Raw genomic sequence first — 56,787 nt, 5'->3', positions numbered from 1 at the left:
ATATGCAGCGCGTCAATAAGGATGTCGCAGGCACGGCCGTCGAAGTCGTGGGCAGTGCCCAGACAATGATCCACGCTTTTACCGATGCTGCTATTTACGCCGTTAATATGATTGCGCTGATACTCTTCGTGATATTACGTCGACTCCTCGACGTTGCGCTCGTTTTAGCGCCGCTGCTTCTCTCCGCGCTCCTGACCGTCATCATTGTTGTCACCGTGCCGATTACGTTGAATTACGCTAATATCATCGCCTTGCCATTGCTGCTCGGCGTCGGTGTGTCATTCAATATCTACTTTGTCATGAACTGGCGGGAAGGCGTTAAATCCCCGCTTGCCTCGCCGACAGCGCGCGCTGTGCTCTTTTCAGCCCTGACAACCGGGACGGCATTCGGCTCACTGGCGGCGTCGCAACATCCGGGCACGGCCAGTATGGGTATCCTGCTGTTGCTTTCGCTGGCATGCACTTTGCTGGCGACTCTCATCCTCGTGCCGGCCCTTCTCCCCCAACGCGCGATCGATGATTGACGCGCCAAAAAGACAATGAGCGGCGGATAAAAAAACGGGGCGCCGCAGCGCCCCGTTTCAATTGGACTTTGAAAAACCTTTGAGATGAGAAAGTTCAGTTATTCATCGCCTCAAAGAAGTCACCATTATTTTTACTATATTTGAGTTTGTCGAGCAGGAATTCCATGGCGTCCATTGTGCCCATCGGGGCAAGGACACGCCGCAGCACCCACATTTTCGACAATGCAGAGCGGTCCACAAGCAGCTCTTCCTTACGTGTGCCTGACTTGGTGATATCAATCGCCGGGAAGGTGCGCTTGTCGGACAGTTTGCGATCAAGGATAAGCTCGGAATTACCCGTGCCCTTGAATTCCTCGAAAATGACCTCATCCATGCGGCTTCCCGTATCGATCAGAGCAGTCGCGATAATGGTCAGAGACCCGCCCTCTTCCACATTACGGGCAGCACCGAAGAAACGTTTGGGCCGTTGCAGGGCGTTGGCATCGACACCGCCTGTCAACACCTTACCCGATGAGGGCACGACCGTATTATAGGCACGCGCCAAACGGGTAATTGAATCGAGCAGAATGACGACGTCGCGCTTATGCTCAACAAGGCGCTTGGCTTTCTCCAGCACCATCTCCGTCACCTGCACGTGTCGCGTCGCGGGCTCATCAAAAGTGGAGGAAACAACCTCACCCCGCACGGAGCGGGCCATATCCGTCACTTCCTCCGGACGCTCATCGATCAGAAGAACGATGAGGAACACTTCCGGGTGATTGGCGGAGATGGATGCCGCGATGCTTTGCAGCATCACTGTCTTACCGGTGCGGGGCGGCGCGACAATAAGCGCGCGCTGGCCCTTGCCAATCGGTGAGACGAGGTCGATCACGCGCGAGGTAAAGTCGCGCTGGTCCTTCTTGCCCTTGCCATTTCCGCTGCCACTGCCGAAGCCGTTCGTTTCCACCGCACCGACATGCTCAGACTCCATTTTAAGGGGCTGGGTCGGGAAAAGCGGCGTCAGATTATCGAAGTTGATCCGCTGACGGACGGAGTCAGGACTTTCAAAATTGATCGCATTGACTTTGATGAGCGAGAAATAACGCTCGCCGTCACGTGGTGCGCGAATCTGACCCTCAACCGTGTCCCCACCGCGCAGACCGTAACGGCGCACTTGCGTCGGCGAGATATAAATATCATCGGGGCCCGGGAGATAATTTGCCTCGGGAGACCGCAGAAACCCGAAACCGTCGGGAAGAATCTCGAGCGTCCCTTCACCGAAAATCGCCTGATCATTATCCGCCAAAGTCTTCAGAATGGCGAAGATAATATCCTGCTTTCGCATGGACGAGGCGTTCTCGATCTGAAGTTCTTCAGCATCGGCTAAAAGGTCGGCTGGTGATTTCTTTTTGAGTTCAGCAAGATGCATGGATGCGCCTTAATGGGCTGATGGGAGACGGAGCATAGCAGCGGGTCGCGCCATGATCGGGATGGCCAATTGACGGTGATAATCGGCGGCCCGGATGACATCTGCTTTGCACAGAGATTAAGGCACGCGTTATCGGGGATTATGTCAAAGGGGACCGCGCGGCCGATCGACCGGCGGTTACCAAATTCACGTAACCGACTCGGCATGATTTGTCAACCATTCGACAGTGGTAAGAAATGCGTTTGTCGTAACTTTTCCGCGTTTCACCCGGAGGCCTCCTATCGGTGGCAGAGAGGCGCGGCAGAACCTCTCAATTCGGTGCGTCTTGGCGTGTCGTCGCAGCAGGATCCTGGCAGCGTTCAGACATCGCGGCATCATTGAAGGTTAATGCGGCGCGGGCCGGAAATCGCAATATAAAGTCCCCCGACCGGGGTTAAACGCCAATCATTCCGGCGGGATGCCGCAAGTTATACCGCTATTTTCTGCGCCATATTGCATTGGCGGGTATCGTCGCAAATGCGCGCGTGATAATGGCGTCTGCTTTACCCTCCTCGGCAGACATTTTACTGAAATCCCACACGCTCATCGAATCATCATGTGGGTGGAGGTCTGGCATTAGCGTCGATGGCGGGAATTTTACCTGATCGAATGGTTCTCCGCATCCGCGTCAGGCGCGCGTCGCTCATTGTCGCTTCGCTTGATTCGGATGCGTCAGCCGCGCCCATTTTGCCGCGTATCCCGACGGTGACGATTGATCACGTCAATAATTCCGGTTTTCCATCCTCTCTCACCATCGCGTCACATCGGGGATCTCATCGCGCGTCAAGTATCATTGCGGCTGGAATGCGCGTTGATCTGCTGCAGAACAGCCTCCGCCACGCCTTTATAACGCAAAGCCGCTTCCCCATCCGGCGCGGCCATGATGATCGGTTCACCTGCGTCGCCACTCTGACGGATCTCCGCAAGCAGCGGTATTTCTCCGAGGAAGGGAAGGTGATTTTCTGCCGCCGCCTCACGTGCGCCACCGTGACTGAAAAGCTCGGTGCGGTGATGACAATGCGGGCAACAGAAATAAGACATGTTCTCGACGAGTCCGAGGATCGGCACGCGAAGTTGCTGAAACATCGTGACGCCTCTGCGCGCATCCAGCAATGCGATGTCCTGCGGTGTCGAAACAATGACGGCCCCTGCCAATGGCAGTTTCTGCGCAATCGATAATTGCGCATCCCCCGTCCCCGGCGGCATGTCAATCACCGTCACATCCAGATCAGGCCACGCAACATCGTTGATGAACTGATTGATCGCGCCCATGACCATCGGCCCCCGCCAGATCACGGCCTGTTCCTCATCCACCATAAAGCCGATCGAGATAGCCTTGACCCCCCAGGCATCGATCGGGACGATTTTGCCGTCACGAATTTCCGGGCTGCCGCGATGGCCCAGCATGCGGGGCAGGGAAGGGCCGTAAATATCGGCATCGAGCATCCCGACCCGCAAACCTTTCTGCGCCAGTCCAACGGCAATATTGATGGCGGTCGTTGATTTTCCGACCCCACCTTTGCCGGAAGCCACCGCGATGACCGCGCCAAGACGCGCGATAACAGCCGCGCCTTCCTCATCATCCTGACTTTTTGTGGAACCCTCCGCCAGGGCGAAAGGCCGGTGTCCACCCCCCTGTCGCGGCGCCCGCCCGTCCGGCACGGCGCGTTCCGGTCGGTGTGACGTCAGGATGATCGTGGCCTTCTTCACGTCCAGAGCTTTCTCAAGCGCGGCCTCAATACGTTGCACGATGGCGCCGATGCGTGGCGCGGCCTCGCGCGCTGTCTGCCAGGTGACGAAAACATGGCCGTCATCAAGGCGTGCCGACGCAATGGCAGATATTTGCAGGAGCTCACCAACCCCAAGCGCCTGGCACATCTCATCGATGACCGATCTCACCTGCGGGAGAATTTCCTGAGTGAAAGAGGATTTATCTGACGTCATGGCTTACATCACTTTTCAACAGCATGGTTGCCCGCTATACCGCCCTGGGTCAGAAAATCAAGATTTCGCCAGGTTGCGCGCCGCGCGGTTTAAACCATGGACGCCCGCCTTCTCTTTAAGCCACGATGAGACAGGGGTGCAAATGAGTTCCGACGCCAATCGGATTGATAAACGCAAACGCCGCGACCATCGCGTCGATGCGCTTCGTGGCCTCGCCCTGTTGATGATGTTGACAGACCACGTTTATTCCGACTGGTTGAACCGACTGACCATGCGCAATTTCGGCTTTGCCGATGCGGCGGATATTTTCGTCCTGCTGGCGGGTTACGCCTCCTACCTCGCTTATGGGCGGCTGATCATGCGCCCACCGCCCGCCGGGGGATGGCGAGTCGCCATTCATCGTATCGTGACGCGCTGCGTGCGGCTCTATCTCTTCCAACTCATCCTGCTGTTTTTCTACATCGCCCTGACCCGCCTCTGGCGCCTCAGATGGGATGTGCCGATCGATTTCCTGGAGCCGGAACTCAGTCACGGTTTCGATTGGTTCCTGGACGTTGTGACCCTTCAGGCCCTGCCTGATATGGTCAATATCCTGCCCATCTACATCTTGTTTCTGCTCAGCTTCCCGCTGATGTTCTGGCTGTTGCGGCGGTCTCCCTATCTTCTGCTGGCAGGGAGCTTCATCCTTTGGGCGCTCGTTAATCTGGACCCCGCCATCAACCTCCCCAACGTCATCGATTCCGATGGATGGTATTTTGACCCGTTTGCCTGGCAGTTCATTTTCGCCATCGGTGTGCTGCTCGCCTTCATGGTCCATCGACTGGGCGGCAATCTGACGATTTCAGGGCGGTTACGCGCTCTTTGCGTCGCAGTGCTGATCATCGGGGTCATCGAGTGCTTCCCTTACCAACTTTACCATTTACCGGACCTCCGTCTGTTTCACCTCCGGGCTCTTGCCGATAAATCAAGCTTGGGGCCCCTCCGCATCATGGATGTTCTCGCAATCTTCATTCTGGTGCAGAGTTCCAGCTGGTGCACGCGATTTGCGTCTTCCTCCCCAGGGCAGATCCTCGCCGTGATGGGGCGGCACTCGCTGGAGGTTTTCTGCCTCGGCACAGTGCTTGATCTGATCATCCGCCTCGGCATGGCAACGTTCGGCACGCACTGGCCGCTCCAGCTTGTGTCGAACCTCGTCGGGTTTCTCTGCGTATATGGATTGGCTGTCTGGCTCGATCATCACAAATATGAGGCGGCCTTGATGGAGGGGAAGAGCCGTGCCGAAATTTCAGGCGGGGATGGCGCGTCAGCGCGTCAAGATGGCTGACATAAGGTGAGATTTTGCGATACCCTCCCCGCATGAAAGCGCAATACGGCATCTCGATCTCACTTCTGTCCTGCCTGACTTTGATGTCGGCCCAATCGGCTTCCGCCGAAGCGCCTGAAAAACCAGCGTCTGAACAGCCAGGTGACCGTGAGAAAGGCAGTCTTGCCACCCTCGCAGACCGCCTCCTGCCCCAGGTCGTGAATGTCTCTGCCTCCGCATCCGTCCATCCGGGGGACATGTCGGAAACATCTTCGGATGAGGAAGGCCCGGATGGCGGCCCGGATCAGGGCCCCCAAATCCCGAAATTTGCCCCCGGCTCACCCCTGGATGAATATTTCCACGATTATATGAAGCAGAAAACCGCGCCGGATGCCCCCCCGCGGGAAATGCAGGCCCAGGGCTCCGGCTTTATCATGTCATCTGACGGCATGATCGTCACAAATGAGCATGTCATTCATAATGCGGACAAGATTTCCGTCACCCTTCAGGATGGCACGATCCTCCCCGCACACATCATCGGCCGTGACCACCGGACGGATCTCGCCGTCCTGCGCGTCAAGCCGGACGGGAAGCTGCCCGCCGTCACTTTCGGCGATAGCGATACCGCCCGCACGGGCGACAAGGTCGTGGCGATCGGCAATCCCTTCGGATTATCCGGAACCGTCACCAGCGGCATTATTTCCTCCCGCAGTCGTGATATCCATCACGGCCTCTATAATGATTATCTCCAGACAGATGCCGCCATAAACCGTGGAAATTCCGGTGGCCCCCTCTTCAATATGGCGGGAGAAGTTATCGGGATTAATACCGCAATCTTCAGCACGGGCGGCGGGTCAATCGGCCTCGGTTTTGCCATCCCGGCCAATGATGCTGCGCCTGTCCTGCAGCAGCTCATCAAGGATGGTCATGTGACGCGCGGTTGGCTCGGCGCCCAGCTTCAGGATGTCACCCCTGAAATCGCGAAATCCCTTAACCTTAAATCACAGGAAGGCGGTTTAATCGCGGAGATCAAAAAAGGCGGCCCGGCGGCCAAAGCAGGTCTGAAAACCGGTGATGTCGTGACAGATATTGATGGTCAGACCGTGAATATCGGAACACTCGCCCGCCTCATCGCGGCGCGTCAGCCCGGTGGTCGCGTGAAATTGGGCTATAAGCGGGATGGTCAATCGCACGAAGCGACTGTGACGATCGGCAAATCGCCCGAAAAACCGGACATGCCACCCGCCGGCACGCGGGCGGCTAAACCGAAAAACATTACGATGGCCGATCTGGGGCTGGGCGTCGTGGCGTTGGATGAGGATCTGAGGAAATCCCACGACATTCCCGATTCGCAGCGCGGCGTCATGGTCATATCGGTCGCGCCTCACAGCACGGCAGCGAAACGTGGCATCATGGTTGGCGATTTCATCCTTCAGGTGCAAAAGGTTGAGATCGACTCTCCCGCTGCTTTCGCTCATGAGATTGATCGCCTGCGAGACCAAAAGAAAAATATCATCCTCATCCTGCTTCAATCGAAAGACGGCATCAGTTGGGTGCCGCTCACGCTGCATCAGGCTCTCCCGTGAATCTGAGCGCAATCCTCGGCGCGCGGGTTGATGGAGAGGCTCCATGGCGTCAGATGGTGCGCATGCTGGTATCCGTCATCGCCTGCTGGGTTGTCGGGTATTTTACCGAATTGGAGGAGTCCGTCTGGGCGCTAATCACCTCCCTCATCGTCACGCAATCCACCATCAGCCAGACGATCACAACGGCGCGTGACCAGATCGTCGGCACGATCATCGGCGCTTTATTCGGGACGGCTGCCGTCACGCTTCGGCTGTTTTACGGACATTACTGGCTGGTCTTTGCCGCCTCCCTCACGCCAATCGCTTTTATCGCTTCAGTCAGACCCAGCCTCCGTTTTGCGGGTGTGACGCTGATGATCATCTATCTCATGCCCTCACATGGTAACCCCTACTGGCCGCTGACACAGCGACTGGCCTCGATCTTTCTGGGCGTCGTGGTGTCGATTATCGTTTCCTACCTTGTCCTTCATGCCAGTGCCCGACGGCGCGCCTTCACGACGGCATCCCGCATGTTCCGCGCATTGGATGCGCTTCTGCAGGCCGCTTTAGCCCATCGTCAGGACTGGGCAGGGCTTGAAGCGATGAATGATCAGGCGGCTAAGCTCCAACTCGTGTTGAATGAATGTCTCGAGGAGGCCAACCGTGAAAATCTGGGCATGCTGGAGCGTCGCCACCCCATATTAAGCGTTCTGCCCGCTCTGATGCGCCGGATGCAGAGCGACACCATGCTGGTGGCGCGCGCCATTAATATCGGCAAGGGGCGCAGCGGGATGAATGACATGCGCGGTGAGCTGCGTCATGGTTTGAGCCACGCCTATCGCGCTTTGGCAAGGCGGTGCGAATTGCTGTCTGCGGGGAAAGGCGGCGAGATGCCTGAGCGACCCCGACGCAATGAGGTGCTGAGTCATCTGCCGCTTCTCGGCCCGGATGCCCTGCCGGAGATGCATTTTGTCTTTTCCTTCCTGCGGGAGGATCTCCGTCAGGCGGCCGACATCCTCATGAGTTCCAGTGACAAAACGGCCGACGATCTCCGCCGCCTGATGCAGCGTTAAACCGGGCCTCGACCCGCCAACCGGGCTGCAAGGTTGATCGTCTTCAGAATCAGGTTACACTTCCTGAATGCCTTTCAGGCGGAAAGTGCTTCTCCCGAGAAGCTGAATGCCGCTCTGGCGGGGCATTTGTCGGGGGGATACAGAATAAATTCGGCAGACGTACCGCATGGATGGCATGACGCAACGCAAGCAGAGCTGCGATTTGGCGTTGCATGAAAAAAACATTTGATGTCAGGAGCCATGATGATCAGCCGCGAGACACTGCGCCACCTCCCTCAGAACGTTGCAGGGCCCGCTTATGACCCGTCCAGGATCACGCCCGGCATCGTGCATTTTGGCGTCGGCAATTTCTTCCGTGCCCATCTGGCCGCCTATGTCGATGATGTCATGGGCAAGACCGGCGCATATGAGTGGGGCATTATCGGTGTCGGGCTGACACCGGGTGCAGGCGGGGCCGGGAAAGCACGCGGCTTCAACGCACAGCAGGGCCTCTACAGCCTGACGGAAGCCGCTCCGGACGGCACGGAATCCTGTCGGATTATTGGCGCCATGTGCGCCTATCTGCACGCACCGGAGAAGCCGGATGAAGTGCTGGCCGCCCTCGCGGCACCCTCGACACGCATCGTATCCATGACCATCACGGAGGGTGGCTATCATATTGATGAGATGACCGGGCTTTTCCGGCTTGATGCGCCCGCGATCAGGCAGGACCTCGCGGATCCGCACCATCCCAGAAGCTTCTTCGGCTATGTTGTTGAAGGGCTGGCCCGCCGCCGGGATGCGGGCGGAAAAGGTTTCACAGTGCTCTCCTGTGACAATCTGCGTCATAATGGTGATGTCACCCGCAAAGCTATTCTGAGTTTTGCCGAAGCGCGGGATGCTGGCCTCGCCCGTTGGATTGCCGAGCATGTGACGTTTCCCAATGCGATGGTGGACCGCATCACCCCCAGCATGGATGATGCAGCGAAGCAGCGCCTCAATCAGGCGAGCGGCCTGGAGGACGATCTGCCGCTGATCGCCGAGACCTTCACCCAATGGGTGGTGGAGGATCGATTCGCGACGGGTCGCCCCCGTTTCGAAGCAGTCGGCGCACAATTGGTCGACGACGTCATCCCCTATGAAAATTTGAAACTCCGCATCCTTAATGCATCGCACGTCCTTTTGGCATTTATGGGGCTTCTCAGCGGGTATGAAACAATTGATGAAGCCCTCGCCGATGACGCGCTGCGCGGTGTGGTCACGCGTTTCCTCGATGACTACGTGTTGACCGATATTGAGGCCCCTGCCGGTGTGGATGCCGCATCCTACAAAAAGACGGCGCTGGAACGCTTCTCGAATGGCGCAATGGGTGACCAGAATGTGCGTGTCGGCGGGGATGGCGCCTCAAAAATCCAGGTTTTCTGGACGGAAACCATGCGTCGCCGCCTGAAGAAAAACCTGCCGATCGATCTCCTCGCTTTCGGCGCTGCAAGCTGGTTGGAAGCGCTGAAAGGCAAGGGTGAAAACGGGAAGACCTTCCAACCCTTTGAACCCAGCCTGTCGGAAAATGACTGGGCGCGCATTCGGAGCGACAAATTCTCCGATGCGTTTGAGCTCAGTGCTTTTGACGGGTGGCGCGACGTGGGCGACCAGATCTTTTTCGATAAACTCGTGTTTTATCGTGAAGTCTTGCGCAAAAAGGGTTTCCGTGCCGCACTATCTTTGCTGTAAAGCCGACATATGATGAAAGTCTGCCAGCCAGGCAGGCTTGCGCCATGCGGGCATCCATGGATCACGGGCGGTGCGCGCCGACAGGGCCGGCGTTACAACGCGATAACCGAGCGCGAAAGCGATACGAGCAAGGGAGATGAAAATCGTGTTTAGACGCGACATCCTGAAATTAGGTGCAGGCGCATCCGTGCTGAACCTGACCGGACTGAAAAAAGCTTTCGCAAAAGATCCGGCTGCGACGACCCGTTTCGATGCGAATACTGTGCGGGAGAAGGCGCGTAAACTTGCGCGTTCCGCCTATGCCGCGCCGGCCCAGTCCCTGCCGAGCCAAATCAATAATCTCAATTTCGACCAGTTTCGTGGCATTGAGTTCAGATCAGAGCGCGCCCTCTGGGCGGAAGATGATCTCTATTTCGATGTCGAATTCTTTCCGCGCGGATTCCTCTACCGCCCGAAAATCCTTATGAATGAGGTGATCGACGGTGAGACGCACCCTATCGCCTATGAGCCTGACATGTTCAAATATCAGGATCAGCAACTGCGCGTGACGGATGATCTCGGATTTTCCGGGCTGCGCCTTCGGTGCCCGCTCAACAAGGATGATATGAAGGAGGAGTGCGCGGTATTTCTGGGCGCATCCTATTTCAGAGCTGTGGCGAAAGGGCAGAATTACGGACTCTCCGCACGGGGCTTCGCCAATGGCACGGGTGATCCAAAGGGGGAGGAATTTGCCCTTTTCCGGGAATTCTGGCTTGAAAAGCCGCAGCCTGGCGTCAAAAGCGTCGTCATCCATGCATTGATGGACAGCCCCTCCGTTGTGGGGGCTTTCCACTTCACGATCAAACCGGGCGATACGACCGTCTTTGACGTCCAGACCAGCTTTTTCCCGCGGGAGAATATCAGCAAGGGCGGGATCGCGGCGCTGACCGGTATGTTCTATTTTGACAGTAATAACCGGCATCATGTCGATGACTGGCGCCCGGGCGCGCATGATAGTGAGGCGCTGCAAATGTGGACGGGGGAGCGTCAACAGCTTTTCCGGCCCCTGAACAACCCGATCGATTTGCAATTTTCAGCTTTTCATGACGTCAACCCGCAGGGGTTCGGCCTGATGCAGCGCCGCCGGGCTTTCCGCGATTTCGAAGATCTCGCCCTTTTTTATGAGAAACGCCCTTCTCTCTGGATTGAACCGGTCGGCAATTGGGGCGAGGGTGCCGTTGACCTGGTGGAAATCCCGACGCCGAATGAGGTCAATGACAATATCGTTTCCTTCTGGCGGCCGGCTGAGCCGATGAAATCGGGAAATGAGTATAGCTACACTTATCGCATGTATTGGGGTTGGGACACGCCATGGCCAACCGACATGGCGCGCATCGGCGCCACACGCATCGGTGAAGTGACGGACCACCCGGATGCGCGTCAGATTGTCGTGGACTTTACGGGGAAGCCCTTTGAAAACCTTCCGGACAATGCCAGTTTCCACCTTATTTGGGAGACCTCCGCAGGAAGCGTCAAAAATGTTGTGGTTGAGCCCAATCCCAATATCAAAGGGTGGCGCACCATGTTTGAGTTCTACCCCAAAGATGCAAAAATCGCTGAGCTGCAATGCCAGCTCGCAAATGATCAGGGCCCCGTTTCGGAAAAATGGATTTATCGTTGGACGCCGTAACCGCCAAGTCGCCTACCCGGGATTTCATGCCGCCCCCGGCGCCTTTGGATATGAAGCGGCAGGACCTTTTCTCAGCGCCTGACCGTCACGGCCGACGCGCCACGCCCGTCACTTCGCCCGCCAATATCTGGGCGCGCCGCGCATTTGTCATTGGCGGGGCGATCATCCTGACGCTATTCGGCGCTTATGAGATGAATCTCGTGCTCAATTCCGTTGGCGTTTCGGCGCTCGGCATTATTGTTCTGACGCTGTTCGTCATTCTTGGCGCGTGGATATCCTTTTCTTTCACGTCGAGTTGCGCGGGATTCGTGTCACTCTGGCGCGCTGGCGGGCTTGGATTGGGCATCACGCGGGATGGCCCCCTGCCGACGCTGATGACGCGCACCGCGATTCTGATGCCCACTTACAATGAAGACCCGGAACGTGTCCTGACCGGGTTGCGCGCCATTCATGAAAGCCTTGTGCGAACGGGCCATATTGACGCGTTCGACTTCTTCATCCTCTCCGACACGACAGACCCGGATATATGGGTGCGGGAGGAAAAGGCCTATCTTGACCTCGTCAGGGATGTGCATGGGGAAGGCCGGATCTTCTATCGCCGCCGCGTGCAGAATATTGATCGGAAATCCGGAAATCTGGAGGATTGGGTCAAACGGCACGGCGCGGCTTATCCCCAGATGCTGACCCTCGATGCAGATTCCGTCATGGATGGGGGGCTCATCGCCCGGATCGTCTCCGCGATGGAACATCATGAAAATGTCGCCCTCATTCAGACCTTGCCCGTCATCGTCGGCGGTCGGACGCTTTTTGCGCGTATGCAGCAATTTGCGGGACGTGTTTACGGCCCGCTCATCGCGCATGGCATTGCCTGGTGGCACGGAGCGGAAGGGAATTATTGGGGCCATAACGCCGTCATCCGCACACGCGCTTTTGCCGAGCAGGCCGGTTTGCCGCACCTTCCGGGCCGAAAACCCTTTGGTGGCGGCATTCTGAGTCATGATTTTATTGAAGCCGCCCTGATGCGGCGTGGCGGCTGGGCCATTCATATGGTGCCCGGTCTTTTCGGCTCCTACGAGGAAAGCCCACCTTCCCTGACCGATGTCGCCATTCGCGACCGCCGCTGGTGCCAGGGCAATCTGCAACATGGCAGGATTCTACGCGCGAAGGGCCTGCATTGGGTCAGTCGGATGCATCTTCTGGTCGGGATCGGCTCGTATATCACCGCGCCTTTATGGCTGCTGTTTCTGCTTTTCGGCATTCTGATTTCACTGCAATCGCATTTTTACCGGCCTGAATATTTTGGCGATACGAAGACGCTTTACCCGCATTGGCCGCAAGTTGACCCGATCCAGGCCATGTACGTGTTTTTCGGTACCATGATTGTCCTGCTCGCACCAAAGTTCATGGCGCTGCTGGCCGCTTACCGGGATCGAACGACCCTCAGAGGTTGTGGCGGTGCCCTGCTCATGCCCGTCTCCGTCGTGTTCGAGACGATCATCAGTGGCTTGATCGCGCCGATCGCCATGCTGATCCACACTTCTGCCGTAGTCTCGATCCTCAATGCCCGAGATTCCGGTTGGAACGCCCAGAACAGAGAAGATGGGCGCGTCAGTATGCGTGACGTAATACGGAGTTACTGGATTTACTCGCTCTTCGGCTTTTTGCTGGCGGTCGCGGCGTGGTCCGTCTCTTATTCGCTTTTCCTCTGGATGACGCCGGTATTGATCGGTCTGGCTCTGGCCATACCGCTGGCGGCAGCGACTTCAAGCCGGGTGATCGGGCTTTTTCTGCGTCGGCTTCGCCTTCTACTGATCCCGGAAGAGTCAGCGCCACCCGAGGTGCTGCGCCTGCTGGAAACCTACGATACGGACCGGCGTACGCGGATGGAGAAAAGCAGGAATTCTTATTTTGCCGAAGCTTTTCATGCGCTTGCGCAGGATAACACGCTTCTGAATGCGCATCTGCACATGTTGCCGCCACCACGCCAGGCCGGAGAGCCGATTGACCCGCATCTTCTGGTCGGGATGTTGAAGCTTCAGGAGGCCCCGGACATCGACACCGCACTTTATACTTTGTCGCGGTTGGAAAAACTGGCGGTTCTGACGTCAAAAGAGGGTGTTCTGCGCATTGTGGCTTTAGGCACGCGTAACACTTGATCATCAGGCGGCGGGGCAGATAGCGGCCCCAAAAAAAAGGCGGAGTTCACCGCCTTTTTTCCGGATTGGGGCCCAGGCGAAATGTGACCGGGCCCTATCCTCATAAGCGGCTTACTTTGCCATCGCCTTGGCGCGATCGGTGCCGAACTCTTTCCCACGGATCGCCAGTTCCGTGCAGAGTTTGACGCGGCTTGACTGACTGAGCGTCGAGACGTCGAACGTCTCCGCCGACGCAGTTTGCAGCAGCCCCTGGCCTCCCAGCGAGTAAAACTGGTCGCCCTGCACGTCACCGCGTTTCGCGAGTGAGTGTCCGACAACGCGTGTCATGCCGCGAGAGCCGATTTTATTCTGCACGCAGTACGCAAGCAGACCGGCGACATTGCCCGGTCCGGCAGATGTGATATCCGGCAGGCCGTCACTGCCGAGCACGCCGGGGCTTTTCGCGGTCAGAACCGTGTTGGAGAGGTTTTTGCCCCCCACCACCTGCATTTTACCGGGTGCCACGGCAGCGCCCTGCTGCCGCATGACAGGCATGGCGCCTGAGGATGCAACGTTCGACTGCATACCCGGTGCGGTCGATGGGTTGGCCTGCACAACCGTCTGGGCGTTGGCGGCAGGCGCCGCGACAAGCGCGCCGAGCGCTGCACAGGATAGGGCGGCACACGAAAATCTGAAATGACGAAATAACATTTTACAACTCCTTATCTGCCCGACTCAACAGTGAGGCGCACAATGATGCGCATCCCTGAAATCGAGGCCGCGCATTACCGGATTCTAACACCTTCCCGATGGACGGGTTTATTGTTGAAAGAAATATCGTCCCGCAAAATACGGTCCATTAGGGGTGGCGACACGTCATTCACCGAAAGGGGAAAAAAATGTTAGTCTAACCGGCATATTTTCCATGACTCCGTCGGAGAAAGACCCATGCAGCCACCGGCACCTCGAAGCGTCCCCGTCGAGACGACACAACTCGGCCGGTCCCGCACAGATCATTATGCCTGGATGAAGGATGAAAACTGGCAGGATGTCCTGCAACGGCCGGAAATCCTCCGTGAAGACATTGCGCAGCATCTCAGGGCTGAGAACGCCTATGCCGATGCCGTCCTCGCCAAAATGGCGCCGGAGCGGGAACGACTTTTTGAGGAAATGATGGGCCGCACGCCCGGCGCAGAGGAAAGCGTGCCGTGGCCTGACGGCGCGTGGGAGTATGCATCGCGATTTCGGGAAGGCAGCGAATATCCGATTCTTTTCCGCCGTCACATTGAAAGTGGTCGGGAGGAGATTCTCCTCGATGCTAATTGTGAGGCGGGTCGATATGCGTATTTCGCTCTGTCGGAAACAGCGCATTCGCCGGATCATCGCTACTTTATTTACGCTGTCGACACGCAGGGGTCTGAAATTTACCGCATCGTTGTCAAAGATACGATGAATGGCGACATCGTCGGGCAGGAGATCACCGATTCGACAGGTCGGTTCGTCGTCTCACCCGATAGTGCGTGGATCTTCTGGATCTGGCGGGATCAGCATGGTCGCCCCCGCAAGGTATTTCGCCGCCCCCTCACCGGGGGTGATGACACGTTGATATTTGAGGAGACCAATCCAGGCTACTTCCTCACTTTGCAGGAAACATTATCCCGCAAATGGATCATGCTCGGCCGGGGAGACCATGACACGAATGAAACACGCCTGATCGACGCGCGCACCCCGACGGAAACGCCGCGCATCTTCCGTCCGGCACGGACCGGAATACGGTATCACCTGACGCACTGGCATGATCGCTTCATGATCGTGACAAATGAGGATGCCATCGATTTTAAAATCATGCAGACTTCGGATGATCCGACCCTCTGGGAAGAATGGAAACCGTTTCTGCCAATGAAGGCGGGTCATTTCGTGATGAGTGTCAGCGCGTGCCACACCCATCTCGCCTGGGCGGAGCGCGTCGACGGCAATGTCGATATTCATTTTATCCCGCGTGACGCCGTTGGGGACATACGTTCCCAAAGCACCGCCATCACGCCGGAAGAAGCCGCTTTTGACCTGACGCCACTCGGCTTTCTGGAATATAATAAAAGCCTTCTGCGCTACGTCTATGCCTCTCCGACCACCCCGCCCGAGTGGTTCGATTATGAGGTGGCGTCCGGCCGGAAGAACTTTCGCAAACGTCGCGACGTACCGTCCGGCCATCAGGCGGCGGACTATCGTGTCGAGAGGCTTTTCGCGACGGCCGCGGATGGCGCGCGCATCCCGATCACGATCTTGTCCCGTAAGGAGACAAAGCGGGATGGTTCGGCCCCCATGCTGCTTTACGGCTATGGCTCTTACGGCATACCGATGGATGCGGAATTCTCCATTTCAGCCTTAAGCCTCGCCGATCGCGGCTGGTTTTATGCCGTCGCGCATGTGCGCGGCGGGTCGGAGAAAGGCTGGTCATGGTTTCTGGACGGGCGCGGCGAAAAGAAAACCAACAGCTTTACCGATTTCATCACCTGTGCCCAACACCTTATCGACGAGAATTTCGTCCGTCAGGGACGTATTGTGGCGCAGGGTGCCTCAGCGGGCGGGCTGTTAATGGGTGCTGTCGCCAATATGGCGCCGGACCTGTTTGGCGGTATTGCGGCGCAGGTCCCGTTTGTTGATATGCTCAACACCATGTCGGATGCGAGCCTACCCCTGACGCCGCCGGAATGGCCTGAGTGGGGCAATCCCCTCGAAGATGAGACGGCTTATGATCGCATCGCCGGATACTCGCCTTACGATAATATCGCGCCGCGCCATTATCCGCCCATTCTCGCCACAGGCGGTTTGACCGACCCGCGCGTGACGTATTGGGAGCCGGCAAAATGGATCGCAAAACTGCGCGCCATCGCCAAAGGCGGCCCCTTTCTGTGCAGAATCAATATGGAGGCCGGACATGGCGGCGCTTCGGGGCGCTATCGTCGCCTGAAGGATGTCGCGATGATTTACAGCTTCGCCATATGGGCGTTATCGGAAAAAAAGCCCTCCTAATACGGGGTTAACTTGACAAGGTGCCGCACATCTTTCTCCATGGTCCGGTCGATATTCTGAAAAATCTCGACAGGTTCTTACGCACGGCGACGCGCCTTCTCGCGTCGGGAGGGGCGGCGCGTCAGGCCCGCGACAATCAGGAGGAGAAGGCGATGATGCCGCAAGATGTGCAAGGCAGAGCTCGAGACGCATCTCGACGCGGCATATACGAGATAGCCGCTTTACTACTGAAGCAAAGTCCCCGCGTGCTCCGCCCTGTAACTGCGCTACGCAACGCGATGCGTTGCCTCGGGCTGGGCTTATGGGTCGGGGCGGCGTCAACAGTCTGCGCCCAGACATGGGAAATTTCGGATTACAAACCCATCAAACAAGTGGTAATCGATACGAATCACCATCGATATGTCGCCATCCGACATTTCGAGAAAACGGGCGTGTCGAGCTACTTACTGGTTGACCCGCAGACCTTGAAAACCTCGATACAACCCGCCTCCAACTTCGACATCGCTAAAAATCAGGATGATGTGCTTAAGTCATCCATCTATGCCCGGGCCCTTGCGCGGACGACGGCGCCGCCATTTCCTATCCAGAATCAGGGCCTGACCCATGCGTTCCATTCGGCGCCGCATGTCGCTTATCTCACGATCGACATGTGTCCGTCGTCACATGCTTTCAACAAGGATTTTTATGAGAGGCTGATCGCTTTCGGGGCCAAACACCATCTACCGATGACCATTGATGTCAGCGGCCTGTGGATTGTGCGTCATGGGGAAGAATATAGCTGGCTCAAAAAAGCCATCGCGGCCGGGCAGCTCAATGTCACCTGGGTTAATCACGCTTATCTGCATCGCTATCTGCGTGACGCGCCGCTTGAACGCAACTTCCTCCTGATCCCCGGCACAGATGTGGATTCTGAGATTCTTGAAGTTGAAAAGCTGTTGATTGCGGATAATCAAACGCCGTCCATCTTCTTTCGCTATCCGGGCCTCGTATCAGACCCCTATGTCGTGACCCGCACGCGGGAACTGGGCGTCATCCCCCTGGGCGCGGATGCCTGGCTCGCCAAGGGACAGCCGATCCGAGACGGCAGTATCGTCCTTGTGCACGCGAATGGTAATGAACCGGCGGGCCTTGAACTTCTGACCGATGACGTGCTGGCAGCCCATCGCTGGCGCCCTTTGAATGAAGCCATCACTTATGACCCGGGTCACAGCTCTCAGGATGCGGGCTTCGCATCCCGCTCAGTTCAATCACCGGCTGAGTGAAAAGTCAGGTCATGTCGCGACGTGATGATTTATGCCGGGTGACGGCGCGCGAAAGTTTCACATATTGCGCCGAGCGATTTATTGACCGGGGTCTCGTCGCGACAAAGGCGCCGTGCATCGGCGCCACAAATCTGGATCGCATTCTCAAAATCCGATTCCAGCACGTCGTGGGCGATGGCAAAATCTGACGGGTTGTCGTCGTAACGGCCGCTACTGAGCGCTTTCTGCGTTTGGCGAAGTTCCTTCAGCGTCGCGATGCAGGCGTCGCTGGCCGAATCCGGTTTGACCTTGAGGATATCGAGAATCGGCGACAAAATGATGGTCAGCGCTTTTGAGGATGGGTCATCCGCAGCGCTGGCTGGCATTGCCAATCCGTAAATCGATACCGCCACAGCGGTGAGTTCACGCAACTTCATAGAAAGAGGATAGCGTGTCTCTTTGGTGATGACCACTCACCATGTGCTTATATCAAGGTGACCCGCTTATCCCGGTCGCGACGCGTCATATATAGTTGACTTCATGGCGACACCCCGTTATCTGAGAGCACCTTTCACGGGCGCGCGCCCGTTCGTCAAGCATGCCCTGGGAAGTGAAACAAATGAAGATTCGTAACAGTCTCAAATCCGCCAAAATCCGCGACAAGGATTGCCGCGTCGTGCGTCGCCGTGGCCGCGTTTACGTGATTAACAAGAAAAACCCGCGCATGAAGGCCCGCCAGGGTTAAATCTTGGCGCGTCAGTTTCTGACCGCACCTTATTTCTATGAAACGTCAATGGACGGGCAGGCCAGGCTTGCCCGTCTTGTTTTTGTAGCAGCGCTTACCCTCTGCCCGCTCCAGACCGCCGCCGCCGCGAAGGATGCGGGCAAAAGCGCTTCCGACGCGCATGTGACGCTTGAGACCGGCAAAAAAGGCCCCTCTACGCTAGAAAAACTTGAGGACGCCCTGAAGCAGGCGCGTTCGGAAAGTGAGGCCCGCGCGCTTCTGGCTCAGCTTCATGCCATCAGATTGGGAAAATTGACGCCGGCTGTCTTTATCCTCGTGCGACACGGGCGGGCGCTTCAAAAGCAGAATCGCCTTCAGGAAGCGGAGCATGATTTAAGCAGTGCCCTCACCCTGCAACCTGACCAGGCTGTTTTATGGCGATTCCGTGCGATGATCCGGCATCAGGGACAGGATGACGCCGGGGCGATTGCTGATCTCGGCGTTGCTTTGCAGCTTGACCCGCGGGACGCCGTCTCATGGCGTCTTCTTTCTTCGATTGAGACGCAAAGGGGGGACCGAGCCGCCGCCCTTAAGGCACGTCAAAAAGCTGACAGGCTCGACCCTGCCTCAAAACAGGGTAAATCATTGACCGACGCGCAAGGACCCTCATCCCGCCCGCACGCCCTTTGACACGTTCGAGACGCTGAGGACAGTACGCAAAAATTTCTCATTGGACGCATCGCATCCTATCGGCACCTTTGCTGACGAGAGATAAGCGCATTTAGTCATTTCGCATGTCGCCATGGTATTCTGCCCAACAGGGCGCGCCTTTTTGCGGCTTTGGCAGATCAAATTCAGCGTCGCGACGGGTCACCTCTGAGATTTTCCCGCGCAGCGGACCTGTCCTTTTTCCCGACTGACCATCGAAGCCGTTTCAAGGCCGAGCCTCCCACCATTGTGAGGCAAACCCACCAGGATTTTTCGAGTTTAGATCGCATGGAACGATAAGGATTTCAGTCATGTTCAGGCACCGCACGGTGACGCCATCAAAAATGCCAGCGTCACGCGATCATCAAGAGGCGATCCCGGCCGTCAGGCAACATAAAGCATCTTTGCCGCTCAGGGTGAATGGCGAGCTGGTGATCGGCGCGCTGACTTTTCTCAGCACGGTCGGCCCGCGACGATTCCGGGGACATGCTCAGAGTGCGCTGACAATCATCTCCGTCGTCGGGCTGGCCGCGCGCGCTTTCCGCAAGAAAACTTAGTCGCTTCAGAAAAATGAGACCGGGTCGATATCCACCACAATCTTCTGATCACTCTTAAGGCGCAGTTTCTGCAGCCAAAGCCGCAGCAAAGGCTGCACGGCAATCCCCTTCCGCGTCCGCAATAAGAGGCGTCGCCGATGCCGCCCGCGTAATTTCGTCAGCGGGGCGGGGGCAGGGCCGAGCACTTCGAGTCCCTCGCCTTTCGGGGCCATATCCGATAAGGCGCGTGCCAGAGCATCCGCGGATTCCGGCGTCCCGGCACTGACGATCAAAGCGGCGAGACGCCCGAAAGGCGGCCAGAAACCCGGGCGACGATTGGCGGCCTCCTGCGTCATGAAATGATGAAAATCCTGCGAAACAAGGGCCTTCATCGCGGGATGGTCGGGCAGGTAAGTCTGTAACAGCACGGTACCCGGCCGCGCCTCCCGCCCGGCGCGCCCGCCGACCTGCTGCAATAACTGCACCGTACGCTCCGCCGCGCGGAGGTCCCCGCCATTGAGTCCGAGGTCCGCATCCACCACCCCCACAAGGGTGAGGTGCGGGAAATGCCACCCCTTCGCGACGAGTTGCGTCCCAATGATCAGGTCAACTTCCTGTTGCGCGATCTGCGTCACGGCGATACGCGCCGCTTCCGCCGATACGAGACTGTCTGAGGACATGACGAGGATGCGCACCCCGGCCAGTTCACGCTGCACTTCCTCCGTCACGCGCTCGATCCCCGGCCCGACCGGCACGAGGCTTTCCGTCGCCGCGCAGGACGGGCACTGCGTTGGTATTGGCATCGTATATTCGCAATGGTGGCACACCATGCGGCGTTGCGCACGATGCTCCACCAGCCAGGCCGTGCATTTCGGACATTCAATCCGGTGACCACATTGCCGACATAAAGTGAGCGGCGCATAGCCGCGTCGATTGAGAAACAACATGGCTTGCTCCCCGCGCGCCAGCGTCTCGCGACAGGCGGAGAGAAGCGTGGGGGAGAGGAATTGGCCACGTGATGGCGGTGCAAGACGCATATCCAGCGCACGCACGTCCGGCAATGCGGCGCCAGCATGGCGGTCCGGCAGGACGAGGTGGCGATAGCGACCTGCCTGCACATTGGCGAGGGTCTCAAGGCTTGGCGTCGCGGAGACAAGCATGACGGGCACCGTGGCCTGGCGCGCGCGCAGCACGGCCATGTCCCGGCCGTGATAAATCACGCCTTCCTCCTGCTTGAAGGCCGGCTCATGCTCCTCATCGACAATGATCAGGCCGAGATCTGTGAATGGCAGAAAAAGGGCTGAGCGCGCCCCGACAACCACGCAGGGCGCACCGCTGCGCACATGCTGCCAGACACGACGGCGATGCCCGTCCCCCATGGATGAATGCCAGACAAGCGGGGCAAAGCCGAAGCGCCGGGTGAAGCGTGAGATCCATTGGGTGGAAAGGGCGATTTCCGGCAGGAGAACAAGAGATTGCCGCTCGAGCGTAAGGCATTCCTGCACCGCTTCAAGGTAAACCTCCGTTTTGCCGGAGCCGGTGACTCCTTCGAGCAGGATGGCCTCAAATTGCTGCTTCCGCACGATATCTCTCAAAGATCGCGCAATGGTCTCCTGAGATGCGGAGAGGGTGGGCGGTTGGGGCACTTTAATCGCTTCGTCCCTGAAGGCGGGTTCAGCCGGCGCGGCCTCCAACAGATTGAGTTTGATGCAGGCCGATATGACGGCAGGGCTCACGCCGGCTTTCTCCGCCAGGGCTTTTATGCTCATCGGCTTTGCCGAAGCGGCATCCAGCACTTTCTGCCGTGCCGCGGTGAGTTTCGGCGGGTGACCTGGCGATGCCAGACGCCAGAGCCTGACGGATTTCGGTGGCGCCGGCGTCCATCCGCGCATCGCCATCGCGAGAACCATGCCTTGAGGCGCGAGCGTATAAGCGGACACCCAATCAACGAAGCAACGCAGCGTTTCCGGCAGGCCGGGCGCGTCAATGCGGCGAGAGACCGGCCTCAATCGGCTCGGATCAACCGGTTTCGGCGGCGGAAAGGCGAGATCAGCGGGGAGGCGCGCCATCACCACTTCGGCAGCATCCCATACGCAACCGATTTCTTCCCTTTTCCCCAATGGCACAGCGACGAAATCACCCGGCACCAGTTCAGGATCGGGCGTCGTGTAAGCCAGCGCCGATTGCAGCCGCCTTGGCAGAAGAACATCGACGCGGAGAGACATTTCCGGCGGGTGCGCCAAGCCGGGCGCCCCATCCGCAAGGTGCGCGTCTTGCGTCAAGCCGATTTTTTCCGCACCGGGGTTGGGACGGACAGAACGCGATGCATGGGTTGCGGCCTCTTATCCAATTGTCTCACACCGTTTTTCAACAGGGACATATATAAAGTGGCGGCGGTCAGAAGCATGATACGATCCTGCCACGTCCCTGACGGATTTTGAAGAAATTCCTGCCGCCATCCTATTGGCCTTCTTTCAGCGGGATGCCAGAGGCCCCGTCACTGCACTGAAATTTTAAACGCACGCCGCGTTGATATTTCAGTTAGGATGGCGGCGCGTTACGGTCATTTTTCAGAATCTGTTCAACAAGGTCACGACATGGCTCACAGTGCAGAAACCCTCCTCAGCGCCTGGATGACCTGGCTTGAAAATGAGAAGCGCGCCAGCCCGCATACGATCCGGGCCTATCATCAGGACGTCGCCACATCCCTCGCTTTTTTTGAAGCGCATCTCGGGGAGAAAATCAACGAGACGCATCTCGCTCATCTCACGGCGGGTGACATGCGCGCACTCCTCGCCCATCAAACGCGTGAAGCTGAGTTGCGTCAGCGCCTTGCAGACGGTGCGGCGCGCAGCCGGAGCCGACATATTTCGGCTTTGCGGGCTTTTTACCGCTTTCTGTCCCTTCGATATGACATCCAGAACGCGCATGTCACCGCCTTCAAACTCCCCAAGACGCGTAAGCCCTTGCCGCGTCCCCTGGCCCGCCCTGTCGCGCGGGAAGCCGCAGAAGAAATTGCGAGCTTTACCGCAGCCAACGACTTTGTCGCACGGGATCTCGCCTTGTATACCTTGCTATACGGTGCCGGTCTGCGCATCGGGGAAGCCCTGTCCCTCTCCATCGGCGATTTCGACGCAGCACCTTGTGGGCCGCTACGTGTCACGGGCAAAGGGAATAAACAGCGCCTGGTGCCTTTGATCCCGATCGTGCAGGAGAGATTGGCGGCGTGGCGACGGCAACGTTCATCAGCCGAACCGGATGCCCCGCTTTTTATCGGGCAGAAAGGGGGCCGGCTTGACCCCGCAACGGCACGGCGCACCATGCGTCTGTGGCGTCAGGCCAAAGGGCTTCCGGCTTCTGCAACGCCACATGCTTTGCGGCATTCTTTCGCCACGCATATGATGGAAAGCGGTGCGGATTTGAGAGCGATTCAGGAATTACTGGGCCATGCCAGCCTCTCAACGACCCAGACCTACACGAAGACGGATGAGGCGCATCTCCTACGCGTCTGGTCCGCGCATCCCCGGGCGGGCAAGCCATGATGCGCCGTTTGAAGCCCGTCATCTGCGGCCTCCTCGTCACCGCCCTGACCATGACGCGGGCTGACGCTCGGACAGGCTGCGCGGTGACAATGTTAGGTTCACTCCCGCTCCGCAATGATGTGTTATTTCTGCACGTCCCCGTTGAAATCGGCTCTCAGACGCGGGACATGATCATCGATACCGGCTCCGAGGGAAGTCTGATCACCCCGAAGGCCGCCGATGCTTTGCATCTATCGGTCGATCCTCACCGCCGCACCGTCATTCACGGTCCGGACGGGCGGAGTGAAACCGTGCGCAACCGCATCGCGCCCGACCTTCGCCTTGGCCAACTTGATTTCGGTGCGTGGTCTTTCCCTCTCGGCATTCTGCCCAATCTGCCAAAATCGCTTGAGGGGCTCTCCGGGCTTATTGGCGCGGATATGATGCAGGATCTCGCTTTGGAATTCGATGCCCCCCGTCACCGCCTCCGCTTCTGGCGGTATACGCCCGTGGCAGGTGGCTGCAATCCTATCCCCCTTTCGGCGCGGCAGGGATCCCCAATGGGGCACGCTGGATCAAACTCAAGGCCCTTCGGCGCGGCCTGCGTCTCAATGTCGTGTTTATTCTTGATGGCGTCATGGGCAATGCGCTGATCGATAGCGGTGCACGTTCCATCACCTTGTCGCGACGTTTTGCCAATCATATGGGTGTCAGCAATCAGATGCTCGCAAAAGACCGGGGGGGTATCACGAGCGGCGTCGACCTCAATGCGCGCCGCTATTATTGGCACCATTTCAGCGCACTGTCATTTGCCAGCGATGCGACAGAGGCGGAACGACCTATCCTGACATTGAAAGCACCGGTTATCACAGTGTCGGATATTGATGACGATAACGACATGCTATTGGGTGCCGACTTCATCTCGCGACATGATGTCTGGGTGTCTTTTCAGACATCATCCGTCTTCATCCGATAAATGCGCGCAGAAGAACGGCAAGAAAAAGGCGGCCCGATCGGGGCCGCCTCCGCGTTTTTTTGAGCGCTCCCTGGCCCGGCGGACTCTCCTGCCGGGCACTTGGTCTTACGGGAGGTTACTGTTTCAGGCGCTTGTTACATTCCGAGTAATAGCCACCGCCTTTTTGAATCCAGCGTAAACCGCCATTTCCGTTGCTCGCTTTGTTCGCTTTATACTGGTCAAGGCAGGTCTGCATTCGCGCGCGGCCAGGCTTGAGATTGGCATATTGCGACGCCACGGCCGACGGGAAAACGGCACTTCCCGCGACGGCTGTCGTCGGGCCGATTGGTGGCGTCGACGTGGTTGGCGCCGGAGTCTGCACAGCGGGGGCCTTCGCCGTCGTGGTCGGCGTTGCTGTCTGCGCGGGGGTGGTTGATGTCGCCGCGGGGGCTGCGTCTCCGCAACGTGCCGCTTTGAAATCCTTATATTCCATCCCCTTGAGGTCACCCGCCTTGCGTTCAGCGCGGAAGGATTTGTAACATTCCTTCGCCGTCATGGCATGGGCCGCCGTTGCTGATATCCCCATGACCGTCAATGCAGCCGCCAGAATAGCGCCTGAAAGTTTTTTCCCGTCCATCAAACCATCCCTTCGGAGACGTAGCCATGCGAATCAGTTGATCCGCTCTCCATGTAGAACCATATCCAGTCCTTCAAGTTCCGCGTCCTGAGAGACACGCAGCCCGATGGTGACGTCGATCAGTTTCAGGATGAGATAGGTCACCACGACGCACCAGATGATCGTCACGCCGCATGCCTCAGCCTGACGTCCCAACTGCATTACGGAGCCCGTGACGCCTGCGGGATTGGCCTCTGTCGCGGATAGAGGTCCGTAGGCGAATACACCTGTCAGAAGCGCACCGACGATCCCGCCCATCCCATGAACCCCGAAAGCATCGAGACTATCATCATAACCCAGACGCGGTTTGAGAATGGCGGCACTCCAGAAGCAAGCGATCCCGGCTACAAACCCGATCATCAGAGCCGCACCCGGCAGGACAAAGCCAGCCGCCGGGGTGATGGCCACCAATCCGGCCACCGCCCCTGAAATGATGCCCAGAGCGGTCGGTTTTTTCGCGTGAAACCACTCGACAATCATCCAGGCCAACGCCCCGGCGGCGGAGGCGATCTGCGTCGTCAGCATCGCCATGCCGGCGCGGCCATTCGCGCCACCTGCGGAGCCGGCATTAAAGCCGAACCAGCCAATCCAGAGCAGAGACGCGCCGATAATCGCGTATGTCAGATTATAGGGTGAGAAATCATCAAGGCCGAGATTGCGCCGCCGCCCCAACACTAAAGCGGCGACAAGACCGGCCACGCCGGAATTAATATGCACGACCGTCCCGCCCGCAAAATCCACCGCGCCCAGCCCGGCCAGCCATCCGAGCGGGCTCCAGACCCAGTGGGCGATCGGGGCATAGACGAGCAGCGACCATAAGATCGTGAAAAAGCAGAGAGCCGAGAACTTCATACGCTCCGCAAATCCACCCACGATCAGGGCGGGTGTGACGACGGCGAAGGTCATCTGGAACATCACCCACGCGCTTTCCGGGATGGTCATCGTCGTGGCATTGGCGGTGCCCGCGCCCATCACAAAGGCCGCATCCTGCCCCTGGGTAAAGTGATCCGCGATGCCGCGCAGCATCGCCCGCGAGAAATCTCCGAAGTAGGGCGTGCCTGTGCCGAAGGCGAAACTATAGCCCAGCACCATCCAGACGACACTTGCGATGCAGCAGATCGTAAAAGACTGGATCGCCGTCGCCAGCACGTTTTTCTTCCGGACCATCCCGGCATAAAAAAGGCTGACGCCGGGGATGGTCATTAGCAGGACGAGCGCCGTGCTCGTCAGCATCCAGGCAGCGTCACCCGTGTCGATATGCGGCGCACCCGCCGCATCTGCCGCAAAGAGATGGCCCGGCAGAATCATCAAACAGCCTGCAAGGGTCCACAGGCAGGATCGTGTCATAGTGCGCTTACCCCTTCTTCTCCCGTCCGGATGCGGACGACCTTATCAAGTGAGGAAATAAAGATTTTCCCATCACCGATTTTGCCGGTGCTGGCATTGGTCTGGATGGCTTTCACGACGTCATCGACGATTTCATCCGCAACGGCGATTTCCATCTTGAGTTTGGGAAGAAAGCTGATCTGATATTCCGCCCCGCGATAGATCTCCGTCTGTCCCTTCTGCCGCCCGAAACCTTTGACTTCCGTAACCGTCAAACCCTGCACGCCGAGCGGAATGAGTGCATTGCGCACGTCATCGAGCTTGAATGGCTTGATGATGGCCGTGATCAGCTTCATGATGTTCGTCCTTCGCAACGTTTTTTTTACGGGCTACGAATCCCGCATCACAGATCGTTTCCAATTCGTGCCAGTTTGGCGACGCGCAAGGCAAGCCTCTTCTTTGATTAAAGGTTTGATTTATGGACGCCTCTGACGCTGAATGCGCCATACGGGGCGTGTTGAGAAAGCAGGATGATGAAGACTGTCAATATTTGCATCAATGGCGCCGGCCCGGTTGGCGCAACCCTGGCGTGCGTCCTGGCGCAGGCCGGGCTGCGCGTCCTTATCATTGAGCGTTCCCCGCTTGACGCGGCGATCGGCCCGCATCTGGATGGTCGGGCCTATGCACTTTCGGAAGGGTCACGACGGGTTCTGGCACAATCAGGCGTCTGGTCGCACCTCCCGAACGGCGCGCAGCCCATAAAGGAAATTTCCGTCATTGACGGGCGGGATGTATCCAGGCCACGTCCAAATGTCGCGCGCATCCTCACGCGCATCGGCACACGGTCACTTATCTTCGGCGCGCAGAACCTGCCTGATAATGAGGCCGGGTTGCAGGGTTTCGGCTGGATGGTCGAGGCGATGGATCTGCGTCGTGCCCTCCATGACGCCCTCCGTCATCACGCAGGCCCGAACCTGATCATCGCCGCGCCAGACCAGGCGCGTTTCACTTTCGACGATGATGGAGCCATTATTGCGCTTGCCTCCGATGCGCAATATCGGGCGCAACTCGTCATCGCGGCAGAGGGGCGTCAAAGTCCGCTTCGGAAGCAGGCAGGCATCCCGTTGACGCGATTAGCCTATAATCAGAATGGCATTGTCACGATCATACAGCATGAGAATGCGCATAAGGGCACCGCTCTGGAGCGCTTTCTACCAGATGGACCATTTGCGCGACTCCCCTTGATCGGCACAGACGCCGCACCGCACCGCTCCGCCATCGTTTGGGCCGCACCTGCTGCGCGCGCGCATTATCTTCATGCGCTTCCCGATGATACTTTCAGGCGCGAAATCAATGCGCGTCTCGATAAGCATGTCGGCGCCGCGACGCCAATCGGACGGCGATGGCTTTACCCGCTTTCCGCGCAATATGCCCAGAGATATGTGTCTCATCGCCTCGCGCTGATCGGCGACGCGGCCCACGGTTTGCATCCAATTGCGGGCCAGGGCTTGAATATGGGCTTTCGCGATATCAAGATCTTGTCTGAAGTTTTGGTTAATGCTTGTGAGAAGGGGCAGGATCCGGGCCGTGATGATGTGTTGAAACTCTATCAGCGTTTAACGCGCCCCGATAATATGGCGATGCTGGCGACCTGCGATATTATGGAGAGGGTTTTCAGCGCCCGCCACCCCGCCATGCAGATTTTACGCCGCGTCGGCATGCGGGGTTTTGAGACAGCAACGCCTTTACGTGCACGTTTCATCCGACGGACAATGGGATTATTATGAACGCGCTGGACCTCGATAAAATCTGGCAGGACATGCTGCGCCAAAGCGATGTCTGCTGCGACCCGCTGATACAAGGCGTTTTCACGACGGGGATCACGGAACATCGCAGTTTCGATGCGGCGCTGGCGGCGCTTCTGGGGACAAAATTATCGGACCGCGCCCTTTCCGTGCCCGCTTTATCGTCCCTGATCATGGCCTGCCTCAAGGACACACCGCGCATTGCCGAGGATGCCGCCGCGGATATGCTGGCCGTTTATGAGCGTGACCCCGCATGCACGGATTATGTGACGCCCTTCCTCTTCTTCAAAGGCTATCACGCGCTCCAGGCCTATCGGGTGGCAAACTGGCTTTGGCGGCATGACCGCAAGCATCTGGCACAACATTTACAAAGCCTTGTCTCAGAGCGTTTCGGCATTGACATCCACCCGGCGGCCACCATCGGGCGGCGCGTTATTTTCGACCACGGCACGGGCATCGTCATTGGTGAGACGGCCGTCATTGCGGATGATGTCTCCATCTTCCAGAATGTCACGCTTGGCGGCACGGGTAAGACGTCCGGCAATCGGCATCCCAAAATTGCGCGCGGCGTTCTGATCGGCGCGGGCGCGAAGGTGATCGGCAATATTTCTGTGGGGGAAGGCGCTAAAATCGGGGCGGGTTCGGTCGTTCTGAATGATGTGGCACCCCATGTCACAGTCGTGGGCAACCCTGCGCGTCCGGTCGGCAAGCCAAATACCAGCGACCCGGCCCTTTCCATGGATCAAAGCTTCCCGGATACGGATTTCGTCATCTGAAGCAATGTGGCAGCAACCTGTCACAACGCCCTGAGTGGATGACGGGAGGCCGGTATGGCTTTTACCGGGTAGAAACGATATGATGGGTATTGATGCCTTATCCGCATCATCATAACAGGATCGCGCCTTTCCCTTTGGGGAAGCGATATTGCATTGACACGATAATGAGGGAAGATGAGCTGGCTTACCGAATATGTCCGTCCTAAAATCAGGGGACTTCTGCAAAGGGATGTTCCGGAAAATCTGTGGACGACGTGCGAGTCTTGCTCTCAGATGATTCTGGTCAAGGATTTTGACCGTTTCCTGAAAGTATGTCCCCATTGCGGCCATCATGGTAAGGCGGCCGCCAAAGATCGTCTCAAATGGACATTTGACGAGGGCGCCTATACGCGCATTGAACTCCCGAAGGTCGCGGTTGATCCGCTCGGCTTCAAGGATCAGAAGCGCTACACGGACAGGCTCAAAGATGCGCGCACCAAAACGCATCTGGATGAGTCGCTGGTGGTCGCGCATGGGCAGGTCGGAGGGCATCCGGCGGTTGTCGCCGTCATGGCCTATGAATTTATGGCCGGCACAATGGGCTCCGCGCTGGGTGAAGCTTTTATCGCCGCCTGCAAACTTGCCCTGCTGCAAAAAGCGGCTTTGATTATCTACACGGCCTCCGGCGGTGCACGGATGCAGGAGGGGGTGTTATCCCTCATGCAGATGCCGCGCACGACGATCGGCGTCCAGATGCTTAAAGATGCCGGGCTGCCCTATATTGTGGTGCTGACGAACCCGACGACCGGGGGCGTCTCCGCCTCCTTCGCCATGTTGGGCGATGTGCACATCGCGGAGCCTCAGGCCCTAATCGCTTTCACCGGGCCGCGCGTCATACAGGATACAGTGCGGGAAAAATTACCGGAAGGGTTTCAGAGATCCGAGTATCTTCGTGACCATGGCATGGTGGATATCGTCACGCCCCGTGATGCGCTGAAAGAGACGCTCGACCGTATCATCGGCCTCATGATGCAACGTCAGGAAACCGGCGCGGCGTAAGCGCTGCCCCGGGCCGCGTCATTGCTCATGACTGAAACGCCGATCATGACGCCGTCAAACCCGACGCAAGGCCAGCCCGCCAGGCTGGCCAGCGAATATTCAGGTGCGGTCGGTAAAATCCTTGCGCGTGTTCAGGCGGCTTACCCTAAATATATCGACCTGTCGCTGGACCGCCTGACGACGCTGCTCCATCGATTGGGAAACCCGGAGCGTAGCCTCCCCCCTGTGATCCATGTGGGCGGGACAAACGGAAAGGGCAGCACATGCGCTTTCATCCGCACCCTTGCGGAAGCCCGGCAATGGCGCGTCCACGTCATGACCAGTCCGCACCTCGTCTCCGTCACAGAGCGATTTCGCCTGGCGGGGGCGTTGGTGCAGGAGGATGTGCTTGCTGCAACATTGGAGGAAGTGGAAGCCGTCAATGGGGACGCGCCCATTACGGTGTTCGAAATTCTGACGGCTGCGGGATTTCTCCTCTTCGCCCGAGAGCCAGCGGACCTCGCCATCATCGAAGTCGGTCTCGGCGGACGATTGGATGCGACAAATGTCGTATCCGCCCCTCTTGCGAGCGTCATCACCCCGATTGGGCTGGACCATCAGTCATTCCTCGGAGACAGCATCACCGAGATCGCGCGGGAAAAAGCGGGGATCATCAAACCCCATTGTCCCGTCATCAGCGCGGCGCAGGATGCGGCCGTGACCCAAATTATCGAAGCCGCAGCCACGACGCTCGGCGCGCCCTTATGGGTGATGGGGCGTGACGTGACCTATCGCGTCCTCCCTGATGGCGGGATGGCTTATTCCGACCCTCATGGTGACCTTACCCTCCCCGCACCGGGCCTGATTGGGCAGCACCAATATGGCAATGCCGCGTTGGCCATCGCCACTTTGCGCGGCGCTGTCAACGACAGGATGCAAAATGCAGACTGGGCGGCCATAACGCAGACGCAGTGGCCCGGGAGGTTACAGAAATTAGGTGGATCGCTCCTCAGCCATGTGCCGCCCGGTTGGGATATCTGGCTGGATGGCGGGCATAATCCCCATGCCGGTCACGCCCTTTTGCCAACATTGCGAAATTGGCAGGATCGCCCGCTTCACCTTTTGATCGGCATGAAGAGCAGTAAGGATATTGAAGGGTTCATTCGCCCCCTCCTCCCCTACGCGACCTCCGTCCTCGCGGTGATGGAGCCGGATCAGTATGACGCGATTTCCGTGGCGGACATCGTCGCCGCCTCCGGCCACGTCGCCATTCCCGGCCCGGATATCGTCAGCGCTTTGAAAAAACTCAGTGGTGAAACGGGGCGTGTTCTGATTTGTGGCAGTCTTTACCTCGCCGGCGCCGCGTTACGCCGGGACAACGTCTTTGAGCGCGCCTAACGCCCCTTTGATGCGTAAGGGGTCAATGTGCCCCCCAACAGCTTTGTCATTCTGAACTGACGTCACCGATTTTACGCTTGACGAATTATCCTGTTTAACCGCAAAAGGGCCTGCTGATGCCGGGTTAGCACAGTGGTAGTGCAGCGGTTTTGTAAACCGAAGGCCGGGGGTTCAAATCCCTCACCCGGCACCAGCCTTACGGAAATCGCGGGCCCCTAGGCCGTGTAAATCCGGGTCGTATATGATTTGCCGCATGAAAAGCCGGACAATGGCGCCGGTCTCAAGCCAAACCCGTCATCATCTCCCGCAGCAGCTTGCGGTGGGTTAATGACCAGAATTTACTTTTATGTCCGAGACATGCGCGCTCAAACTTTTATAGGTTCTGTCAGCTTCCTGCGGTGACATAAATTGCGATAATTCTGATTTCGCCGCGTCGTCACGCCCCGCAAGCATGAGCACAAAAGCGAAATTGACACGCGAACGATGCGTGCCGGCCCCGCCAACATTAAGTGGACGCAATATCTCGATCGCCTGATCCGTATCACCACTTAAAGCGAGGGAAAGACCTAGATTATTCATCGCGCGGTCCGACTCCGGCATTTCGGAAATGACCTCACGGTAGATTTTCTGCGCTTCCGCAAAATGTCTTTGATTATCGAGAGAAATGCCAAGATCAATTTTAGCGTCGACATTTTTAGGGTCGGACTTGATCGCCCTTCTGAAGAGTTTTTCAGCCGTCGCTGGATCTCGGTTGAGGTTCAAGCGTCCCAACCCTGTCAAGGCACGCGTGTTGCCGGGGTCGATCGCAAGCACTTTTTTGAAGCTGGCCTCGGATTGCAGATAACGCCTCTCGGCATATTCCGCCTCCGCCTGGATGATCAGCGCGGATTTATTGGAAGGGTCGACCATCAGCTCACTCTGGGCCACATGTAACGCTGAGTTGGCGCCCCCGTGATCGAGCAGGATTTTCGCGGCACGAAGTTTCGGATTTTCTGTCGGCTGCGCCGCGCAAGAGGCGAGGAGGATGAGGGGAAACACAAAATAGAAACGTGTCATGTCATGCGCTTTCACGATTCTAAGTCAGACTATGCAGAAGGCGTAGCACGGCTGGACCCAGTAACAGGCAGAATATGGATGGCAGGATGAAAACCACCATCGGTATTGTCAGGATGGCCGGCAAGCGCCCTGCTTTTTCCTCAGCTTCGATAAGCCTCTCGCGACGAAGCTCCGCGGATAAGACGCGCAGTGTTTCACTGAGTGGTGTTCCGAATTTCATGGATTGCATGAGAGTAACGGCAAGGCGTCGCAAAGGTTCGACATCCGGAACACGCCCAAAATTTTTCAAAGCCAGACGCGGATCATTGAACATTTTCATATCAGAGCGCAGTTTATTGAGCTCTTGTGTCACAGGTGGGGAAGAAAATCTGATTTCCTCCGCGGTGCGCTCAATAATGGTTTCCAACGGAAGTCCCGCCTCCGCGCAGATCACCATCAGGTCCAACATATCTGGCAGGCCACTCAACAAAGACTTGCGATATCGGGCGACGAAAATTTTTAAAGTCCACTCAGGGATGCTTGCTCCAAGTAAAGCTAAAATAATCGCGAAGATGAGCGCTGATTCATGGTTCATCTTTACGTAAAAGCTGATGACAAAGCTGAGAGCAAAAAAAACGATCATCAGGATGAATTTGCTACCGACACTTAAATGCAGCCACGGGTCCGTCCTCAGCCCGGCGGATGTGATGAGATCCGAAAATGTTGCCGCGTCTTTTTTGGAAAAAAAGCGGCGTAAAAAAACATATCTGCCCACGGCGACAATTTTCTGATTGAGGTAATACCCCCATGAATCCGCCTGGATGGTGTCACCGCCACCTGTGCAATCCCGCAAACGTCGGACAAGCTTCCGACCGTTTTTCTGGTATGAATTCTCAAATATGACGCCCAGCAAAATCGCGAGGCTGAAGAGAAAAATCTGGCAATCTAATGTCATGACGCGGCTCTAAGGCGCCCCCCTCTTGATCAGGATATGCATCGACAGAACGCCGGTTACCCACAGGCCAAAGGCGAACAGCAATGCATGATGCCCGCCAGTCGATGTGAAAAGCGGCATGACGTAGCCTGGATTAATCAGAACCAGCACGGCCATCAGCACGAAGGGAAGCGAGGCGAGAATTGTCATACTCATTTTTGGCTCAGCCAATAAGGCCCTGGCTTTACTTTGCGACGCCACGCGAGAGCGGATCGTGTCTGACAATGTTTCAAGCGTTTCGACAATATTGCCACCCGTCTGTGTATGAAGCCGGAGAGCGACCGCGAAAAAGCGGTATTCCTGCACGGGGGAGTGTAACACCAGGGTTTCGAGCGCCTCGCCCACTGTCGCACCGATATTGAGCCGCTCCGAAATATCTTTGAATCGGGAGGCTGTCGGCTCGGCGACATTTTCCGCGACATAGATGACGGCTGTCGCGAGTGGAATACCAATCCGCGCTGAACGGACCAATATGTCCAAAGCGTCAGGAAACTGCGAGAAAAGCAACGATTTCTGCTTCGATTCACACCAGGCGACGTAAGACCGAACGAACACAACCCAACTGGGAATGAAAAGAAGGTAAGCACCGGACGTCTCAAGCAGGACGCGTGCAATGGCGGCGATTGTCATCGCGACCATGACCGCGACAACAAATAAAACCGGCCATAATTTCAAAATTCTCAGTGAAAGGAGAGGATCATAGCGAATGAAGCGTGACAATCTGCCGGTTTTCAGGCGGTCAATCCATCGGGTGGCGCGTATGCGACGCGTGCGGGTACTGGCCTCTTCCCTCAGAGTGGCGCGGCTGGCGCGGGCGGATTCAGATCCGTGGATGCGGAGCCGCTCGTGCAGGCGCGAAACCTGCTTCCGCGATCGATAGAGGATGATGATAGCGGCCCCGATTGTGAAAATATAAAATAAAGCGGCGCATGCGACGAGTGGCACGGTTCAGACGCTTTCACTCATGATTTTCTGCCATTGTCCGGCGACCCCGAAATAAACGAGTTTCTGCCAGAAACTTGGACGCGCTCTGGAGAAGGCGTAACCGCCTTTAATCGCCTCATCGCTTGATTCCGAATCAATGACGAAAGTGAGGATATCGTTGAGGATGATGACGTCTCCTTCCATGCGGCCGACGTCAGAAATCTGCGTGACGCGACGTTTCCCGTCCCGATGTCGTTCGATCTGGATGATCACATCCACTGCACTGGCGATCTGTGCCCGGATTGCATTTGCAGAGAGATTGATGGAGCCCATATGCACCATATTTTCGATACGCGTCAGCGCATCGCGCGATGAGTTTGCATGCACGGTCGACATTGAACCATCGTGCCCGGTATTCATGGCCTGCAACATATCGAAGGCCTCCCCGGAGCGCACTTCTCCGACAATCAGGCGGTCCGGACGCATACGCAAAGCATTGCGCACGAGATCACGTTGCGTGATTTCTCCGCCTCCTTCCAAGCTGGCAGGTCGCGTTTCGAGCCTGACGACGTGAGGCTGCTGCAATTGAAGCTCGGCCGCATCCTCAATGGTGATGATTCGCTCTGTCGGGATAACAGCGCGTGAGATCGCATTGAGGAGGGTCGTCTTGCCGGACCCCGTGCCCCCTGAAACAATGATATTCAGCCGGCAGCGACCCATGAGGGAGATCAGCCCCGCCATTTGCGGGGTTATCGTCCCCAGTGCGACCAGTTTTTCCAGGTCAATCGCTTTGGCTGAGAATTTCCGGATCGAAACATAAGGCCCGTCCAGTGCCAGCGGCGGAAAGACGATATTGACCCGTGACCCATCAGCGAGACGCGCATCGACGATCGGCGATGCCTCATCAACCCGCCTTCCCACAGCTGAGGCGATGCGCTGGCAGATATTGGAAAGATGCGCCTGATCACGGAATCGGACTTTCGACCGATAGGTTTTACCGTCGATTTCGACAAAAACGCGGTCCGGACCATTGACCATAATATCGGCGACACGCGTATCATCGACAAGCACCTGTAACGGTCCGAGACCCATCATGTCATTGACGAGATCGCTCGCAAGTTGGCGCTGCTCGGATTGATTGACCTGAAGCCGGTTTGCCGCAACGATCTGGCTGATCGCTTTCTCAATCTCCACCCTGATCCGTTCAGGCGGGAGATTGACAATGGTGGAGGGATCAATCGAACTAAGGCAAAGCACGCGGATCTGCGCAACATCATCGCTGAAATCGTCAAATACGAAGCCGTTATCATCCAGGGTCGGTGGCGGCGCGGAAAAGTCTTTTTCACTTTGGACGGGCGCAGGCTGAGAGAGCGTGCTCCGTCGGCCAAAAGAGTTGAAGGGCGGCAGACGGTCGCTCATCTGGCGAATCTCGAAAGGAGGGCGGAGAGTTTGTGGCTCAAACGCGTCATCTTCGATCTCTCCGCGAGAACTTTCGTATCAAGCTGCGCGGCGATCTCGATAATTCCGGATTTATAAGCCTCGGAGTGATCTGCCAGCAGGTCTCCGAGGTTGCAGCATTTATTGGCCTGTGACGGAACATAAGGGAGTGTGACGTCCGGCTCTCTCTGCAAAGCTTCAGCAATCTGGGCTTTCGTCAGCCCGCCGGGCAGATCCACTTCATTGAGCACAATGATGGGGCGGCTTGCCACGCCCGACGCACGGATGAACTTGAGGAGTTTGACGGCATTCCTCACGGAATGCATGGTCGGCCTTACCACGATGATGCGATGTCGCGCGAGTTTGATAAATTCATTTGCGACGCCCCTGGCGTGCATCGGGACGTCGGCAACGATAAAGTTGAATCTGTTTTCCGAGAGTTGCAGCGTATGCTCAACCGCGCCGGGGGCGTAATCGACCTTGATCTGATAATCGAGATCGCATGAGATCATTGACAGACGCTCATCAATACGCTGCATCGTGCTTTGCAGGACCGACCGATCGATACGCTCCGGCGCCTCGAAAACGGTCTTCAATGCGGATGATGAAGCCACATTGAGGGAAACATTACATGTGCCGAAATAGCAATCAGGATCGTAGAGCAACGTATTGCGCCGCGCATGATTGGACAAAAATTTCGCAAGATTAACCGCGATCGTTGAGGCCCCGGCCCCACCCCCGGCGCCGGAAATCGTCACAAGCGCGTTATTGAGAACGGAGCTGGCGCGCTCATTCGCCATGAGAATCGGTAGAAACACGCGATTGACGAGATCAACCGTGAGAGGCTTATACAGATATTCCGTAACGCCGATCGATTGCTTCAATTCTCTGTAAAAATTCAGGTCTCGATTTTCTCCGATGGCAAGCACACGAACATCAGGTTCGACGACGTTCGAGAGCATCGTGAGAAGTTCAAGAGGACTATCCTGACCGGAAACATCGACCAGGATAAACCGAGGGCTTGCCATCGACTCGAACGCCGAGATTGCCGCGGATAAATGTCCGCGACGCACATCCGACGGTTGCGTGATGAAGGATCTGAAGCTCGTTTGTATAATCGAAGCTGAAGCTTCATCCGTAACGAATCCGAGAAAATCTTTCCGGGCATGACCTTCAAAGACATCTCCATCATCATCTCGATTTACTTCCGGAATTTGTCTTAAAGTTTGCACCATTTAAATTCTCTCGAGGCAGCGGAATAGTTAAGCGGAATCAGCTTCCGGACGGTTTGAAACCAGCGTCATTTTTCGGTAGCGCGGGAATTGTGTTGTTTTTGAAATGCTCAATGGCATCGACAGCAAAGGGCGCCGTGACGTCGGCATCATGGCGACCTTTCTGCCAGTCATTTTTATCGACCAGCATCGCCTGAATGTTTTTATCCGGCGTATTGGTCGGTTCCCATGAATCCTGCCGCGACGCCGGGTCAAGCGAGCATCCCGCCAATCCCAACGTTACGCTCGATGCGCAGAAAATTTTCAGAGCCGATTTCATCTTAATTTACTCCTCAAAGCCGACATCGACAGGGGTAGCGACCTGACGTCTCCCTGGATTGTCAGATCGCGACGCGCTGTTTGACGATGCGGATTGAGACCTTCCGGATGCCAGCGTGAAAAACCGGTCTGCCGCCTCAACACCCTGGAAATTTTCATCCGGCATATGAAATTCTTTGCTGGATGAAACAGGGCGAACAACGTAGGGCGTCACGATGATGACGAGTTCCGTCTGCTCATGCTTGAAACTATCCGATCTGAAGAGAGCACCGAGGATCGGTACATTCCCCAGAAACGGCGTGACCGAATTTGACGACGTCGCAACGTCGCGCAATAACCCTGCGATGGCGAAACTTTCACCGCTGCCAAGCTGCACCGTTGTTTCCGCGCGACGTACATCGAGTGCCGGGATGGTGATGTTATGGTCACCATTTGAATAAGTCACAGCCCCTTGATCGGTCAGGTAGCTGACTTCCGGCTTCACTTTGAGGTTGATCTGACCCGAGGAGAGAACAGTCGGCAGAAATGTCAGTGAAATACCGTATGTTTTGAACCTGACTGAAACCTGACCCAAGCCCGAAGAAATCGGGATAGGGAATTCACCCCCGACCAGGAAGTTGGCCGATTGTCCACTGACCGTTGTCAGATTGGGCTGCGCAAGCGTGCGCACGATCTGCTCTCGTGACATCGCGTCAATAACCGCCTCAATGTCGGTATTCCGAAATGCCGCCGCAACGCGCGCCGATCCCGCTGCAACATCGCCGATTGAGGATGCGGTCGTTAAACCGAATTTGGCGAAAGAGCCGAGATCACCGCCGAGATTTTTCCAATTCACGCCGAGGGCCCGCGTCAGGCTGCGCGACATCTCGACAATCCGCACGCGAAGATTAACCTGGACGGATTGTTGGATTTTCAGATCATTTTGAATCGGGCTGCCTTTTGGAAGACTTGATTGGACGGTCGAGTAGACCTCATCAGCTTCAAGCGGTGTGTCAACCTGCCCTGAAAGCCGTGCGCCTTCGCCTGAACCTGAAATTTTTACGTCATGATCCCCGTTTTGATGGATCGCGTCCTGCGCAAGTCTTTGGCTAACGGCATTTTTTGTCACGATGATGTAATATTTGCCGAGAATGTCACCATCATCATTTGACGCAATAATCGTCGTACTCCCGACGCTTTTCGCGATAACGGCAACGCTTGAGCCATTATTAGGCTGAGCCGCAAGAATTTGTTGATCGCCAACAAAAACCTTACTTGCGGTGCCACATAAGGATAATATTTTTACCTGACCGACTTCAAGCGTGGCCACGTTTGTGGTCAAAGAGTCAGACGTGCTCCCAACGCGACCGTCATTCGCACGTACGGGCGCCGCCATCTGAAGAGAAGCGACACATGACAGGACGACCATGCAGGTTGAGCGAAACCTGTATTCCGAGCTTTTATGCGCGTTACTCACCACGAATACTCCTTGATTGATTCATTGCCGGAGACAATTCGCATGACACGCTTCTTGTCCTCTTTGTAAATCGGGTCCTGTAAAAGTAATTCTTCGCTATTTTGATCGCGGGCATGAGACGCGCGTGCATCACTTTGCGGAGGCGGGACGGACCCTGTCATCGCATTCCGCATGGAAGTCGACGGCGCGTCCGCGCGGATCGCCACGTTGATTTCACCCATCCGTGAGGCGATCAGGATCTTTCGAGCCTGCTCGGGGGTGACCTCAACCGTGATCGTCTTATCAGCGGAATCAGCGATGAGAGCGTTTTCCGCGGTGCGCGCGGCGCGACTTCCCACCGCAATGACGCGCGCCGCATCGATCACCCACATTGAGGTGAAACGAGGCGTGGTATGGTCAGTAGATGCGAGAAACCTCACACTAACCATCAGGCCCACCGTTTCGCCTGGCTTGATAAGGTTAAGGATGGAAGATCCTGCCCCGAGCTTCACGGATATCGCGACGTGACCTTCCCCCAATTGCAGTGGAATGACTTCCGCATCTCCGGTCAACATGACGTCGTTCAGTGTCAGGGCATCGGCGGCCTTCTTGTCGTGGCTCAGGCGTTTTCCTGAGAGCACTTCACGATTCTGGATGGAGTCCTCCAGCGCCTCAGCAGGCTTTTTTGCCGTCTCCACTTCCAGACTATTGAGGCAATCCGGCTGGATAAGGTCCCACCTCTTCATGTTCTTATCTAGGACAATAATCCGGCTTTTCATGACAGGTTGAGAAGCGAGTTGCGCCGGGCGGGCTGGTTGCGGCGTGAAAAACATCGCACGCATTGAAAAGACCAGACCCAGAACACCGACGGCCATCAACAGAAAGGCGAAAATACGCATCATAGTGCTGTCCATCCGAAAAAGGTCACCGCGGCCGACAACGCAATCGCGACCGCATAGGGCAGAGAGGGCTTACGCGCGATTCTCCATCTTTCCGCCTGCAGCCCCCTCTGCAAAAGCCCGTGCCGCCTGCACCCGACATGCCTGAGGACTATGTGTTTCGACATCCACAAATAGAGCAGTCCCAACAGGCCGCCGCATAAAGTTGTCACCATCAAAAACACTGCAACCTGTCCATGCCCGAATAAGAGAGATGATGTTGAGACGAGTTTTGCGTCGGCTCCGCCGATGAAACCAAGTCGCCACAATAGAGCTGATGAGATGAATATGATGAGGAAGCACGTCAGGCCGCCCCAAAGATCACCCTCCAAGTAACGAATATTCAATCCCAAAGCCAAAGTAAGTAAAGAAATGGCATTGGGCACGCGACGCGCCAGAACATCCCGGAACGCTGCGTAAAATAGAATTGACAACGCAATAATTTCTAAAAAATCAATATAATACAAAAAATTAGTGCCGATAATGTTGGCATGATGAGTATTCATGTCGATAACCACCGTAACGCAAGCGAGTGTATAAGTCATTTGAATGCACAAGGCGAAAGAAGCGTATTCACACTTTCCGACAATCAATGATTGTCTAATCAAAATGTGAATAACGCTAAATCTTTATGCTGAATATATTACACCCCAATGGTCATTACCGAGCGTAATTTAATCTTTTATGAGCAGAACTCAAGTAAGATAAATAGTGAATATTATCCGCCAATAAGTTCAGTTTTCAATAATTATGGATATTATAAAGAATTATAGAGATCATTCTTAAGCATCGAAATAAAAAGAAAAATTCTTATTATTTCGACGGTTGCAAGTTCGTGTTGATGTTATCGAAAACCGTCTTCAACGATTTGCCGATTGACGTGATGGAAGCAATGATCACGACAGAGATAAGCGCCGCAATCAGACCGTATTCGATCGCCGTTGCGCCGCGCTCATCCGCGATGAAATGTCCGGCTTCTTCAAAAACCTTTTTCAATTCCGACCCCCTGGTTCTAGAAATAATGTAGACCGGTGCGAATAATGCAGTCATCAACTCGAAGTCAAATGTAGATTGATAAAATAATGTTTAAGACTATACTAACGCAAAATATTCGACCTCAGTATCTTAGGCGCACATCACAGTGACGCCCATGTCTCAAACATTATATTTATTGTAATGAAAGCATTGGCCTCTTGGATAGTGGCCTTTCGATTCGTGAACGCGGGCAGTTTATTGTTAAATTTTTTGAAATGAAAATAAATTTTAGTGCGAATCAATTAACGCCACATATAAAATTGGCGGAACCAGCCTGACCGAGGCGTTTTCCAGTTTGAAGATGAGATTCGACATTGAGTAGCCCAACCAGGCGCCCGTTTTTCATAAATGATGATCGAGCCTCCGCAACTCTGGAATTCTGCCTCGTTATTACGCCGCTTATCGCTATCGTGCTTTTGACGCTGTTCGTCTCCGTGTTTTTATTCATTCAAACAGCAATGACGCATGTCGTCACAACTGAGGCGCGGCGAATCATGACGGGGGAGCAGGCGCAACGCGATGCGGAGCGCTCCAAAACCCACCCGGAAATACCGTTAAAAGTCGCGTTTCGTGCGGATGCTGTTGCGCTCCTTCCATTGGGAATACCTTCAGCGCCATTTTCCATCAGCGTCGTTTCGGGCCCTTCATGGGAGGATCTGAAACCAAGTTCCGCGCCTGATAATTACGACCCCGGTGGGCCAAACGCCTACGTACTTGTGACGGCAACCTACACCATCCCTATCGTCGCAGAGCCATTTCTGCTCATCAATAACGTCGTTCAGAAGCTCAATTTGCCGAGCATGATTTCGGTAAGCGTCGTCGTGAGATCAGAGGCATTCGGCAATGATGAATAATCCGCCGAGGCGACTGAGATCCGATATCAGAGGAAGCATCGCCCTCGAATTCGCCCTGACGATACCGATTATATTGATCATCCTGGTCGGCGAATTCCTGTTCACCGATCTTATGTTCTGCTCAATGAAAACCACGCTGCTTGCCCACACATTCGCCAATCTGGAGTCGTCATCGACGACGGGTTACGTGACGCAGTCATCTGTTCAGGATGATTTTACCTATGGCACCCCTTTCGTCATCAATCCTCTAAAGGCGGCATCGACGAAACTCCGCGTATCCGGCGTCTGGTCTGACGGTAGCGGCAACGGCGTGGTTGATTGGAGCCAGGCTTATAATGATGCGCCCTATTTGAAAGGGCAGGTCGTGTCCTTGAATGTCACCACACCGCCTAAGAAAGGTGTTTTCTTCCTGATGACGGAGGCGAGTTACAAACCGAGCCTGAACGGCGTGTTTGGCCTTCAACTCCCCAATCAGATTTCTGACGCCATTCTGACGGTGCCGCGCAATTTCGCTTATATCTCGTGCGCGGATTGCTCGTGAATATGGGAGTCCGACTGTGAAAAAGCGAAAGCTGCATTTTGCAACAACGAAATTACTGCGGGATCGACGCGCGGGAATCGCGATTATCGTTGCGTTCTCGATTATCCCCCTCGTGATCGCGGCGGGTGTCGCTTTCGATTATGCCAAAGCCTTCTGGATCAAATTCAAATTCGATCAAATTGCGGATGCAAGCGCGCTGTACGCGGTCAGCCGCCCCATGATGAATGAGAGTGACGCGACCACGGAGCAACGGACGAAAGATCTCTTCACCGCGCAGGCGGGCACCATCATTCAGAAGCAGGCCATTCATCTCAGTGCGCTGACAGTCACGGTCAAAACGGATGGGAACGGCGTGAGACACGCTGAATTGACCTACAGCGCCACCATCCCCGTCGATTTCGATAAAATGCTGGGACGTTCCTCATTGAGCATCGCCGGCGATACGGACACACTCAACAAGCGCAATCCCAATATCGATTTCCATATACTTCTGGACACCTCCCCTTCGATGGCTTTTCCGACGACGGATGAGGGTCTGACGACTGTGTCCGAGAGTAATTATCGCCATTGTCAGTTTGCGTGTCACTCTTCTCACGGCCTGCAAGGCACTTTACAGGATGGCTCCAAGGGTGACCTTTACGCCGTTGCGCGATCATATAACATTGAACTGCGCATCGATGATGAGTCCCTCGCTGTATCTAAACTCGCACAATTCGCCGCGGCGGCAGAAAAAGAGTCGGGCGCGCAGTATCGCGTCAGCATATCGGAATTCAATATACGTACTAATTTCAAAACGCTTTTAGACACGACGGCGGACCTTTCAAAAGTCCCCGGTGCCGTCACGGGACTCGAGCCGACATTATATTGGAAAGATCGTTGTCAGACGGAGAGCTGCAGCCCCGATGACCCAGGCGATGAAAATCGTGCCACGGCGAGTAGTGATGCTTTCGAGAAGATAAATAATTACATTCCTGACCCTGGTTCAGGTGCGCCGCAGGATAAGCCTCAGGCCGTGCTGTTTATCGTGACGGATGGCATGCGTGACGAGACGCGGAAAGACCATTTGCCGGATTTCGGCTTTGAGGAGTCGAAGTGCCAGGCATTGAAAGATCGCGGCATTCGTTTGGGAGTGTTGTATACTGTGTATTCGCCGAAGTCTTGTTCTGGCGACGAATCCTGGTGCGGCAAAAACGTCGCGCCTCGGATGGATGAAATCGAACCCGCTCTGAAAGCATGTTCTTCCGATGGTCTTTTCGTTCGTGTCGATACGGATCAGGATATTGTGACGGCATTGCAAAATCTCTTCGCCGAGGCCATCACAACAGCACGCATTTCACATTGACAGGTTGCATGGTCGCAAGCCCATGAAGGCGCGAAAAATCTGTTCCGCCTGAGCGCCGTGAGACTTGTCTTCTGAAAATCAGACGCATCGCCATAGGTTTGAGGTTGACGGACGTCGGTGACGCTCGACTCTATTCCAGTTTTTTCTTTCAGCAATGCTCCAGCAATTTCGCGGGGGAGCGCCATTATCTCGCGAGATGTCGGGCCTTTCGGCCGCCTCCTCAACGCGGGGATTAACGGCGCTTAAAAAAACTTGAATGTATGTCGGGTCACGTCCTGATTTGTGGCAGTCTCTACCCTGCTATCGCCGCGATACGCCGGGACAGTGTCGCTGAGCGTGCGTGTCCAACTCGATGCGCGGCACGTCATGGCGCCATCCCGTAAGCCCCGCCATTCTTGACGCTCTCAACCGTTTTTGCGCTTGATGAATCATCTCGCGTGACAGCAAGAGGGCCTGCAAGTGCCGGGTTAGAACAGTGGTCGTGCAGCGATTTTGTAAATTGAAGGTCGGGTGTTCAACATCCCTTAACCGGCGCCAGCGTCACGTGACGGGACGCGGTCGCGTCCGTAAGGCCCTCCCGTTCCTGCGACGCGGACGCCATCATTATGCCTCACTATATTATGGATGACGCCCCGACTGGCGGCTCGCTTCCATGACAATCGGCCAATTCGCGCGCGTCCAAAAAATGGCCCTTAATGACGTTGGAATCCTCGTGAAGCTGCATAAATGCTCCGCATGGCAACGCTTGAGACTTTGTTATCGCGCGGTGTAACCTTCCCGAAACGGCCCATCACGCAATTGAATCACGGAGATGGATGCTTTATAATCAAGAACTCAATCCTGAAGATGACGATTTTAAGCCGCTTGTCCAGGCGCGATCTTTTTCAATCCCTTTCCCGAAATTCCATTTCTGACGCGGCGTCGCCACCTGACCTATAGACTTGCTCATTCTTCCGGCACTTATAGCGAACAGAGCGCGCGCGGCAGGTCGAGATATTTCAGCCTTCATCATAAAGAAAAAAACAATGGATGATATGACAACGATTGCTTTCAGACTTATTGCGCATTTCGAAAGCTGTAATTTAACCCCCCAACAATGCCTTTCCGGTGCATGGACGATCGGTTATGGCAGCACCTGCCTGCCTGATGGCGCCCCCGTGCAGGAGGACAGTCCGGCCATCACGCAGGTGCAGGCCGATATCCTTCTCACAAGAATGATCATCGACATTGAGCAGAAAATCGAGGTGATGACGCGCGTGTCTCTCAGCCCGGCGCAATATGCGGCCCTCACATCCTTCATCTATAATGTCGGGGACAATGCTTTTTCCGGTTCGACACTTTTGCGGAAGTTGAATGAGGGCGATTACCAGGGCGCTGCCGATCAGTTCCTCCTCTGGATCCATGCTGGCGGCGTCACGCTGCGGGAATTAACCCGGCGGCGCGAGGCGGAACGGCAGTTATTTCTCCATGGTGAGGACCTGATCGATGTTCTGGAACCCGCACCGAGAGACGCATGAACCGCCCCTGTTAAAGACGACTCGTTTGAAACTTCCAATAAGCTTGATAGAAGAAAGCGGAAATCGAGCCCGTCATCCTGTGGCTCTTGAAATCAGCCCTCTGAAAACGCGGAGAATAACGGCGTATGGCGCAGACTCCCCTTAAACGTGGCAGCATGGGGAAGCTGCTTCGCACCTGTCTCATCGTCATTATTCTGGCCGGAATCATGGCGGTCGCACGTTACGTCCCCGTTGCCGCAAATTTCACGCGCGTGGTTGCGTCGTGGCAGCACTCCCCATGGGCACCCGTCATTTTCTGTGTCCTCGGCATTTTTTATGCGGCGTTCGGCATGCCGCGTCAGGCATTGTGCGCCGTGGCGGGGCTGATTTTCGGGGTTGTCATGGGTTTGGGCCTCGCCATGGCGGCGACCTTACTCGGTAATCTCATCGATTTTTACCTCGCGAGAATCATGCGGCAAAAACGGGATCGCGACGGGCAGGCCCCCCCGCCCGCACGCGTGTGGCAGAGAAAAATGGCTTCCTTCGGGCAGATTGCTGAGAATGCCCCCTTCCGCACCATTTTGATGCTCCGCCTGATGCCGATTGGGTCCGCCCTGCTCGTCGCGCTGGGTGCGGGATATTATGACATCTCTGTCGGTGCTTTCATTGCCGGAACATTGCTCGGCTCTCTTCCGCAGAACCTTGTTTTTGTCTTGATCGGAAGCGGCTCTCACCTCGGGCAGGGCAGCCAGATTATGGTCGGAGTGCTCCTTTTCGCCCTCTCCATGATGCTCGGCATTCTCATCATGCGTCACCGTCAGGAAAAATTTTGAATTGAACCACCTAGCCAGGATGGACTTTGTTTTATGAGTGCGTAGCTCAACCTGACCCGCCAGGACCTTACGACTCTAGGGTGCAGGCTCCTCTTGCATCAGGCGCTCAGGTAAGCGCGACTACTCGACTTACACCGAGGCTACCCAGTTTTTAAACGCCTTCTTCCGTCACCTGTCCGACTACCTAAAAAGAGCAAGCGCAGTTTCCCAAGTCCTTTGGAGCGTTCCATGTTAATTACAGGCGCACGCAATGCTGCAGGTGCGCGCCTCTCTTCAATTCGGAGAGGTCAGCAACTGGAAGATATTGCGCATCGACATCGTATTTATGAGCGCGTGGCATTCCTTCTGGGGATGATCTGTGCTGTCGGACCTATTTCGACAGATATATATCTGCCCGCCTTCCCGGCCATTGAACACTCCCTTCACGCCCCTTCAGGAAGTGCCGGGCTGACTTTATCCACCTGGATGGTCGGGTTGGCCATGGGCCAGATCATTATGGGACCACTCTCCGACAGGTTCGGGCGGCGAGCCGTCATGTTCTGGGGGATGGTCGCCTACACGCTCAGCAGCGTGGCTTGCGCCTGGGCGCCAACAATGACCTTTCTCGCGGTCGCGCGGTTTTTCGCCGCACTCGCCGCGTCATCCTGTATCGTCGTCCCCAGCGCCGCCGTGCGCGATTTCGCGACAGGTGATGCAGCCTCCCGACTCATGTCCCGCCTCATACTTATCCAGGGAACCGTGCCCGTGCTTGCGCCGATGCTGGGTGGATTTGCGCTGGAATGGGTTAGTTGGCGCGCGGTTTTCTGGCTTTCGGCGGGATATGGTGTTTTCTCTTCCGTGATCCTGATTTTTCTTTTTCCGGAAACACTCCCATTGGAGCGGCGCAAAAATGTGCATATCCTGGCTCTGTGGCAGCGCTTTCATGCCATTATCCGTGAACCTCTCTTTTCACGCAGCAGTTTGATTTATGGTTTAAGTGGTTTCATGTTTTTTGCTTATCTGACGGCGGCGCCAGGCATTTTCCAGCATCTTTACCGCTTCTCCCCCGCGCATTACGGCATGATTTTCGGCATTTGCGCCATATGCATGATCAGCGCTTCCCAGATCAATAGTGTGCTGGTGGGGAAAGTGCGCAGCACGCGCCTTCTCGGTTGGGCGCTCTCTGTCACAATTTGCAGCACGTTGCTCCTGCTCATCGTGGCGATGATCGCCGTGCGCTACCCTGAAAAAGCGGGCACGTTACGCGCGACGACGTTACCACCTTTCATCACCCTCCTGGTCACGGCGCTGTCAATGACGGGGATTATCGCGCCCAACACCATTGTGCAGGCCCTCAAAAACCATCATCAACATGCAGGAAGCGCCTCCGCGCTGGCGGGCACGATCCAATATGTTTTCGGCGCAGCGGCCTCCTTCCTGATCGGGTCATTGCCGGCGGCATCTCCCCTCCCGATGGTGGCGCTGATGTTTATCGCCGCTATTCTAATGGGCCTTGTCGCGGCGCGGAAACCGCGGACCGTCTTATCACCCGACATTCTCAGCGTGGATTGAAGCGATCATGGGTCCGATTACAGTCCTGCTTGTCGAGGATGATGCTTCCATCGCCCTTGTGGTCAAGACGCTTCTGATGCGGAATGGCTATGAGGTCCATCAATGCGCCAATGCAGAAGACGCCCTTGAAAGCTGTGCGCATATCGCGCCGGGTCTGCTGATGACCGACCTGCACCTTAAGGGCCGGATGGACGGATTGGCACTTATCGACCGACTGCGCCAGAGCTTCCCGGCTTTACCCGCCATATTGATTTCAGGCGATTTCGCGGAGGGAGGCAACCTCGATGCGGGAGACGACATTATCCGACTGGGCAAGCCCTTTCGCGCCGCGACGATGCTGGCCGCGCTTGCCCGCGCGCAGAAAAAACCAGTGTGACATTTACAAATCGGGGGGAAACCATCAGGATAAGGCCCGATTTTTTTGACTTCTGAAAGCGCGTTTATGACGGATAATGCCTACGCCGACCCTCAGCCGGAGATCAACCTTAAAGATTTCATCCGCGGCGTGCCGGACTTCCCGAAACCGGGCATTCTCTTCTATGATATATCGACGCTGATCCGCCATGCCGATGCGTGGCAGATCGCAACAGCCCGCATGGCGCGTGCTGTTGCCGCCTTTAAACCGGATATCCTCGCCGGGATCGAAAGTCGCGGCTTCCTCACGGCAGCGCCGCTTGCCCAGCGCCTCGGTTGCGGCTTTATCATGTTGCGCAAGCCCGGCAAGCTCCCAGGCAAAACCATCTCGCTTCAATATGGGCTGGAATATGGCGCTGACGAGCTTCATATTCAGGAAGATGCCATCATCCCCGGCCAACGCGTGGTCGTGCTGGATGATCTGCTTGCGACAGGCGGTACGCTGGCAGCCTCCATCGCCCTTCTGCGGAAAGTGGGGGCGAAGGTGGTTGGCGCTTCCGTCCTGATTGAGTTGACCGGCCTTAAAGGCCGCGAAAAAATCGACACGGACCTGAACGCCCTCATTTCATATGATATGTGATTAAGAGTTATCTGATGCCGCAAAAACTTGAATCCCTTTGGGCAGAGCGCTACCGAGAGGACGATATGCCCCCGCGGCCTGAGGCCGCATCAAAATTATCTCATGCGCTTGAAACCATGCTGGCGCATCGCTCGGTACGCGCCTTCCTGCCGGACGCCCTGCCGGAAGGTTTGCTTGAATGGGCGATTGCCGCGGCCTCCTCTGCCTCAACCTCGTCCAATATGCAGGCATGGTCCGTCATTGCCGTCAGAGATCCGGCGATGCGTGACCTCATGGCGCAGTTATCCGGCAATCAGGATCACGTGCGTAAGGCGCCCGTTTTCCTCGCATGGGTGGCGGATCTCTCTCGGCTTGAACGCGCGGCTCAACGAGAGGATAAGCGGGACATTGTACTTGATTACCTTGACTTCTTCCTCGTTTCCGTCGTGGATGCCGCGCTCGCAGCGCAGAATGCCGCCATCGCGTTTGAGGCTGCCGGGTTGGGCATCACTTATATTGGCGGCATCCGCAGCCATGTGAAGGAAGTCGCGGCGGCCCTCGAACTTCCACCCCGGAGCTTCGTCGCTTTCGGCATGTGTGTCGGCTGGCCTGACCCGGCCCGTCCGGCCAGCATCAAGCCGCGTCTACCGCAAAGCGTCGTGCTCCATGATGAAAAATATGGTCATCATGCGGAAGCGGGGCTGATCGATGCTTATGACTCGCGCGCCAGCGCCTTCCAGCAAGAACAGAATCTCCCGCCCCGTCGGTGGACGGCGCACGCTGCGCGCCAGGCGACGGATCACGCTTATGTCAATAAGCGTAAAGACCTGCACGACGTGCTCCGGGCGCTCGGTTTTCCACTCACCTAAAACGGCGCGGCAAAGATTGATCTGCGCGCGCCACTGATGACCTCACCGTAAAATGCCGGTGTGGCCGAGGGAATAACGCCCCGGTTGCGGCCAGACGGTCAGGCCATGCGGCTCCAACCCTACCGGAATTTTGCGGACGGCGCCGGTTTGCGTGTCGATGGCGTAAACCACATCATCGAAACGCCCGGAAAGCCAGAGGTAACGGCCATCCGCTGAGACATTCCCCATATCCGGGCTGCCCCCGCCGGGAATCGGCCAGTTTTTAATGACTTTATCGGTCGCCAGGTCGATAACCGAAACGCTTCCAGGTCCGTTCTTCGGCCCGTGAATTTTGTGGGAGCCGCGATTGGCGACGTAAAGTAATTTGCTGTTTCGGCTGATATATTCGCCATGTGTCCCGACACCGGTCGGGATGAACCCCGTCTCCTCGAATCTGTCGCCATTCACGATGAAGACACCGTCAGCCATCATGTCCGCGACGTAAAATCGGTGACCATCCGGCGCTGTCTGGATATCCTGCGGCATACCCCCTTTTGATAATTTGAGATAACCGAGCACCTTACGATTGACGGTATCCACTTTGACGAGATAGCCGCCAAATTCGCAGGTGAAGATGGCGTAACGCCCATCACCGGAAAACCCTGCATGATTGACGCCGGAGCATTCCGGTGTGGATACCGAGCCAATCAGCGCCATGGAAAGCGGTTCGCGGAAATCCAGTCGCCGATGTGCCTCCGCAACGGTAATGGCAAATTTACCGTCCGGGGTGAAATACATATTATAAGGATCATCCACGGGCAAAGAGGGGCCGGGCCGACCCGTCACCGGGTCAATCGGCGTGAGGCTGCCATCCGCGCGACCTTCCGCATTATTCGTCACCCATAAGTGCCGAAGATCCCACGATGGCACGACATGTTGCGGGCTGCGACCCACCTTGAAGCTATCAACGACTTTGAAACTCGCCTGGTCAATGACTGAAACCGAATTTCCTCTTAAATTGGGGACGTAGACCCGTTTAAGATCATGCGCCACGATGGGTGATAATTTCTCGGGGCCCGATGTCTCGCTGTAAATATTTTTCGGGTTTAGAACAGGCGGCATACCCGGGATCGTTTTCACCTCTTCCGTAGGCGGGGGCGCCGCACCCGCGACAGATGTTTTTTCAGGCGTGACAATGGCGGGTTTTGCCAGCCCGACATCTGGCTGCGCGTGGGACAGGGAGGACAGGATGAAGGGTGACCCTGCCGCAAACGCCATTGAAAAGAAGAATCTCAAATGCAGTAAGCTCATGAATGATCCTCTCAATTATCTGTACTCTCGACGCAGTCGGGCAATGGCCGCGTCGACCTGAAAGGAAGTGCCAACCGCGCCGAGCGCGGCGGTGCTGGGCCGGGGATCACCTCCATATACACCGTCTTTTTCCCCTGGCTTTGAAGACGTTTTCATCAGCGCAAGCCGAACCATCGCAGGGTCAATTGCCAGCATGAGAGACGTGTCCATCAGATCCGCATGTTGGCCGATATCCTGCGCGAAACCCCTTTCCCGTAACCATGGGGCAAACCGGCCCTGAAGGACGTCGTAATAAGGCGTCACATCAATCACGCGGGCCGCGCCTCGCCAACGCATGTTGAGTTGCCGCGTCACGCGCGCGACAGAGGCGCGGTAACCGCCATGGTCGGAAATAAAGGCGATATGTTGGAAACCCTGAGCACGTAGGCTTTCAGCCACGCCGACAAGCATCCCTTCGAAAATTTGAGGCGGAATGGAAATCGTCCCAGGAAAGCGCATATGAGATGTGCGGGGCGATGTGCCGCCTTCCGGCACATAAGCGATGACGGGCGCGACCAGGCAATGGCCCAGCCCCCGCGCAATCCGTAAAGCGAGCGCCGCGGCGCGGACATTGTGCTTGCCGACCGCGATGAAAGGCCCGCTCTGCTCCGTCCCGCCGATCGGGATGATCACCGTCCTGTCGCCATTCTGAATGGCCTGGGCGATTTCCGGCCAGGTCATTTTTTCAAGGGCGACTTCCGGCGCCGCAGAAGCCGATGAGGTTGGGAAGCCAAACCGAAGCGCGACCCCGACAAACAAAATCATGCGCGGTACGACGTGCATTTTCATCCCTGATCAGCGGCAAAACGGATGCGCGGCCTTTAATCAGGCAGCCCCTCTTTGCAACGCCTGGAGTAAACACGTCTTTGCATTGGAAACTGAATTAAAATTTTGGGAGAGGATCAGGGCGCCGATTTGAGGCGCCACAGGCCGAGATCGAGCTTATGCCCGTTGGAGTAGTTCAATCCACTGACCCGCCCCAATAATTCGAGATCGTCCTGCTGATCCCCGAGGACCGCTTTGAAACGCCCCTCCGCCTTAAGGTCAATCAGGACAAGGGTGCATTGAGGACGCCACGCCATGTAGGTTGCCGCCGCACCGACACCGAAGAGCTTTGTCTGCGTCCCGACGAGGAAGGCGAGAGACGGCTCAGAATAAGAAGGCGAAATAAGCGTTGTCTGGTCGCCACATATCCGATGCGCTTTAAAAAGCGCCGCAGCTTGTGGCGCGAGTTGGATGGTCGATAATTTCGGGATAACGATGAGAAATAACCCGAGATGGATCAGCACGGCAGAGAGGACAGCCCCCATCGCCGCCACCCGACGCCGCGCCAGAAGCAACGCGACGCCGGCAGCGCCTAAAGACACGCAGGCGAGCACGGAGCTGAAAATAAGGAGAGGATGGACGAAATGCTGGTCCCGCCAGACCAGCACACCGCCTGATACGGCCATAGCTAACCCGGTAATGAACCAGAGAGCGCCGTAGAGCCGAGTCAGCCAACGCCCGACGCGACGACGCGGCACAGCGGGTGCCCACGCCATGATGCCGGCAGAAGCCAGAATGGCGATCGCGGGATAAGTAGGAAGAACGTAATGCGGTAACTTCGTTGCGATGATTTCAAAGACGAGCCAGTGCGGGATGATCCAGCAGAGCAGATATCGGACAGCCATTTCATGACGTCGCGCCCAGATCTGCGGCAATGCCAGCACGGCGAAAAGTGAGCCCGGCCAGAAGGCGAGCAGAAACACCGCGAGATGATAACCCATCGGCAAACCATGCGCCTGTTGGCCCTGGCCGATTTTGCCGAGGAAATTGACCCCAACCGCATCGTGGAAAAACGCGCCATGGCTGACAAACCCGATCGCGATACACCAAGGCAAGACGACCACCAGCGCGATGAGCCAACCATATTTGAAGCGGAGCCCGCGCCACCATTCCCGCCGTCGCTCACACAGCCATAAAGCGCCAATCGTGCCGAAAGACGGGATGAGGACGACCGGCCCCTTCAACAGCAGCCCGCATCCCAGCGCGAGCCAGAACAACAACGCCCATTTAAAGGGGACAACGCGCCCCTGCTGCGCGGAGAGATAGGTTTTAAGCAGAGCCCCCTGAACCAGGAGGATATCGAAAAGCAGAACGGTGTCGATGGTCGCCATCCGCCCTTCCGCCGTCATGAGCGTTGAGACAGCGAGGAAGGCCGCTGCCACCAGGCCCGTCATGGCCCCGAAAAGCAGGCTCCCGAGCCATGCCGTCAGCGTCACGGCGCCGGTGACGGCGATCAGGCTGGGGATGCGATAGGGCCAGGCGGAATGGCGCGCGGACGGGCCACCGAAGACCGCCTCCGCCCCGGCCTCAAGCCAGTAAATGCCGGCCGGTTGCAGATAGCGCTTCTGATCCAGAAATTTCACGTCGATGAATTGACCCGTCTCCAGCATCTGTGCGGAGGCTTCCATATAGCGGGGTTCATCCCGATCAAGGGGCGGCAAGGTCATGCGCCCTGGCAGAAAGATCAGAAAAGTCAGGAGGGCGATGGCGCTGTAATGGCGCCAGTCTAAGCGCGCCAAACCGCTATTCTTCCGTAAGTTGGCGCGGCAGGCGCGTGCGATTCTGAAGCCAGGCAACACCCATCATATCGCGAAGCCCCACGCAGGCGCGGCCGAAATTTGTGTATTTTGAGACGCCGTGCAGGCGGGGCCGGTGTTTTGTCTCGATACAGATCAGCTTCGCACCGTAAGTGCCCATCAAGGCGGGTAAGAACCGATGCAAACCCTCAAATTGCGGCAGGCGCATAAACATGTCCCGCCGAAAAAGCTTCATGGGGGCCCCGGTGTCCGGGCAGCCATCTTTCAGCAGTTTCTGTCGCAATCCGTTTGCGAAGCGCGTGGCCAGTCGACGGGAGAGCCCGTCACGTCGCTTGCGCCGCACACCGACAACGATCGGGGCCTCAGCCTCCTTAAACTGTGTAGCAGCGCGATACATTGTGATGATGGTTGCCGGGTCATCCTGCCCGTCACCATCCATCGTGGCAATCCATTCTCCGTGGGCCGCCTCAATCCCGGTACGAAGCGCCGCGGACTTGCCAAGACGCCGATCGTGACTGATGATCCGCATCTGCGTCAGCCCCGCCGCGCGCGCCGCACGCAGCGACGCCAATGTGTCATCCGTACTGCCGTCATTGACGAAGATGATTTCATGCTCAGGGAATGACGCCGCCATTTTTGACAGTTCGGCGCAAACCGGCCCAATATTGCGGGCCTCGTTCAAAACAGCGATAATAATCGAGAGAGGGCGGGACATTTCTGGAGCTTACCTCATCCCGATCTTGTTCGGAAGCGCCGGAGCGCGCCGAATGCGTTAGTGGCGTTTCGCCGTTTTTCCGTCATGCCCATTCAACGCAGCCGGCAAGGCATCAAGACCTTGATCAAACAGATTTCGAGCCAGCGAATCATCCCGCGCAACGTCTTGACTCATGAGGGACCGTACAGCCGTGACGGCCGCGTTGGATGCCACTTCCTTTACGTCCTGAATGGCGGCGCGACGGGAAGCGGCGATGCGATCATGGGCGAGGCGCTCCCGCTGTTGCATAACCTGCTCCGCCTTGCGCTGGGCGGCATCGGCAATCATGGCAGCTTCACGTCGGGAATTTTCGATCAGGGTTTTGGCGTCGGCAATCGCTTCCTCACGGCTGCGCGTGGCGTCCTCAAGCATCTTCTCAGCCTCACGGCGTAAAGCGCCTGCTTCATCAAGGTCCCGCCGCACCTGCGCGGCCCGGCTGTCCAGTCCTGAGGCCACCACCCGCCAGATCTTGCGTCCGAAAAAGACGAAGAACAACACAAAGGCGACAGCGACATAAAATCTCTGGTCGTGAAGCATAGTGCCCTCCGATCAATCTGACTGACGCGGAAGCGCCCGCGCGACAGCTTCCCGAATGGCCTGGCCGGATGGCGTGGTGGCTGCCTGCGTTGGCGTCAGGATTTTGGTGATGATCGCCTCAGCTGTTGACGTGGCAACGTCTGGCAGGGCCGCCATGGCCGCCTCCCGTTCCGCCGCGATGCGCTTTTCAGCTTCCACGATCTCGCGGTTCAGGCGCTCGGCCATGGCACGATTTTCCGACTCCGCGGCTTCACGGGCTTCACGGAGGACGCGGTCGATGTTTTCCTGTGCCTGGGCAGCGGCTTCCTTACGGACGCGACGCAACTCCTCCACAGCGTGGTCAGCGCCGCGCCGCGCATGGCGCGCCGTCTCAAGGTCACCCTCGATACGCTGGCGACGATCCGTGAGAACACGCTCCACCCGCGGCAAAGCCGAACGGCTGAGCACAAGGTAGAAAGCGATGAAAATGATCGCGCCCCAAAAGACCTGGCCCAGCAGAAGCGTGTTTTTGAAGTCAAGCTGGGGCATGCCTTCGGCCCGCGCGAAAGCGGGGTAAACGCCCGATGTCAAAATCAGCGCACGGGACAGAATCCCGAAACGCGTCGATGATGATCGTGTGGCCCTTGGCATGCCGAAATAACCCGATCTCAGACGAACAGAATGAGGAAGGCGATCAGAAGCGCGAAGAGCGCCACAGCTTCCGTCAGAGCGAAGCCGAGCATACCAAGCCCGAAAACATGCTGGCGCGACGCCGGGTTGCGCGCAATCGAGCTTACGAGGGTCGAGAAGATATTGCCGAGCCCGATACCGACACCGGCAAGGGCGATGACAGCAATACCGGCACCGATTTCACGAGCAGCTGAGACGTCCATGAAGTTACTTCCTTATCAAACAAACAAGAGATATCGAGGCGGCGACACTAATGTGTCACGGCCTCACGCAGATAAATGCAGGTGAGAATGGCGAAGACATAAGCCTGCAACAGACCCACCAGCAATTCCAGCCCCATCAGGGCGATGTTGATCGCAACGGGCGCCACGGCGAGCACGGGGCCGAAAATCCCGACCCCGGCCAGCATGATGGTGAAACCGGCAAACACCTCCAGCAACACGTGGCCTGCCATCATATTCGCAAAAAGCCGGATGGAAAGGCTGACCGGGCGCGACAGGAATGAGATGATCTCAATCGGGATCAGCAGCGGCGCCAGCAATTTCGGCGCCCCCTCCGGCATGAAATGCGTGAAAAACCCGAAACCCTGATATCGGAGTGAGGCCAGAATGGAGACAGCAAACACCATCAGCGCCAACGCCACCGTGATGACGATATGGCTGGTAAAGGTGAATGAGTAAGGCAGCAGGCCGAGATAGTTACCCGCCAGAATGAAGAAGAAGATCGCGAAAACGAAAGGGAAGAATGTCGTCCCTTTCGGCCCGATTGTCTCGACAGCGAGATTATGGATGAACTCATAGCCAATTTCAGCCGCGGCCTGGAGTCGCCCCGGCACGACGGCGGCGGGGCGCATGCCTGCATAAAGCAGCGCCAGCACGATCAGGACGGCGATGGCCATGAAAACAGGGGATTGGCTGATCTGAAGTGCCGCACCCACTTGCCCGAGCACAGGATAAAGCTCGAACTGACTGAGTGCGTCGATCGTTCTCTCGGCGGCCAAACTGCCTCTCCCGCTTCTACCTCAGCCACCGGTCACGATGGCTGTAAAACTGATGACCGCCCTGCACCTGCCCCTCAGATATGAACCTGCTTGACGGCGCGCAGAACGTTTAACGTGCCGGCAGCCCCCCGGCAAGGGCGAAAATGACGAGGAACAAGGCACGGAATCCTAATAGTCGATCAAGCCCGTAACCGATCAGGCCACCCACGACGAGCGCGGCAACCATTTCGGTCCCGATACGCGCAGCAAAGCCGAAAAGGGACATATCGCCCTTTCCCGCGTTTTCGCCCGATGCCGCGTCGGCCTTATCCCGCATAGACGGGTCCGGACCCAGGCGCGACTCGGCTTGAGCCAGCCTTTGATCGAAGCTTGCCGCCGGTCCCTCTTGTGATCGCGAGGGCTTATCAGCGCCATCTTCTTTTGGTAATTCCATACCGCCGCATCCCCTTGTCATATGAGCTGCCTTGGTGACGCGGTTGCTAGCCATGAAGTTGCAGCATGTCAATCGCTGCAGGGCCGTATCGGGTGGAGTCACGCGTTTTTTTCAACAACATGGTATTTAAACAAGGCCGCGCGAAGCCGCATCCAGGCCCGGGCATAACCCGAAAAACCGGCGCGCCCCGTTACGCGGCATTCGGGCTGTCCCGCCGGAGACGGGCCTCGCCCGCCCACTCCCGTCGATTGCGGTCCAATTCCTCCGCGTAACGGCGCAACGCATATTTCTCCGTTAATATACCGAGCAATCTGCGATCGGTGCATGACGCGACAACGGCGAGCGCGTCCGCTTCCGCGAGGGAGAAGATATGGACGGCTTCCTGAATATTCATGGTCGGCGTAAGGAAATGCTGATGCAGCATGGTCATCGATGCGATTTTCTCATCCGCCGCGTGCACGTCATGATGAAGGTCACTGAGCTGAACGATGCCCACGTAATTCTGCGCCGCATCCACCACGACGACACCGCGCGCGGCGCCAAGTGGAATCGATGATCTGGCCTGGCGGATGGATGTGTCGCATGGCATG

57 protein-coding genes and 1 tRNA gene (2 of these 58 only partly in view) are annotated in these 56,787 nt (G+C 56.7%); 29 read left to right on the top strand and 29 right to left on the bottom strand.

Going from position 1 to position 56,787, the window contains the following annotated elements; genetic code table 11:
- Nucleotides 1-524, top strand: the end of a protein-coding gene (locus CGLAMM_RS05675) for an MMPL family transporter (protein WP_394819701.1). 2,071 nt of this gene lie to the left of the window's left edge; 524 of the gene's 2,595 nt are visible here — the last part of the coding sequence; its start codon lies off the left edge, out of view; the stop codon is at nt 522-524.
- 94 nt (nt 525-618) lie between these two features.
- Here CGLAMM_RS05675 and rho read toward each other — a convergent pair whose 3' ends face one another.
- Together rho and CGLAMM_RS05665 are read right to left on the bottom strand one after the other, a co-directional pair.
- Nucleotides 619-1,932, bottom strand: coding sequence for a transcription termination factor Rho (rho, locus tag CGLAMM_RS05670; protein ID WP_394819103.1), 1,314 nt, complete (start codon nt 1,930-1,932; stop codon nt 619-621).
- Nucleotides 1,933-2,754: 822 nt separating this feature from the next.
- Nucleotides 2,755-3,915 carry an Mrp/NBP35 family ATP-binding protein gene (locus tag CGLAMM_RS05665; RefSeq protein ID WP_394819102.1) on the bottom strand — a complete coding sequence of 387 codons (1,161 nt, stop codon included), beginning with the start codon at nt 3,913-3,915 and terminating at the stop codon, nt 2,755-2,757.
- A 142-nt stretch (nt 3,916-4,057) separates the two neighbouring features.
- On the opposite strand from CGLAMM_RS05665, the gene CGLAMM_RS05660 reads away from it, so the two are divergent.
- The 6 genes from CGLAMM_RS05660 (at nt 4,058) to mdoH (ending at nt 13,391) form a co-directional block, all read left to right on the top strand.
- Nucleotides 4,058-5,239 (top strand): OpgC family protein, encoded by a 1,182-nt coding sequence (locus CGLAMM_RS05660; protein WP_394819700.1) that lies wholly within the window; start codon nt 4,058-4,060, stop codon nt 5,237-5,239.
- A gap of 14 nt (nt 5,240-5,253) precedes the next feature.
- Complete coding sequence (locus tag CGLAMM_RS05655) at nt 5,254-6,804, top strand: Do family serine endopeptidase (RefSeq protein WP_394819101.1); 1,551 nt, start codon at nt 5,254-5,256, stop codon at nt 6,802-6,804.
- Nucleotides 6,801-7,856 carry an FUSC family protein gene (locus CGLAMM_RS05650; protein ID WP_394819100.1) on the top strand — a complete coding sequence of 352 codons (1,056 nt, stop codon included), beginning with the start codon at nt 6,801-6,803 and terminating at the stop codon, nt 7,854-7,856. The genes CGLAMM_RS05655 and CGLAMM_RS05650 overlap by 4 nt, the downstream gene beginning before the upstream one ends.
- A 243-nt stretch (nt 7,857-8,099) precedes the next feature.
- Nucleotides 8,100-9,566 carry a mannitol dehydrogenase family protein gene (locus tag CGLAMM_RS05645; RefSeq protein WP_394819096.1) on the top strand — a complete coding sequence of 489 codons (1,467 nt, stop codon included), beginning with the start codon at nt 8,100-8,102 and terminating at the stop codon, nt 9,564-9,566.
- Between the two features lie 136 nt (nt 9,567-9,702).
- Nucleotides 9,703-11,235: an OpgD/OpgG family glucan biosynthesis protein gene (locus tag CGLAMM_RS05640; protein ID WP_394819052.1), complete on the top strand. Its 1,533-nt coding sequence runs from the start codon at nt 9,703-9,705 to the stop codon at nt 11,233-11,235.
- A complete protein-coding gene (gene mdoH, locus CGLAMM_RS05635) occupies nt 11,211-13,391 on the top strand; it encodes a glucans biosynthesis glucosyltransferase MdoH (protein WP_394819051.1) in 2,181 nt (726 codons plus the stop codon). Before CGLAMM_RS05640 ends, mdoH begins: the two co-directional genes overlap by 25 nt.
- Nucleotides 13,392-13,502: 111 nt before the next feature.
- Here mdoH and CGLAMM_RS05630 read toward each other — a convergent pair whose 3' ends face one another.
- Nucleotides 13,503-14,081, bottom strand: coding sequence for a YjjA family protein (locus CGLAMM_RS05630; RefSeq protein ID WP_394819050.1), 579 nt, complete (start codon nt 14,079-14,081; stop codon nt 13,503-13,505).
- Between the two features lie 237 nt (nt 14,082-14,318).
- Here CGLAMM_RS05630 and CGLAMM_RS05625 point away from each other — a divergent pair, with 237 nt between their 5' ends.
- Complete coding sequence (locus CGLAMM_RS05625) at nt 14,319-16,403, top strand: S9 family peptidase (protein ID WP_394819049.1); 2,085 nt, start codon at nt 14,319-14,321, stop codon at nt 16,401-16,403.
- A 20-nt stretch (nt 16,404-16,423) separates the two neighbouring features.
- Nucleotides 16,424-17,665: a polysaccharide deacetylase family protein gene (locus CGLAMM_RS05620; protein WP_418115467.1), complete on the top strand. Its 1,242-nt coding sequence runs from the start codon at nt 16,424-16,426 to the stop codon at nt 17,663-17,665.
- A gap of 29 nt (nt 17,666-17,694) precedes the next feature.
- On the opposite strand, the gene CGLAMM_RS05615 is transcribed toward CGLAMM_RS05620, so the two are convergent.
- Nucleotides 17,695-18,081: a hypothetical protein gene (locus CGLAMM_RS05615; protein WP_418115466.1), complete on the bottom strand. Its 387-nt coding sequence runs from the start codon at nt 18,079-18,081 to the stop codon at nt 17,695-17,697.
- A 182-nt stretch (nt 18,082-18,263) separates the two neighbouring features.
- Between CGLAMM_RS05615 and ykgO the strand changes: the two genes are divergently transcribed.
- The 3 genes from ykgO to CGLAMM_RS05600 all read left to right on the top strand — a co-directional run bounded on the left by ykgO (nt 18,264) and on the right by CGLAMM_RS05600 (nt 19,633).
- Nucleotides 18,264-18,389 (top strand): type B 50S ribosomal protein L36, encoded by a 126-nt coding sequence (gene ykgO, locus CGLAMM_RS05610; RefSeq protein WP_025886195.1) that lies wholly within the window; start codon nt 18,264-18,266, stop codon nt 18,387-18,389.
- Between the two features lie 3 nt (nt 18,390-18,392).
- Nucleotides 18,393-19,058: a tetratricopeptide repeat protein gene (locus CGLAMM_RS05605; RefSeq protein WP_394819046.1), complete on the top strand. Its 666-nt coding sequence runs from the start codon at nt 18,393-18,395 to the stop codon at nt 19,056-19,058.
- Nucleotides 19,059-19,387: 329 nt separating this feature from the next.
- Entirely contained in the window at nt 19,388-19,633 is a 246-nt protein-coding gene (locus CGLAMM_RS05600; protein WP_394819045.1) for a hypothetical protein, read from the top strand.
- 5 nt (nt 19,634-19,638) lie between these two features.
- Here the strand turns inward: CGLAMM_RS05600 and CGLAMM_RS05595 are convergent, their stop codons facing one another.
- On the bottom strand, nt 19,639-21,837 hold the full coding sequence (locus CGLAMM_RS05595) for a primosomal protein N' (RefSeq protein WP_394819095.1): 2,199 nt from the start codon (nt 21,835-21,837) through the stop codon (nt 19,639-19,641).
- 372 nt (nt 21,838-22,209) lie between these two features.
- Between CGLAMM_RS05595 and CGLAMM_RS05590 the strand changes: the two genes are divergently transcribed.
- From CGLAMM_RS05590 to CGLAMM_RS05580, 3 genes are read left to right on the top strand one after another with little or no spacing between them, the layout of a single operon-like run.
- The gene (locus tag CGLAMM_RS05590) at nt 22,210-23,154 is read left to right on the top strand and encodes a tyrosine recombinase XerC (protein WP_394819043.1); all 945 of its coding nucleotides are present in this window, start codon (nt 22,210-22,212) and stop codon (nt 23,152-23,154) included.
- Nucleotides 23,151-23,786, top strand: a complete 636-nt coding sequence (locus CGLAMM_RS05585; protein ID WP_394819042.1) for a retropepsin-like aspartic protease — start codon at nt 23,151-23,153, stop codon at nt 23,784-23,786. Before CGLAMM_RS05590 ends, CGLAMM_RS05585 begins: the two co-directional genes overlap by 4 nt.
- Entirely contained in the window at nt 23,750-24,109 is a 360-nt protein-coding gene (locus tag CGLAMM_RS05580; protein ID WP_418115465.1) for an aspartyl protease family protein, read from the top strand. The genes CGLAMM_RS05585 and CGLAMM_RS05580 overlap by 37 nt, the downstream gene beginning before the upstream one ends.
- Nucleotides 24,110-24,224: 115 nt before the next feature.
- Here CGLAMM_RS05580 and CGLAMM_RS05575 read toward each other — a convergent pair whose 3' ends face one another.
- From CGLAMM_RS05575 to CGLAMM_RS05565, 3 genes are read right to left on the bottom strand one after another with little or no spacing between them, the layout of a single operon-like run.
- Nucleotides 24,225-24,725, bottom strand: a complete 501-nt coding sequence (locus CGLAMM_RS05575; protein WP_394819041.1) for a hypothetical protein — start codon at nt 24,723-24,725, stop codon at nt 24,225-24,227.
- Nucleotides 24,726-24,758: 33 nt separating this feature from the next.
- Nucleotides 24,759-26,111, bottom strand: a complete 1,353-nt coding sequence (locus tag CGLAMM_RS05570; RefSeq protein WP_394819040.1) for an ammonium transporter — start codon at nt 26,109-26,111, stop codon at nt 24,759-24,761.
- Nucleotides 26,108-26,446 carry a P-II family nitrogen regulator gene (locus CGLAMM_RS05565; protein ID WP_394819039.1) on the bottom strand — a complete coding sequence of 113 codons (339 nt, stop codon included), beginning with the start codon at nt 26,444-26,446 and terminating at the stop codon, nt 26,108-26,110. The genes CGLAMM_RS05570 and CGLAMM_RS05565 overlap by 4 nt, the downstream gene beginning before the upstream one ends.
- Before the next feature lie 174 nt (nt 26,447-26,620).
- Between CGLAMM_RS05565 and CGLAMM_RS05560 the strand changes: the two genes are divergently transcribed.
- From CGLAMM_RS05560 to CGLAMM_RS05540, 5 genes are all read left to right on the top strand, one after another.
- A complete protein-coding gene (locus tag CGLAMM_RS05560) occupies nt 26,621-27,877 on the top strand; it encodes a UbiH/UbiF/VisC/COQ6 family ubiquinone biosynthesis hydroxylase (RefSeq protein WP_394819038.1) in 1,257 nt (418 codons plus the stop codon).
- The gene (gene cysE, locus CGLAMM_RS05555) at nt 27,874-28,671 is read left to right on the top strand and encodes a serine O-acetyltransferase (protein ID WP_394819037.1); all 798 of its coding nucleotides are present in this window, start codon (nt 27,874-27,876) and stop codon (nt 28,669-28,671) included. Before CGLAMM_RS05560 ends, cysE begins: the two co-directional genes overlap by 4 nt.
- A 174-nt stretch (nt 28,672-28,845) precedes the next feature.
- Entirely contained in the window at nt 28,846-29,709 is an 864-nt protein-coding gene (gene accD / locus CGLAMM_RS05550; protein WP_394819036.1) for an acetyl-CoA carboxylase, carboxyltransferase subunit beta, read from the top strand.
- A 45-nt stretch (nt 29,710-29,754) separates the two neighbouring features.
- A complete protein-coding gene (locus CGLAMM_RS05545; protein ID WP_418115464.1) occupies nt 29,755-31,086 on the top strand; it encodes a bifunctional folylpolyglutamate synthase/dihydrofolate synthase in 1,332 nt (443 codons plus the stop codon).
- 118 nt (nt 31,087-31,204) lie between these two features.
- Nucleotides 31,205-31,279 (top strand) — tRNA-Thr (locus CGLAMM_RS05540).
- A 131-nt stretch (nt 31,280-31,410) separates the two neighbouring features.
- Here CGLAMM_RS05540 and CGLAMM_RS05535 read toward each other — a convergent pair.
- The 10 genes from CGLAMM_RS05535 to CGLAMM_RS05490 form a co-directional block, all read right to left on the bottom strand.
- Nucleotides 31,411-32,142, bottom strand: a complete 732-nt coding sequence (locus CGLAMM_RS05535) for a tetratricopeptide repeat protein (RefSeq protein WP_394819034.1) — start codon at nt 32,140-32,142, stop codon at nt 31,411-31,413.
- Nucleotides 32,143-32,161: 19 nt separating this feature from the next.
- On the bottom strand, nt 32,162-33,076 hold the full coding sequence (locus tag CGLAMM_RS05530; RefSeq protein WP_394819033.1) for a type II secretion system F family protein: 915 nt from the start codon (nt 33,074-33,076) through the stop codon (nt 32,162-32,164).
- Nucleotides 33,077-33,085: 9 nt separating this feature from the next.
- On the bottom strand, nt 33,086-34,060 hold the full coding sequence (locus tag CGLAMM_RS05525; protein ID WP_394819032.1) for a type II secretion system F family protein: 975 nt from the start codon (nt 34,058-34,060) through the stop codon (nt 33,086-33,088).
- A 3-nt stretch (nt 34,061-34,063) separates the two neighbouring features.
- Nucleotides 34,064-35,458 carry a CpaF family protein gene (locus CGLAMM_RS05520; RefSeq protein WP_394819031.1) on the bottom strand — a complete coding sequence of 465 codons (1,395 nt, stop codon included), beginning with the start codon at nt 35,456-35,458 and terminating at the stop codon, nt 34,064-34,066.
- Nucleotides 35,455-36,504 carry a CpaE/TadZ family protein gene (locus tag CGLAMM_RS05515; RefSeq protein ID WP_418115463.1) on the bottom strand — a complete coding sequence of 350 codons (1,050 nt, stop codon included), beginning with the start codon at nt 36,502-36,504 and terminating at the stop codon, nt 35,455-35,457. Before CGLAMM_RS05515 ends, CGLAMM_RS05520 begins: the two co-directional genes overlap by 4 nt.
- Nucleotides 36,505-36,748: 244 nt before the next feature.
- Nucleotides 36,749-37,027, bottom strand: a complete 279-nt coding sequence (locus CGLAMM_RS05510; RefSeq protein WP_394819029.1) for a hypothetical protein — start codon at nt 37,025-37,027, stop codon at nt 36,749-36,751.
- 6 nt (nt 37,028-37,033) lie between these two features.
- Nucleotides 37,034-38,482, bottom strand: a complete 1,449-nt coding sequence (locus tag CGLAMM_RS05505; protein WP_394819028.1) for a type II and III secretion system protein family protein — start codon at nt 38,480-38,482, stop codon at nt 37,034-37,036.
- Nucleotides 38,479-39,360, bottom strand: a complete 882-nt coding sequence (gene cpaB / locus CGLAMM_RS05500) for a Flp pilus assembly protein CpaB (protein ID WP_418115462.1) — start codon at nt 39,358-39,360, stop codon at nt 38,479-38,481. The genes CGLAMM_RS05505 and cpaB overlap by 4 nt, the downstream gene beginning before the upstream one ends.
- Nucleotides 39,360-39,944, bottom strand: coding sequence for an A24 family peptidase (locus tag CGLAMM_RS05495; RefSeq protein ID WP_394819026.1), 585 nt, complete (start codon nt 39,942-39,944; stop codon nt 39,360-39,362). Before CGLAMM_RS05495 ends, cpaB begins: the two co-directional genes overlap by 1 nt.
- A 268-nt stretch (nt 39,945-40,212) precedes the next feature.
- Nucleotides 40,213-40,395: a Flp family type IVb pilin gene (locus tag CGLAMM_RS05490; RefSeq protein WP_418115461.1), complete on the bottom strand. Its 183-nt coding sequence runs from the start codon at nt 40,393-40,395 to the stop codon at nt 40,213-40,215.
- A 497-nt stretch (nt 40,396-40,892) separates the two neighbouring features.
- Here CGLAMM_RS05490 and CGLAMM_RS05485 point away from each other — a divergent pair, with 497 nt between their 5' ends.
- Genes CGLAMM_RS05485 through CGLAMM_RS05475 form a run of 3 tightly spaced genes read left to right on the top strand, consistent with a single transcriptional unit; the run spans nt 40,893 to nt 43,171 of the window.
- On the top strand, nt 40,893-41,288 hold the full coding sequence (locus CGLAMM_RS05485) for a hypothetical protein (protein WP_418115460.1): 396 nt from the start codon (nt 40,893-40,895) through the stop codon (nt 41,286-41,288).
- Complete coding sequence (locus CGLAMM_RS05480) at nt 41,278-41,829, top strand: hypothetical protein (protein WP_394819023.1); 552 nt, start codon at nt 41,278-41,280, stop codon at nt 41,827-41,829. The genes CGLAMM_RS05485 and CGLAMM_RS05480 overlap by 11 nt, the downstream gene beginning before the upstream one ends.
- Before the next feature lie 16 nt (nt 41,830-41,845).
- Nucleotides 41,846-43,171 (top strand): TadE/TadG family type IV pilus assembly protein, encoded by a 1,326-nt coding sequence (locus CGLAMM_RS05475; RefSeq protein WP_394819022.1) that lies wholly within the window; start codon nt 41,846-41,848, stop codon nt 43,169-43,171.
- An 826-nt stretch (nt 43,172-43,997) separates the two neighbouring features.
- On the opposite strand, the gene CGLAMM_RS05470 is transcribed toward CGLAMM_RS05475, so the two are convergent.
- On the bottom strand, nt 43,998-44,120 hold the full coding sequence (locus tag CGLAMM_RS05470; RefSeq protein WP_418115459.1) for a hypothetical protein: 123 nt from the start codon (nt 44,118-44,120) through the stop codon (nt 43,998-44,000).
- Nucleotides 44,121-44,196: 76 nt separating this feature from the next.
- Between CGLAMM_RS05470 and CGLAMM_RS05465 the strand changes: the two genes are divergently transcribed.
- The 6 genes from CGLAMM_RS05465 (at nt 44,197) to CGLAMM_RS05440 (ending at nt 48,893) form a co-directional block, all read left to right on the top strand.
- The gene (locus CGLAMM_RS05465) at nt 44,197-44,688 is read left to right on the top strand and encodes a lysozyme (protein WP_394819021.1); all 492 of its coding nucleotides are present in this window, start codon (nt 44,197-44,199) and stop codon (nt 44,686-44,688) included.
- A gap of 125 nt (nt 44,689-44,813) precedes the next feature.
- The gene (locus CGLAMM_RS05460; RefSeq protein WP_394819020.1) at nt 44,814-45,500 is read left to right on the top strand and encodes a TVP38/TMEM64 family protein; all 687 of its coding nucleotides are present in this window, start codon (nt 44,814-44,816) and stop codon (nt 45,498-45,500) included.
- 228 nt (nt 45,501-45,728) lie between these two features.
- Nucleotides 45,729-47,051, top strand: a complete 1,323-nt coding sequence (locus CGLAMM_RS05455; protein WP_418115458.1) for a multidrug effflux MFS transporter — start codon at nt 45,729-45,731, stop codon at nt 47,049-47,051.
- A 7-nt stretch (nt 47,052-47,058) separates the two neighbouring features.
- Nucleotides 47,059-47,427, top strand: coding sequence for a response regulator (locus tag CGLAMM_RS05450; protein ID WP_394819017.1), 369 nt, complete (start codon nt 47,059-47,061; stop codon nt 47,425-47,427).
- Nucleotides 47,428-47,493: 66 nt separating this feature from the next.
- Nucleotides 47,494-48,045, top strand: a complete 552-nt coding sequence (locus tag CGLAMM_RS05445) for an adenine phosphoribosyltransferase (RefSeq protein WP_394819016.1) — start codon at nt 47,494-47,496, stop codon at nt 48,043-48,045.
- Between the two features lie 14 nt (nt 48,046-48,059).
- Complete coding sequence (locus CGLAMM_RS05440) at nt 48,060-48,893, top strand: nitroreductase family protein (RefSeq protein ID WP_394819015.1); 834 nt, start codon at nt 48,060-48,062, stop codon at nt 48,891-48,893.
- 42 nt (nt 48,894-48,935) lie between these two features.
- On the opposite strand, the gene CGLAMM_RS05435 is transcribed toward CGLAMM_RS05440, so the two are convergent.
- The 10 genes from CGLAMM_RS05435 to CGLAMM_RS05390 all read right to left on the bottom strand — a co-directional run.
- Nucleotides 48,936-50,150, bottom strand: coding sequence for a YncE family protein (locus CGLAMM_RS05435; protein ID WP_394819094.1), 1,215 nt, complete (start codon nt 50,148-50,150; stop codon nt 48,936-48,938).
- 48 nt (nt 50,151-50,198) lie between these two features.
- A complete protein-coding gene (locus CGLAMM_RS05430) occupies nt 50,199-51,005 on the bottom strand; it encodes a creatininase family protein (RefSeq protein ID WP_394819014.1) in 807 nt (268 codons plus the stop codon).
- 119 nt (nt 51,006-51,124) lie between these two features.
- The gene (locus CGLAMM_RS05425; protein WP_394819013.1) at nt 51,125-52,786 is read right to left on the bottom strand and encodes an ArnT family glycosyltransferase; all 1,662 of its coding nucleotides are present in this window, start codon (nt 52,784-52,786) and stop codon (nt 51,125-51,127) included.
- A gap of 4 nt (nt 52,787-52,790) precedes the next feature.
- Nucleotides 52,791-53,519, bottom strand: coding sequence for a glycosyltransferase family 2 protein (locus CGLAMM_RS05420; RefSeq protein ID WP_394819012.1), 729 nt, complete (start codon nt 53,517-53,519; stop codon nt 52,791-52,793).
- A 57-nt stretch (nt 53,520-53,576) separates the two neighbouring features.
- Nucleotides 53,577-54,095, bottom strand: a complete 519-nt coding sequence (locus CGLAMM_RS05415) for a F0F1 ATP synthase subunit B family protein (RefSeq protein ID WP_394819011.1) — start codon at nt 54,093-54,095, stop codon at nt 53,577-53,579.
- Between the two features lie 12 nt (nt 54,096-54,107).
- Nucleotides 54,108-54,725 carry a F0F1 ATP synthase subunit B family protein gene (locus CGLAMM_RS05410; RefSeq protein WP_394819010.1) on the bottom strand — a complete coding sequence of 206 codons (618 nt, stop codon included), beginning with the start codon at nt 54,723-54,725 and terminating at the stop codon, nt 54,108-54,110.
- Between the two features lie 17 nt (nt 54,726-54,742).
- Nucleotides 54,743-54,967, bottom strand: coding sequence for an ATP synthase subunit C family protein (locus tag CGLAMM_RS05405; protein WP_319806573.1), 225 nt, complete (start codon nt 54,965-54,967; stop codon nt 54,743-54,745).
- A 47-nt stretch (nt 54,968-55,014) separates the two neighbouring features.
- Nucleotides 55,015-55,764 (bottom strand): F0F1 ATP synthase subunit A, encoded by a 750-nt coding sequence (locus CGLAMM_RS05400; RefSeq protein ID WP_319806574.1) that lies wholly within the window; start codon nt 55,762-55,764, stop codon nt 55,015-55,017.
- A 109-nt stretch (nt 55,765-55,873) separates the two neighbouring features.
- Nucleotides 55,874-56,197, bottom strand: a complete 324-nt coding sequence (locus CGLAMM_RS05395; protein ID WP_394819009.1) for an AtpZ/AtpI family protein — start codon at nt 56,195-56,197, stop codon at nt 55,874-55,876.
- Nucleotides 56,198-56,387: 190 nt separating this feature from the next.
- Nucleotides 56,388-56,787: the final stretch of a chloride channel protein gene (locus CGLAMM_RS05390; protein WP_394819008.1), read on the bottom strand. It continues 1,409 nt past the right edge of the window; only the last 400 of its 1,809 coding nucleotides appear in the window; its start codon lies off the right edge, out of view; the stop codon is at nt 56,388-56,390.

The sequence above is a fragment of the Sorlinia euscelidii genome, from assembly GCF_036452135.1.
GTDB lineage: Bacteria > Pseudomonadota > Alphaproteobacteria > Acetobacterales > Acetobacteraceae > Sorlinia > Sorlinia euscelidii.
This window is presented reverse-complemented; position numbering and strand designations above follow the sequence as displayed.

What these genes read in the sequence shown, in the direction of transcription:
- cysE (WP_394819037.1), top strand. Translation starts at nt 27,874, where the DNA reads ATGAACGCGCTGGACCTCGATAAAATCTGGCAGGACATGCTGCGCCAA.
- CGLAMM_RS05410 (WP_394819010.1), bottom strand. Translation starts at nt 54,725, where the DNA reads ATGCCAAGGGCCACACGATCATCATCGACGCGTTTCGGGATTCTGTCC.
- CGLAMM_RS05660 (WP_394819700.1), top strand. Translation starts at nt 4,058, where the DNA reads ATGAGTTCCGACGCCAATCGGATTGATAAACGCAAACGCCGCGACCAT.
- CGLAMM_RS05445 (WP_394819016.1), top strand. Translation starts at nt 47,494, where the DNA reads ATGACGGATAATGCCTACGCCGACCCTCAGCCGGAGATCAACCTTAAA.
- CGLAMM_RS05575 (WP_394819041.1), bottom strand. Translation starts at nt 24,725, where the DNA reads ATGGACGGGAAAAAACTTTCAGGCGCTATTCTGGCGGCTGCATTGACG.
- mdoH (WP_394819051.1), top strand. Translation starts at nt 11,211, where the DNA reads ATGGATTTATCGTTGGACGCCGTAACCGCCAAGTCGCCTACCCGGGAT.
- CGLAMM_RS05435 (WP_394819094.1), bottom strand. Translation starts at nt 50,150, where the DNA reads ATGGCGTTTGCGGCAGGGTCACCCTTCATCCTGTCCTCCCTGTCCCAC.
- CGLAMM_RS05665 (WP_394819102.1), bottom strand. Translation starts at nt 3,915, where the DNA reads ATGACGTCAGATAAATCCTCTTTCACTCAGGAAATTCTCCCGCAGGTG.
- CGLAMM_RS05415 (WP_394819011.1), bottom strand. Translation starts at nt 54,095, where the DNA reads ATGCTTCACGACCAGAGATTTTATGTCGCTGTCGCCTTTGTGTTGTTC.
- CGLAMM_RS05485 (WP_418115460.1), top strand. Translation starts at nt 40,893, where the DNA reads ATGACGCATGTCGTCACAACTGAGGCGCGGCGAATCATGACGGGGGAG.
- CGLAMM_RS05395 (WP_394819009.1), bottom strand. Translation starts at nt 56,197, where the DNA reads ATGGAATTACCAAAAGAAGATGGCGCTGATAAGCCCTCGCGATCACAA.
- CGLAMM_RS05440 (WP_394819015.1), top strand. Translation starts at nt 48,060, where the DNA reads ATGCCGCAAAAACTTGAATCCCTTTGGGCAGAGCGCTACCGAGAGGAC.
- CGLAMM_RS05520 (WP_394819031.1), bottom strand. Translation starts at nt 35,458, where the DNA reads ATGAGCGACCGTCTGCCGCCCTTCAACTCTTTTGGCCGACGGAGCACG.
- CGLAMM_RS05625 (WP_394819049.1), top strand. Translation starts at nt 14,319, where the DNA reads ATGCAGCCACCGGCACCTCGAAGCGTCCCCGTCGAGACGACACAACTC.
- CGLAMM_RS05535 (WP_394819034.1), bottom strand. Translation starts at nt 32,142, where the DNA reads ATGACACGTTTCTATTTTGTGTTTCCCCTCATCCTCCTCGCCTCTTGC.
- CGLAMM_RS05405 (WP_319806573.1), bottom strand. Translation starts at nt 54,967, where the DNA reads ATGGACGTCTCAGCTGCTCGTGAAATCGGTGCCGGTATTGCTGTCATC.
- CGLAMM_RS05530 (WP_394819033.1), bottom strand. Translation starts at nt 33,076, where the DNA reads ATGACATTAGATTGCCAGATTTTTCTCTTCAGCCTCGCGATTTTGCTG.
- CGLAMM_RS05430 (WP_394819014.1), bottom strand. Translation starts at nt 51,005, where the DNA reads ATGCACGTCGTACCGCGCATGATTTTGTTTGTCGGGGTCGCGCTTCGG.
- CGLAMM_RS05495 (WP_394819026.1), bottom strand. Translation starts at nt 39,944, where the DNA reads ATGACTTATACACTCGCTTGCGTTACGGTGGTTATCGACATGAATACT.
- CGLAMM_RS05600 (WP_394819045.1), top strand. Translation starts at nt 19,388, where the DNA reads ATGTTCAGGCACCGCACGGTGACGCCATCAAAAATGCCAGCGTCACGC.
- CGLAMM_RS05470 (WP_418115459.1), bottom strand. Translation starts at nt 44,120, where the DNA reads ATGAGCAAGTCTATAGGTCAGGTGGCGACGCCGCGTCAGAAATGGAAT.
- CGLAMM_RS05560 (WP_394819038.1), top strand. Translation starts at nt 26,621, where the DNA reads ATGATGAAGACTGTCAATATTTGCATCAATGGCGCCGGCCCGGTTGGC.
- CGLAMM_RS05480 (WP_394819023.1), top strand. Translation starts at nt 41,278, where the DNA reads ATGATGAATAATCCGCCGAGGCGACTGAGATCCGATATCAGAGGAAGC.
- CGLAMM_RS05590 (WP_394819043.1), top strand. Translation starts at nt 22,210, where the DNA reads ATGGCTCACAGTGCAGAAACCCTCCTCAGCGCCTGGATGACCTGGCTT.
- CGLAMM_RS05645 (WP_394819096.1), top strand. Translation starts at nt 8,100, where the DNA reads ATGATCAGCCGCGAGACACTGCGCCACCTCCCTCAGAACGTTGCAGGG.
- CGLAMM_RS05570 (WP_394819040.1), bottom strand. Translation starts at nt 26,111, where the DNA reads ATGACACGATCCTGCCTGTGGACCCTTGCAGGCTGTTTGATGATTCTG.
- CGLAMM_RS05615 (WP_418115466.1), bottom strand. Translation starts at nt 18,081, where the DNA reads ATGAAGTTGCGTGAACTCACCGCTGTGGCGGTATCGATTTACGGATTG.
- CGLAMM_RS05545 (WP_418115464.1), top strand. Translation starts at nt 29,755, where the DNA reads ATGACGCCGTCAAACCCGACGCAAGGCCAGCCCGCCAGGCTGGCCAGC.
- rho (WP_394819103.1), bottom strand. Translation starts at nt 1,932, where the DNA reads ATGCATCTTGCTGAACTCAAAAAGAAATCACCAGCCGACCTTTTAGCC.
- CGLAMM_RS05460 (WP_394819020.1), top strand. Translation starts at nt 44,814, where the DNA reads ATGGCGCAGACTCCCCTTAAACGTGGCAGCATGGGGAAGCTGCTTCGC.
- CGLAMM_RS05565 (WP_394819039.1), bottom strand. Translation starts at nt 26,446, where the DNA reads ATGAAGCTGATCACGGCCATCATCAAGCCATTCAAGCTCGATGACGTG.
- CGLAMM_RS05630 (WP_394819050.1), bottom strand. Translation starts at nt 14,081, where the DNA reads ATGTTATTTCGTCATTTCAGATTTTCGTGTGCCGCCCTATCCTGTGCA.
- CGLAMM_RS05465 (WP_394819021.1), top strand. Translation starts at nt 44,197, where the DNA reads ATGGATGATATGACAACGATTGCTTTCAGACTTATTGCGCATTTCGAA.
- CGLAMM_RS05510 (WP_394819029.1), bottom strand. Translation starts at nt 37,027, where the DNA reads ATGAAATCGGCTCTGAAAATTTTCTGCGCATCGAGCGTAACGTTGGGA.
- CGLAMM_RS05450 (WP_394819017.1), top strand. Translation starts at nt 47,059, where the DNA reads ATGGGTCCGATTACAGTCCTGCTTGTCGAGGATGATGCTTCCATCGCC.
- accD (WP_394819036.1), top strand. Translation starts at nt 28,846, where the DNA reads ATGAGCTGGCTTACCGAATATGTCCGTCCTAAAATCAGGGGACTTCTG.
- CGLAMM_RS05420 (WP_394819012.1), bottom strand. Translation starts at nt 53,519, where the DNA reads ATGTCCCGCCCTCTCTCGATTATTATCGCTGTTTTGAACGAGGCCCGC.
- CGLAMM_RS05455 (WP_418115458.1), top strand. Translation starts at nt 45,729, where the DNA reads ATGTTAATTACAGGCGCACGCAATGCTGCAGGTGCGCGCCTCTCTTCA.
- cpaB (WP_418115462.1), bottom strand. Translation starts at nt 39,360, where the DNA reads ATGCGTATTTTCGCCTTTCTGTTGATGGCCGTCGGTGTTCTGGGTCTG.
- CGLAMM_RS05640 (WP_394819052.1), top strand. Translation starts at nt 9,703, where the DNA reads ATGAAAATCGTGTTTAGACGCGACATCCTGAAATTAGGTGCAGGCGCA.
- CGLAMM_RS05595 (WP_394819095.1), bottom strand. Translation starts at nt 21,837, where the DNA reads ATGTCTCTCCGCGTCGATGTTCTTCTGCCAAGGCGGCTGCAATCGGCG.
- ykgO (WP_025886195.1), top strand. Translation starts at nt 18,264, where the DNA reads ATGAAGATTCGTAACAGTCTCAAATCCGCCAAAATCCGCGACAAGGAT.
- CGLAMM_RS05585 (WP_394819042.1), top strand. Translation starts at nt 23,151, where the DNA reads ATGATGCGCCGTTTGAAGCCCGTCATCTGCGGCCTCCTCGTCACCGCC.
- CGLAMM_RS05515 (WP_418115463.1), bottom strand. Translation starts at nt 36,504, where the DNA reads ATGGCAAGCCCTCGGTTTATCCTGGTCGATGTTTCCGGTCAGGATAGT.